Here is a 56,977-nt window from a genome sequence, read left to right on the forward strand (position 1 = left end):
AAAAGCTTTCGCTGATTCATAGACGGTGTGGTAGGTCTCAGCATTCTTCAACGGCAGGCTGGTAGAAAAAAACAGCCTTCCGTGATGCTCTTTTTGCATCTCTTTAACGACGTGCTTCGCTAAGTGAACGACCGAAGTTACGTTGACCAGGATAGCGTTTAACTCCTCTTCCATGGGAATTTCAGCAAACGGACCGCTTGTCATTACGTGCGCGTTGAAGACCACGGTATCAATAGGGCGGTGCAGGCTTTCGATTTTCTGAATTAGCCCATCGACCCCTTTAAATGCCCCTAAGTTGGTTTGAATATGTTCAACCAATCCGCCAAAGGCGCGAAATGCTTCGGCTGCTTCAACGATGGCCGGATTATAATCGGTAACGACTAAGTCGAAATTGTTTTTTGCAAAGACTTGCGCAATTTCAAAACCAAATCCGCTGGATGCTCCGGTGATTACGGCCAGCGGACGGGATTCAGAAAGCGGGTTCATTGAGTGTTTGTGTGCCATATTTGTTCTCCTTAGTGCATTTGAATCACTACTTTAATGTATTCATTTTTTTGATCGTTAAATAGCTGGTAAGCCTGCGGTACATTTTCTAAACCGATACGGTGACTGATTACAAATGTCGGATCCAGTTCGTTATTCAGAATTTTTTGCAGTAGCGGCTGCATATATTTCTGAGTGTGTGTCTGGCCCATTTTAAAAGTCAGTCCTTTATTAAAAGCTGCACCGAACGGAATTTTGTCGAGCGAGCCACCATACGCACCGGCAATAGAAATTGTGCCGCCTTTTTTACACGCCTGAATAGCCTGGCGTAAAGCATCGGGCCGGTCAGTGGCCAGGCCGACCGCCGTTTTGGCGCGATCCAGAGTGGCTGTGATGGTGTGACCATGAGCTTCCATACCGACCGCATCTATGCAGGCATCAGGGCCGCGGCCGCCAGTTAAATAATTTAACTCTTCGAGAACACTGTCGCAGTCTTCGAAATTAATAGGGTAAGCGTTGGCTTTTTCGGCCATCGCTAATCGCTTTTCATAATGATCGATGGCAATAACGCGTTCGGCGCCGAGCAGGTAAGCACTGCGGATTGCCATCTGTGCAATCGGTCCTGCACCCCAGATCGCCACGGTTTGTCCGGGTTTAATATTGCAGTTTTCAGCAGCCATATAACCGGTCGGTAAGATATCACTTAAAAATAAAACTTTTTCATCAGCAACACCCTGCGGAACTACAAGTGAATTGGTATCGATAAACGGAACACGCAGATATTCGGCTTGGCCACCGGCGTATCCACCGTACAGGTGTGAATAACCAAACAGTGCAGCACCTGAGTGGCCGTAGAGCTTGTCGGCCATGGCGGTATTTGGATTGGTATTATCGCAAGAGGCATACTCTTCGGATTTGCAAAAGTGGCAGTTACCGCAGGAAATATTAAAAGGCACAACAACTCGGTCGCCGATTTTAATTTTGGAGACCAGCGCGCCGACGGCCATCACTTCGCCCATAGTTTCATGTCCTAGAATATCGCCTTTTTGCATGCTGGGAATTGCCCCGTTATAAATATGCAGATCAGAACCGCCGATGGCAGAGCTGGTCACGCGGATTATGGCATCATGAGGATTGATTAGGGTCGGTTCTTTGACGTTTCTTAGGGCCACATCGTGTTTTCCGAACCAGCATAGTGCTTTCATAAAATTTTCTCCGTATCAGTGTTTGAACTCCGGTGCCAGATCCTCGCTTCGGCCGCTGGGTTGCCCTTTGGTGGTCGGCACTTCTCCGGTCTCTAAATACGCTTTAAGGCGGCACAGGTTGGTCAGCATGATCGAATCGGGATCTTCACCGATCAACTGGGTAGCTATTTTTCCGACTCGTCCCGCAGGTATAGTGTAAGTCATATGCAGCCGCACGATACTGCCCATGTTTTTGGGCGCATTTGAAAACCAGATTGTTCCGGCCTGTTGCACTTCGGTTTTCCCCACGGTTTTCCACGCGATCATTTCTGCATATTTTTCTTCGGTGATTTCGGCATCCCATTCAACGACGGGACCGTGTTCCAGTTGCACGACCCAGTGTGAAATCGTTTCTGAGCGCACGGTCAGCGAAACTAAATCCTTCATAAAGTAAGGAAGATTCGCAAAATTGCGGAAGAAAGTATAAATTTCTGCCGGTGACCGGTTGATAATAATCGAGCGGTGTATCTTTTCCTGATCGCGCAGTTTTTGCGCCATCGCAGCCTGCGCGGTTGTTGTAGAAGTCTTTGTCGTCGTTGCCATGTATTTTCCTTAGATGATCGGAACATCGGTTATGCGGGGATATTGTTTTTCAAACGGAATATAATCCGGCTCGACAAAATCACCGCTATCGAGTTTTTTCAAATCCTGTATGGCAGGTCCTTCTAAAACTTTACCGTAACAATCAAATCTTGAACCATGGCACGGACAATCCCAGGATTTTTCAGCACTGTTCCAAGATACGACGCCACCTAAGTGCGGACAGGCTGCCGACATATAATGGGCGACGCCGGTTTCGTTTTTATAAACGGCCACCATTGATACGCCATCACGGAAGACCCGCCCTTCGTTTAATTTTAAATCTTCAAGATCCGGACGGGGGCTTAACGATAACCATTTGCCGTACTGACCGGCCACATTCAAATTTTCACGGAAGTAGTTGGCAGTCGAAAGCAAACTGATGCGTGACGGGTTATAGAGTTCTTCCCATGGGTTTTCGCGATTCATAATTTGGTCTGTAACGATCATCGCGCCAATCGTGCTGTGGGTTATCCCGTTACCGGCATCTCCGGTAATTACAAACACATTGTCACGGTCTAACGGGTTGTGCCCCAGAAATGCGATGCCATCGACAGGCTCCATAACCTGACCAGACCAACGGTAAACTAAATCAACAATGGTCGGAAAACGCGAGCGCGACCAGTCTTCAAGTCTTTGATAACAATGTTCCGGATGTTCTTCCTGGCCTGTCTTATGATCTTCACCGCCGACAATTAATAAATCATATTTATCGTTTAAATTTTCCAGGCGGATATAGTGGTAAGGATCAGAGGTATCCCAGTAAAGTCCTTTGGCCACACTGTTTTTGAGCACATGAAAACCCAGTGAGTAGGTACGATATGGGGCCTGTTTTGTGTGGATCGCAAAAATATCATTTACCGGTGTATTGGTGGCAACCACCAGCGATGAACAGGTAACAATAGACCCGTTCTGTGTTTTTACGGCCGCAAAATCGCGGTTATGAAATTCGACGGCTTGCGAATGGGTAAATATTTTGCCGCCACCTTCGGTTATGCATTTAGCAAGGCCAGCGAGGTATTTAACCGGGTGTAGCTGTAACTGGCGGGGAATCGTCAGACACGGACCCGTTCTAAACTGGGTAAGTGGAGCATTATCAATCATGCGCACATAGATTAAACCTGCACGATGGGTCGCAGCGTGTTCACGCATCAGCACATCGGGTTCAGAATTTTCGCCGTAGAATAAATAGCCGGAAACGCGTTCAAGATTACAGTCGATCCTTTCTTTATTCACGATCTGCTCAATGCGGTCCATTGCAGCGGTGTGGCTTTGGGCAAGCAGACGCGTGCCTTCTTCGCTGTGATAGGTTTCCAGATCAAAATAACGGGTACCTAAAATAGCGGAACCATGGGCTGTGCTTCGGCCGGTTTGTCCGCTGCCCAGCTCGAAGCCTTCCAGAACACAGACGGATTTTCCTTCTTTCTGCAACATGTAGGCGGTCGTCAGCCCGGCAAGACCACCGCCAACCACACAGACATCGACGTTGATATTTTCCTTCAACGGGTCAAAAGTGGGCATATCATGTGTATCTAACCAAGCAGAAAGGCTTTCGCCTGGGTGTAACTGGTTCATAAAATTCCTTTTTTACTCTCTACGTTATTTTCAATACGGCACGTCTAGCGAAGTGCAAATGTTGTTCCCTGAAAGTGTGGGGAAAATTGTCTGGGAATATTTTTTGCAAAAATTATGAGGGGAAAGTTTTAACGAAAGGGTTATTTATGAAAAATGAAATGAAAAAATCAACCACTGAAGATCTGCGGGTAATCGGTGAGATTATCGAAAACGCAGCGATCTGCATGTTGACGACACACAATCATGCCGGTGGGCTATGTAGCCGGCCGATGTACACGCAAGAAGCAGATGCCAATGGCAATCTCTGGTTTTTTACGTCTTCAAATTCACATTTAGTTTCTGAAATCCGCCATAACCATCATGTGCAACTGACTTTTTCTGCAGGCAAAGAAAAATTTGTGTCGGCTTCCGGGCTGGCTTACGAAGTGTTTGATCGCGCCCATATGAGTGAGATCTGGACACCGATGATGAAAGCCTGGTTTCCGCAGGGACTAGAGACCGCTGATTTGGTGCTGTTACGTATCGAGCTACAGGATGTTGAGTACTGGGATACTCCAAGTTCACCGGTCACAAAAGTTGCGGGCTTTTTTAAGTCGATGGTCGGTGATAAGCCTATGACTGCAGGCCATCACGAAAAAATTAATCTGCACCACTAAAATTTATACGTGCTGTACTTTTTCCTGGATTGGACGATCAATCATGAAATGCCCATGCGCTTTGGCGCAGTGGGCACAGCAGTAAAAATCACCTTCAGCTTCTACCCCGTGGCCGATGATCAGGGTGTTACAGTGAGCGCAGTGCGGGGCGAGTTTTGAAATCGCGCACTCGAAGCAGTCAAAGACATGCTGTTCGCCGTTCATCAAGACAGTAAAGGCCTTATCATATTGGTTGCCGCATTTTTCACAGGTTTGCATTTCCATAGGATCTCCTTTTAACTGACAGTTTATCTAACTGTGGATTTAATTTTGCCGCAGGCTAAGCCGGTACCTGACGGAGTGTCAGTTGCCGTGTGGACTGTGATGGTCCGGTCCAGTAGCCGGGTTGTACTGGGAGTGTCTTTACTGACCGATAAATTTTTGGCGATCATAGTGCCTTCAGCAGAGCCGCGCTTGTTACTTGTCACAACAGGCAATGTGCTTGTCACAATCGTAGCGGTGCACTCCGGACCCTCATGAATACGTAAAACGTAATCTTTGTTACGGCGTAAGTTTTTAATTTTATATTTGATCTCAATACCGTCACCAGCCTGAAAAAAATCGACTTGTCCCGAGACCTGGGATCCGTTCTTAGATTGCAGTTCGGCGGTCACTTTTTCTGCAAGGCTTGCGGCGCCACATGGTAGTGCTAAACTTGATAATAGAATAATCGCGAACGCTGTTGTTTTCATATGAGTGCCGGTAAAAATAAAAAAGGCCAGATACTAGACATCTCGTATTTGGCCCTTTCACGGTTACTATGAGTATCAGTCAAAGTAGTCGCGATTGTCTCTGCGAGGCATTGACACCATTATTTCGCCAAGCGAGCTAATGAATCTCTGCCTTCCATGTCACATTGACATAAATTACCAATGCAGAGCCGGTGCCACCATCAGATCGTACTTATTATTTTTAAAATAAAAACGCCCCGGGTGTGTGGGGCGTAAATTAAAAGTTCAGTTGTAATTTGGGTCACGCGAAATCAGAGATAGCTAAGTTATCCTTAGCTATCTCTGAAACTGCAGTGAATTATATTTAAACGGGTGCCGTCGTAAGTCTGCGGCGCATATTTCTTTCTTTAAGTTTATTAAAAAAGTTAATATCGCCGGATAAAAGTTTGCGTGCATTTTCAACCAACGGGTTACGAATCTGTGCATTTGGCTTTTTATTTTTTGCTTTGCTTGCTGAGCCTGCTTTTGAACGGCGTTTTAAAAAATTTTGTGCAACTTTTCTCATAAACTTACTCCTTGTAAGACGGATACAATCTTGAGTTTTTACGAGGAGCAAACTCGAGGCCATTGCGTTTTCGCAAAACTTTGCAAAGCCCTCTGGCAGAAACCCGCAGCTATCAAAAAATCTTAACTGAATTTCGCTTAAATAATAGGATGTTTAGGAAAATCGGGGAATTAATCTACTTTTTTCTTGGGGAAAAAATCTACGTATGTTAGATCACCCCTAAATAAGAGGGGATTTAGTAAAGATGAGAAAAGCAAAGATCTTAATGATTGATGATGATAAGGACATTCAGGAACTTATCACGAGTTTCTTTAAAGTTCGTAACTACGATGTTGTCTGCTATGACGACGCCCAATCGGCCTTGGAGGAAATCAGCAGCGCCAAAGTGAGGTGTGATGTGATCATCACTGATTTGGTGTTGCCGGGACTTTCAGGTATTGAATTCACCCAGCGCTTAAAGGTGCTTGGCTGCGAAATTCCGATTATTTTAATCACCGCCAATAAAAAAGTTGAAACCGCTGTCGAAGCCATTGCCGCCGGCGCTTATGACTTTGTCGTAAAGCCGCTGCACTTTCCGCAACTGTTGGTTTCAGTTGAGCGGGCATTATACTTAACCCGTGTCGAGGAAGAAAATTCGACTCTTAAAACTGTGGTTCAGCTGCAGGAAGGTCATAACAGCATCGAAGGAATCATCGGTAAAAGTGCCGGCATTAAAAACGCACTTGAACTAGCCCGCCGTGTTTCGCAGTCAAATGCGAATATTCTAATTACCGGTGAAAGCGGTACCGGCAAGGAAGTGATCGCCAAGGCTATCCACAGTATGGGGTCCCGTAAAAAAGCACCGTTTGTCGCGATAAACTGTTCGGCTATTCCTGAAAATCTATTAGAATCTGAATTGTTCGGTCACTCGAAGGGAGCTTTCACCGGCGCTGCTGATAAAAAAGCCGGGCTTTTTGAAGAGGCCGATGGCGGCACGTTGTTTTTGGATGAAATCGGTGATTTAACCTTACCGTTACAGGCTAAAATCCTACGAGTGTTGCAGGAAAAAAAGATTAAACGTATCGGTGAAAACCAGTACCGCAACGTCAATGTCCGTATTTTATCAGCTACCCACAAAAATTTACGCCAGGAAATCATTAATAAAAATTTCCGTGAAGATTTATTCTTCCGTTTAAATGTGATCCCGATTTGGATTCCACCATTACGCGAGCGTAAAGAGGATATATTGCCACTTTCTGAGTTTTTCTTACGAAAGTACTCGGCGTTAAATAACACTAAAGTGAAGCAGTTTAGTAAAGATGCTCACGACTATCTGATGAGCCACCCCTGGCCGGGCAATGTGCGCGAGTTAGAAAATACCATCGAGCGGGCTATCGTGCTTTCAAACTCGACACTGATCCGATTTGAAGACGTGTGCAGCACAGAAAACCGTACGGGCGGCGAACAAAAAGAAGAAGCTGGTGTGCGCTTTCCTGTGTTCGGTAGTAACAGCAAGGTCTTAACGGTTGAACAACTGGTCAATAAATACGTGCAGCATGTCTTAGAGTTAAATAATGGCGCCAAAGAAAAGACGGCCCGTGATTTACAGATCGACCGTAAAACGCTTTACCGCCGCCTGCGTGAGATCGAAAGACACCAGCTGGAGCACTAGGGTGCCCCGCGCTGATCGGTAAATAAAAAGCCCTTAAGCGATAACGTTTAAGGGCTTTTTTTATGGCTGATATTTAAGATTATAAACGGGCGCTGAGAATGGCTGCTTCAAAGCGGGTAACCAGCTCTTGGAGTTGGGCGGTATCTTTAGTTTTTGCGGCTTGTTCGATGGCCACGGCAATATGAGTCAGCTCATCAAAACCAAAGGTAATGGCATTACCCTTAATCTGGTGGCCTAAGCGCTCCAAAAATGCGTAATCAAGTTTGCTCAAGGCCTCTTTGCTGGCAATGACATCTTGCTTACGGCGTTCAAGATATTTTTGGCGGGCTTCAACGGGAACTTGCATAGTTTCTATCATAATTTTCCTTACGTTTTAATGCAACTTTTTGCGGAGAAACGTCTTTGGTTGAGTCATTCACGAGAGTTAAAATTTGCTGTACTAATGTATCCTGACTGACCGGTTTAGTGATTAATCCAACACACCCGGCTTCGATACAACTGGCTTTTTCTTCCGGTGATGAGTGCGCTGTAAGTGCGATAATCGGATTTTTAAAACCTTCGATGCGCAGGCGACGGGTGGCTTCCAGGCCATCCATCTGAGGTAATTGAATGTCCATTAAGATCAGATCGTAATCATGTTCACGCACATTGCGTACGGCCGAAACACCGTTATCAACAACATCTGTAATCGCGCCGACTGATTGCAGAAAAAACCTGAAGATATCCTGGTTATCCTCAGAATCTTCCACAATTAATATTCTTTTACCGGTAAGCTGGCTGAAGTTGTGGTATTGCATCGGGGATTTTGTCTTAATAACGTCTGAGAGAACATTCTCACTCCAAGTTATTGCAGGATTAGCGCCGCACGGAATTTTGACAATAAAGGTTGAACCACGGCCTAAGCGGCTCTCAACCAGAATGACATCGCCACCAAATTGCAGGGCCATGCGCTTGGAAACAACCAAACCTAAACCAATGCCGCCAAATCGGCGTGTGCTGGAAACATCGGCCTGGGCGAACGACTGAAATAAATCGGCCTGGTCATGCTTAGAAATACCAATGCCGGTATCAGCCACTGAAATAATGAGAAATTTATCTCCGTTAGCCGAACCCTCGGCCTTAAATGTAATGCTGACGCTGCCGATATCAGTGAATTTAATCGCATTACCCAATAAGTTGGTCATGATTTGTTTAACCCGGGCCTCAGAGGTCTCGATAAATTCAGGCAGCGGGCCTTCGGCAGTCACGTTAAATTCGATGCCTTTGTCCTGCGCGCGGTTACACATCGTGACCAGCGTTTCAGAGAAAAGTTCGCGCACTGAAATGTGCTGGGTACTAATTGCAGTTTTCCCAAATTCAATATTTGAAATAGCTAAAATGTTATCGATAATTCCTGTTAAGTGGGTACTGTTCTTCTGGATATTTTCAATCAGGGTGCGGCGCTCATGTGGGCTGTCAGTACGGCTCAGGATTTCAGAATAGCCGGTTATGGCGTTTAATGGGGTGCGGATTTCGTGGCTCATGTTGGCTAAAAAGGCTGATTTCATGCGACCGGATTCTTCAAGCAGCTGTTTTTCTTTCGCTTCGTGGTTGATTGCGTTTTCAAATTGTTTAAAAAAGCTCAGCAATAAACCAATAACCAAAGCCGTGGCCAAAGCAACAATATTTCCCAAGTACCGGTCGCTCATCGATAGAAAATCCGGCATGGCCATGACCGCAATCTTCCAGCGTTTACCGTATAGGTCGATCTCATGAGTGCGTTGCAGGCTTAAATCGTTGTCATGGTCCGCAAAACGGGTATAGGCGACAATCTCTTTTTTAGTGTCTGGATCGATATAGGTGAGCGAGAAATTAACGTTTTCTTTGGCGCTATTGGGCTGGCCAAGCATATGGGTAAATAAATGTCTGAAAGAAACCGGAATATAAATCAGGCCCCTGGCCCGGGCGGCACGTTCCTGTTCAGTTACAGGGGTGTTCTGTTGGCCATAGTAAGGAATAGCTAAAATCATCGAAAACTCATCGGTCGGTGCAAATGGACGAGCGGATTTACTATCAAGTGGGTAGGTCAGAATGGTCGAAGTTGCTGTCAATGCCTGTAAAATATCGTTTCTGCGTGAGTTAGGCAGTTTGTTGACGAGCGTCTTTAACTCGGCTTTGGTGGCAAAGTTAAGGCTCAGTAAATTATAGGCGGTCGACTGCGCCTGTAGACGTTCGACGAAGGTGCGAAAGTTTTCTCGCTCGATTTTTTGATTCTGGTGGGTATCAAAAAAAGCACGCGAGTATGATAACGAAAGCCCATACGTATTAAGGCTGTTAGTTAAAGCCGCGGTTACGCTTTCGGCCTGGTACTCGAGACGGTGATTGACATCTTTTTGGATAGATCGCTGAACGTGCGCCCAAGAGATAAAGCCGATAATCGTAAGGCCGGCAATAATTGCAGTAAAAATTTCTTTATCGAAGAAAACTGAGAATGTATTTTTTAAGAAAGACTTAGCCATAAAATCGAACTAGTTTTCACATACGGCCAATTTCGGATCAAAAAAAAGATGTTAATTCTTTTTAAACGGGGCAAAAATCACCAAGGTGCCTAAGAACGTATCTGTTTCAGGCACCTTTAACACGTATATTGCTTTTAAAACTGCAAAAAAATTACAGTGATTGTTCGAGTCTCTGCAACCGGTGCTCGAGAGTTCGGGTCATAGGGATTACATAATTGTGGAGGAACCTTTTTGACATTACTCTAAGGCGTGAAAGGCCCATAATCGAAGTCTGTTGTTCGTGCGCCGCTTTTCTTTCACCGCGCTCCTGTGAGCGTGGATGTTTTTTTGGATTCTTAGTCATATTTCCCTCCCTTTAGTAAAAATGGATATTTCTGCAAGTTGAAAGCCAGCAACTTGATTGGAAAGCTTCTTGCTTAGATTAGTTTTTATATGGCGAATAAACTTGGCCACGGCCGCAATTTTGACCGGGATAAAAATCTGACCTACCGTCCGCAGGATGAATCGGGCGATGCGCCTTATCATCCGTTACTTATAGACATTCCCCGCCAGGACTCGATTGTGGCGATCATCGTTGATCAGCACCGGCAACTACGTGAGTTGACAGCGGTACTCAAATACCCGCATTGGCATAAAGAAGAAAAACAGGCCGCATTGCTTGAATTTGTTTATCTGTGGACAGCCCATGCCCAGGCTGAAGAGAATGCTTTGTATGATGAAGTGATGTTTTCAGCGCAAATGCAAAAACAAATTGCTGCCGCATTAGCCGAACACGCCCTCGCGCAAACTTTAATTGACGAGCTTGAGGTTTTAAACTTCAGATTAACCTGGAGTTTAGATATCGAACAAAAGGCGAAGGCCTTAGCCGAAGTTGTCGAAGGTCATATGAGCTCGGAAGAAGAAAGTTATTTAAGACTTGTTCAGGACCTGCTTCCGCTCGAAGAGCAGCTTCTTTTGGGGCGCGAGTTCACACGCCAATTCGAAGCAATAGCTGCACATAACAAGGCTTCGCTGAAGCCTTCGCGTTTATAGCTAGTAGTGGTGCTGCGAAGCTTTAGTTTGTAAGTGTTTCGGAGCAACATTTGCGCTGAATTTTTCCAGCATCTTTTTAACAAACAGTTTTATTTTTTTGCTCAACGGTTCGTTTTCATACCAGCCATACTCTGCATTGTATTCCGGAACCACACCGCCTTCGTCTTCCCATTTTTCAAGTTGTAATTCGGTTGGTTGATGACTTTGACGCTGTAAAAAGCGCGAGAAAAGCGAGTCGGGATTGTCCGGCTTTGAATAGCGTGCATCTTTATCTTTGTCCATACACCCTCCTTTGCTTTTGATAAGTATAACAGCTGTTAAGTTTTAGCGCTGCAACATTAAGACCTGCGTCGAACCGGGGAACTATGTCTCGCTTTTAGTGGTTAATAATTTGCAGACTGAATCATATTGGTAAAAACAAAAATGCATAACAGGGAGATGGCGATGCTTAAATATTTAATCCTAAGTCTGTTTTTAACTCCTGTGTTACCTGCCAGCGCAGCGATTGACGGCAGTAAAGTCGTTGTGCCGTATCAGGGTTTAGAAGATTTAAAAACCACGGTGCGTGTGCACGACCGGTTAAAAACCAGCGTGCGTAATTATAACAGCGAAAACTTTATTATTTATTCGCAAACTGGCCGCGTAACCATCGAAGGCCGGGTGAAAACCCAGGCTGAGGTGAATGACATTGTTAAAACTGCAAACAAAGTTCCCGGTGTGAAGCAGGTGGTAAACAACCTCATTGTCGATCCGGGTTTATAGGGAGAATTATGGAAACAAAAAAAACAGCTTCCGAGTCTTTATTTAATATTGAAGAAATTCGTCGTCACGCCATGACCGCCATTAATAACGGGGCCATCACCGGGGATTATCCGTTGGATATCGAAAAAGCGTGCCAGATTTTAAATGAAGCTCTGGCTACAGAAATTCTCTGTGTCCTGCGCTATCGTCATCATGCGGTTATTGCCAAAGGGATTAATTTTCCGCAAGTCGCCGCTGAATTTAGAGAGCATGCAGCCAACGAGGATGAACACGTCTGGGCACTGGCAGAGCGTATTGATCAGCTGGGCGGCAATCCGGAAATGAGCCCTGCAAGAGTCGCAGCACTGTCTGCAACCGAGTATGGCACCGCCACCGATTTAACTGAAATGATTCGTGAAGACCTGGTTGCAGAGCGTGTAGTGATTGAAGTGTACCGTCAGATGATTGAATGGTTCGGCCACAATGATCCGACAACGCGCAGACTGCTGGAAAAAATCTTAGCTGATGAAGAAGAGCATGCCAATGAGCTTGCTGATTTACTGGTTACAGCTAGCCGAAAAACTTTAAACTAGTTTTTTTCTTTCGTCAGTTTTGGAAATTTTTCTTGGACCAGATATTTCAGCCCAAGCATAATGCCGTAATGGCTTCCTTCTTCGTCCTGCTTATCGGTAACTGATAAGCCATAACGAAGATCACCGATCACAGAGTAGCGGCCGCTGTTCCATAGTTCAGCGGCCAGCGAAAAATCAAAACCATAATCAACTGTATCTGCTGCCGAAGTATCGATGACTTCGGTGCCCTGGAATTCATTGTGTATAATACGGCGCTCACCCATCGGGTATGATGAAGAAAATGCAAGCGATGCCGAATACAGAGGGCTGATCCAGTAGCGATAACCCATAGTAATATGCATAAGCTCAGTTTTTTCAGCGACGATCGAGGCTCCACTGCGGCGAACATAGGTTTTTTGCATATGAAACATGGCTATCTCTAAAGCGCCATACTCATTGATGTCACCCTGTACGATCAGACCAACATCACCGTACCATGGCGGTTTAAACCCGCTGTCGGATCCGGGGTAATCGGTGCGGCTGACAAACGATCCGATCGTGGCGGTTACATTTCCTTCCTGTGGTTCATAGGCCATTGCTTCAAGGCCAAGCACGAAAAACAGCAGAAATAAAACTTTTACGTTTGTCATATGGCAAGATTACGGTTGATGATAGTAAAAGTACACTCAAAAACTTACGGGGAAAATATTTGCTTATCAGGTTATTAAGTCTATTTATTTGCATCAATATCGCTTGGCCGGCTAATGCCCAAAAAAAGCCGGTTGATGCGAAAGACCCCGCGCCGGAAAAAGAAACCAACTGGGAAGAAAAATTTATCCAGAGTAACCGGGATATCTCGACCTGGTTTGACGGTGTTACCGAAGGGATCGATCTATTTCTGGTCGGCAAAAGAGTTACCCGTGCCAAAAACAAATCCAGTTTTCGTATCGACAACACGACAACAGTTACTGAATCAGAGAACTTCAATAACACGACGAGCATTTCTGTTCGTCCGCGCCTGCCAAACCTCGAAGAATTTATGCAGCTTAAATTTACCTCATACGATGAAAAAGAAGACGGCCGTGGTGTTGAGAGCGGTTACCTGCGTAAAACCCAACGTCGTAAAAACTACGGGGCTACGCTGGGTTTTTTTCGTAAACTGGGAAACGTACGAACAACTTTTCAGCCACGCATTGAATTACAAGACCCGTTAAAAGTATCGCATTCTTTGGGTTTTGAAAGTGTTGCCGAACTCAGAAATTTTCAGATGAATCCCAAACTGGAATTTTTCGCCGATGCCGATAAAGGTACGGGAACATTTCAGGCGGTGAACTTCAATTACGAATTTACCCCGGTGTGGGCCATCACGTTCATCAACGAAGGTGAATATCAGGAAAAGATTCACAAACTTTTTGTGACCAACGGTCTGGCGCTGAGTCAGGATTATTCCGAAAAAACCGCGTTTACCTATAGCTGGATTTTTAATTCACATAACCGTGAAAGGTACCACCTGCACGAGCATATTGTATCTGTAACCTGGCACCAGAATATATACCGTAATATCCTGGATTTTCAGTTACAGCCGTTTCTTGGCTTTGCCAAAGATAACCGCTTTAAAGGTAAAAGCGGTGTTATATTTAATATCAGTCTAAATTTCTAGTAGCGAACTATCGCAGAGGCCCAGGTAAAACCCGCACCGAAAGCGACCATTGAAATCGTCATGCCGCTTTTAAGCTTACCGGCCTGCATGGCATCGTACATCCCTAATGGAATTGTGGCCGCTGTCGTGTTTCCGAATTTATGAATTGTGGTGTGTGCACGTTCAAAAGGAATTCCCAAGTCTTCGCAGATTTTTTGGTTAATGCGTGTATTGGCCTGATGAAAAAAATGCATATCTATCTCATTTAGAGCGACACCGGTTTCTTGCATGGCCTCGCCTAAAACTTCTGGCATTTTCGTCACGGCGTGGGTGAACACCAGTCGTCCGTTCATCTGTGGATAAATTTTTCCGCTCTCGATCATTTCTTTGGTCACGCGCTCGGCGCCAAAGGCGCTACCGGGAGCCGGCATCCATAATTCAGTCGCCGCCGAACCGTCGGCATGAAGTTTTGTGGTTAAAATATGCGGATCTTTTTTTTCATCTTTTACATCAGTTTGCTGGAGAATAACCGCACCTGCACCATCGGCAAACAGAATCGATACACCTTTACCGTTTGGCGTTTTGTCTAAACCTTTTGATTGCACTTCGGCGCCGATGACCAGCGCACACTTATAGATGCCGCTCGATAAATACTGATTGGCCAGCGAAATACCATAAATAAAGCCAGAGCAGGCCTGGCGAATATCGAAATAGGGCACACCGGGTAGGCCCAGTTTTGCCTGAACAAATGCGGCACACCCTGGAATATCTGTGTCCGGGCTTGAGGTCGCCACCACGATCAGATCAATTTGTTTAACATCGATTTTTGCATTTTCAATGGCGATTTTAGCAGCTTCGACCGCAAGATCAGAGGTCGCTTGGTCTTCGGTGACCCAGCGGCGCTCAACGATTCCGGTGCGTTGCTGGATCCAATCGTCCGAGGTATCCAGCATTTTTTCTAGATCAGTGTTTTTGATAACTCGTGATGGAACATAGCCACCGATACCGGTGATTTTAGCTGCTTTTTTCATACTTTTAAGTTTAGCTTAAATTATTTTACTGAGGCTAGTTGAAACTTTTCAAATCGATCCAGCTCGTTTTCAATCCGTTGTTTGGTCGCTGCACTTTTGAATTTCCCGACCCAAGTCCATTGTTGGATGCGCAGCTTTTGTTTTTCACGGTCTGTTTTTAAATCGATCACCGCTTTAATATCGTTATCGACCAGCACCGGTAAGGCAAAGTAGCCAAAAATTCGTTTGTTTTTAGGCACATAGGCTTCAAAGCGGTGAGCGTAGTTAAAGAAAAACTCCAGGCGTCTGCGCTGAATGACCAAAGGATCAAACGGCGACAGAAGATGCACCAGTTCTGAAGGTGTAACTTGCTGTTCGAATAATTCAGGTAAAGCATAATAAAGGGATTTTTCGTGGCCCTTTACTGCGACCTGCACTAACTTTTTTTTCGCCACTCGTTCGAGCAAGAGTTTTTTTACGGCATTTTTTTTATCGGCTTTTTCGAGATGACAGATGCTTTCAATATTTACCAGTGCCTGCGAGCGTAAGGCGCGGTCTATCATGTAGTTATTGACCTCATCGCTGCTTGCAGCCTGCGGTGTTGCCGGCCAGTCGAAATGGCGCTCAGCCAGTTCATATTTTTTTAGCATTCCGATGCGCTCGCTAATAGTTAATTTACCGGTGTGAAATCCCAATTGCAGTGCGCGCTTTGACGGTTTTTTGCTGGCCCAGGCATGGTCTTTTTCAACTAAGACATCGTCATTAATGTCTCGGATCGAAATTGCGCCGTCGCGTTTAATCATGGTGAAAACTTTTTTTAAATCTTTGCTATCGACGTTGCCGAACCAGCTCCCTGGATTTTTCTCCCGGTGTTTCATGTCGTTGATAAAATATTTGTAATCAGTGGTCGGGACATAGGCCAGGGCGTGTGTCCAATACTCAAAAACTGATTTATCGATAGTCTGGGCGCGGTGCAGATCGGCGACTTTATAGTTAGGGATGCGCGTGTACAGGATATGGTGGTGACAGCGCTCAATGACATTAATAGTGTCTATCTGCACATAGCCTAAATGCGCTACGGCTTTTACAACGGCCTTTGTGCCTGACCCAAATGGTTGAGTTGAGTTAAGACGTTGGGCATTGAGCAACAGATCTTTGGCTTGTGACGGAGAAATTATTTGAATCATCCTGTGTTTCTTTTTAAGATTAAACATCTAATTTAGCAATGGAGATCTTATGAATTGTTACTGCCAATCAAATATCAGCTTTAATCAGTGCTGCGAGCCATTTTTAACCGGCCAAAAGAATGCACCGACGGCAGAAAAACTCATGCGCTCACGTTATTCGGCGTACGCAACTGCAAATATTGACTACTTAAAAACTACTCTGGCTCCTGAGTCACGCCATGATTTTGATGTGGCGACGACAAAAAAATGGGCTCAAAGTGCAAAATGGAAAGGACTAAAAATTATTTCTACCCAGAAAGGTTTGGAAACAGACACTAAAGGTACAGTTGAATTTATCGCCACTTACGAACAGGACGGCGAAGGTTTAGATCACCATGAAGTTTCGCAGTTTCGCAAATCAGAATCCGGTGAATGGTTTTTTATCGATGGCGATGCCCATACGCATCGTGAAGGTGAAGATCCACACCATCACCACAAACCGCAGACAGTGGTACGCGAAGGGGCAAAAATCGGGCGAAATGACCCATGCACCTGCGGCAGCGGAAAGAAATTTAAAAAATGCTGCGGTAGCTTAGAAGCAGAATAGAGTATCTGTGCAGCAAATCACCGTTCTTAAAACACAGAGTGAGTTAGAGCAGGCATATCCGCTGATGAAGGAGCTACGCCCACATATCACTCTGCAAAATTTTTTAGATATTTACTATCAGTCAAACAAGACAACAGGCTATGAAATTGCAGCTTTAACCAAGGACAACCAGATCCTGGCGATCATGGGTTACCGCATATTATTTGATTACGTGCATGGTAAGCATTGCTATATCGATGATTTAGTTTCAACCGAGCAGCAGCGATCAAAAGGTTATGGCGCAGAACTTTTAAAGTACGCCGAACAGTTTGCAAAAGACAATCAATGCACTGGGTTGCGTCTTTGCACCGGCATTGAAAACGAACGCGGTAAAAAGTTCTACGAAACAAATGGCTGGAACTTACGCGCTATTGTTTACAAAAAGAAAGTAGGACAATAGCCATATAAGGATAGTGTTCCTGATGGTTTATTTTACGATCTACGATTACTGGTGGTTTTATTTAGGTTTTGTTGCCTTTGTTGCTTTTGTTTTATCGTTAGATCTAGGTGTTTTTCATAAAAAAGCCCACGTTGTTACAGTTAAAGAAGCAGCGGCATGGACGGGGATCTGGGTCGGCTGCGCTGTAATTTTTAATCTTCTTTTTCATAAATATGCTCTTTATATTTTATCCGAGCGCGCTTCATTGATGCAGCTTCCGGGCTTTGACCCCGAACTCACTGCGAAAAATCTGGCGTTGGAGTTTACGACGGGCTTTTTAATCGAAAAGGCCCTGGCGATAGACAATATCTTCATTTTTGCCGTGGTGTTTTCTTACTTTGGCATTCCCCGGGTCTATCAGCATCGCGTTTTGTTCTGGGGAATCTTCGGGGCCCTGATCTTTCGCGCCTTGTTTATCGCAGCCGGTGCAGAACTTATGAAGTACCAGGCCGTGGTTATCTTTTTCGGTGTGCTTTTGGTGGTGACCGGTTTTCGCATCATTATCGAGAAAGTTGAACAGCCTGATTTAAGTAAAAATTTTTTACTGCGCCAGCTAAACCGCATGTTTAATATAGACCATAAGATTTCGGGCGATCATTTTTTTATAAAAAAAGATAAAAAATTTTTTCTGACCCCATTATTCGTGGCTTTAATATTTATAGAACTTTCTGATATTCTATTTGCCATTGATTCAGTTCCGGCAATATTTGCCATTACCAACGAACCGCTGATTGTCTTTACCAGCAATGTTTTTGCAATCTTAGGTTTGCGCTCGATGTACTTTCTGTTGTCCGGGGCCGTGGATAAATTCCGTTATATCAAATACGGATTGGCGGGCATTTTAATTTTTGTCGGCCTTAAAATGACATTTTTAAATAACTACTTTGACGGTCATTTTCCAATCTGGCTTTCGCTGCTCATAATTGTTTTGATCTTAACAACCTCGATCCTGGCCTCGATTCTCCTCGACAAAAAACCTATTTCATCGACCAAAGTCTTACGCTAAATATCCAGTTCATTTTAGGATAAGAATATCATTTTGATAGTCAGAATGATTCACTATAAATTTAAAGCTGCTTTATTATTTAGCGGGGAATCTGATATGAAATCATTACTGACGTTGGCGTTGCTTTCTTTTTCGCAAGCTGTATTTGCCGGAAATTCACTGAGCACAAAAATTCACAATCAATACGTTTCACTAAGAGCTCTGGGCATGGGTAATGCCTACACAGCAGTGGCTGACGACTACACTTTGATTTTTTACAATCCAGCCGGTTTTGCTAAGAAGAAAAATAATGAGATTCAGTTTTCTATCCTGGGAGCCGGTGGAGTTAAAAAGACCGTCGACTTTGCCAAAGAAGTTCAAGACGCTTCAGACACAGAAGGTTCTGATACCGATAAAGCCAACGCAATTTCGGGCGTGATCGACAAATATGCGGGAGACACAATGGGTCTTCGCCTGCAGGCCGCAGAAATGTTTTGGATCAGAAAACACTGGGGTTTTGCTTTAGTGCCGGTGGATTTATCTTTAGATGTAACAGTTGATAAACAGTTAGGTCCGACCGTAGATCTTAATGTGATCAAAGATTCTACCTTGGCTATCGGCGGCGGTGGCGAAGTTAATAAAGAATTATCTTGGGGTGTAACCTTAAAAGGTATTCACCGTCTGCAGGTTTCAGAAAAACTGGTGGCATTACAATTAGCGACTGAGCCAGATTTAGTCAGTGCAGACCGTGCGTCTGAAGGTTTTGCCTTTGACGGTGATATCGGGCTTCTATATTCACCATCTTGGTTCAGTAAAACCGTAACTCGCCGTGTACCGGCCCAGGCTTCTGAAACTGTCAAAGTCAAAAAAGCTAAAGCACGCGCAACTGAGACTGCCACAGCCAAAGCTGAAGAGCCAAAAAAAGAAGCTGATGCTTTAAGTTTAACGGTTAATTCCGGCGCTTCTGAGACTGCATTAACCATCGATGGCGAGCCTGGGGCATCCGGCACAGCCGAAGTAAAAGCTGAAGAAGTTAAAAAAGAAGAAAAGCAAGAGTCTAAAATGGTAGATGTTCAGGAAGAGACGTACCCGCTAACTTTGTCTTTTGTTGCTCGTAACGTTTTGGGTTCAAGTTTCGCCAAGCAAAAGTTAGTTAATAAAGAAGCAACCATGGCACCGGATAAATTAGAGCAGGTATTTGATGTTGGTTCTCAGTACGAATTTGCGACTTTCGGAAGTCTTACATTACGTGCGATGCTGGATTTTAAAAATTTGAATCATAAATTAGCGACTACAACGGCAAAAACCACGCACGCCGGTATTGAATTTGATTATTCACCAAGTGGCTGGTTTAAAGCTCAGTTCCGAGCGGGTATGAACCAGGGTTATTACACAGCTGGTACGACCTTACTATTAGGTATCTTTAATATTGAAGCCGCAACGTACGGCGAAGAAGTTGGAACTTCTTCGACCAAAGTTGAAAGCCGTATTTACGCTGCTAAGTTCGGAATGAATTTTTAGTTAGTTGGCAGGGCAGCCATTACCTGGGTTAACCATTGTGGCGCCTAACTTATATTTCAGACAATCACCAATTTGCGTTGAATTAGATGTCACCAGAGCTGCGCCTAGTTCATCGCAAAATTCATTTAGAGCCTCGCCTGATTCTGAATTCGACGTACAACTGCTCGCGTAAGTCTCTGTAACTAGCTCTCCCAGCGCAGCTGATGGAATATTGCTGACAGCTGTTGCAAATTCGGCTGGCGTCGAAGCTGCCGGATTAATACCTTTTGCTAACGTCGAAATTTGCACTAATGAACTTAATTGCGAATAGACTGCAATACCTGAAGTGTTGCAAACTTCAAAAGCGGCTGCCGATTGAGTTGTATCTGAAAAGCTAAGTTCAGAAATCATATTGATTGAGCTTGAACCACCACCACTTTCAGCGGCTTCAATCGCTTCAATTAACTTAGTAGGCGTGCCGTAACCTTCATCAATAAAGTAAGCCGCACATTTTAACTGATTGGCTTGCGGTGTGGCTATCGCCGACAGTTTGCTTACGCAAGTTTGCGCGCTGCCATTGCCCGCAGTAGCTTTATTCAAACACATCTGTGCATCTTTAATGGTATCTAATTCACTTTCTTTACTGCAACCGGCTAGGCCTAAGGCTGATAAAGTTAATGTCGCTAGTAAGACTTGTGCGGTTTTAAGGGTTGTTTTCATCATTTGTTCCTTCTTAGGCTGACTTCGCCATGTCGTCAGGGCGGTCATTAAGTTCATCTTGGTTTTCTTTACTTTTAAAAACTTTTTGTAATTCAAAAAACGAGGCAAAATTGATTGGCTCTGCTGCCTGCATTTTTGCACGGCGGTCAAAGTGGTTATAGCGGCTGACTTGTTTAGAAAGCGCTTTACTGACCGAAACCATATCGTTGATTAAGCGCACAATATTGATTTCATTTTTGAAGTCAGCACCCATAAAATCACATTTATCGATGTCTAATGATTTGGCCTGGGCTGCATCCGAATTTTTATCGATATTGGCCAGGTCGATAAAGTTATTAATTTTTTTACTGATGTCGATGTAGTCCTGAAAATCCGAGTTTTTTTCAAAGCTGATTTCAGATAACTGGGTTAAATAGATATCAATAGGTTCGCCGGTCGTAATGGTTGCCGGGTAGGAAGCTCTGAAACGTTTGGCTTTTTTCTTTACACGGTTTTTTAAATTGATCCGGTAAGCGGCCATTTTGGCTTCGATTTTGGCAATGTCGTCGCGTAGGGTGCGCTTTTTCATACTGCGCAGAACATGCAGCACGATAAAAGTGGCAAAACCCATGATCGTGATTTTAACGATTAATCCTAATAAAACTAAAATACCATCCACGCCTAATTTATCGGTGTTCTCAGAGTGAATATTTAATAAGAATATTCGTGTCGTATATCACGTCATTTTGAAACAATTTTTGGTCACTGACTATAACTTTGACAGGATTTTGGTCGTCTAGCCCTCTTAAAATGAGACGTATTTTTGGCTTAAGACGTGCTTTGTTTTCTTTCGTTGAGGTTTATAAAAAACGAATTGAGGGACTTTATATGAAAAAATTAAACGTTAAAGCTGCGCTTGTTTTATCCTTATTGGCTTTTTCTGCCTGTGATAAAGGTGGCGGCGGCGGTAATAACAACCCACAGGTGGTAAGTGTACCGGGCGTAACGCTTAGACAATATAGTATGTATCCAGGTCAAAGCTGTAATATCAACGGCGACAACACCTATACGTGTACTGAACAGGGCCGCACGATGGGCGCGATCGGGTACTCTAGCCTGCAAACTTTCTGCGATATCTTATTAAATGATCAGGCCAATGGTTTTGTGGCGCGCATGACTCGCCAGCAAATGTACCAAGAACAATGTGCCGGCGCACAAAACAACGGTTTTTGTGGAATCGGTCAAGTGTTACAAAACGGTGTGTGTGTGAACAACACAGGCATCATTACTCCGGGCACTGGTACGGGCACAATTATCAATAATCCGGATATGAAAACAGTGGCTTGCCGTTTAGCTGTTAAAAAAGGTAATGCGATCGGCGATACCGGTTTAATGCAGGTGCAAGTTATTCAAAACAGCGCTTCTGGTGTAAATATGTTTGCATTTACAAACGCGACCTACAGCAAAAAGTTCTTAGGCATTTTTAACGTGACAGGTACTAAATTTTCTAACTCAGAAAAATTGGCGAAAATTAAAATGTACTACACGAAAGAAACTGGTAAAGCGGATATGATTAAACTTGAAGCTACTGGTGTTGACGGTGATTTAAATGCGTCAGTAACTGGTTTTGCCGGTTCTGAAACTAAACTATTGATTGCTCCACAAGATGAATACAGCGACGCAACATCAATCGAAGTATCATGTCAGGCGCAAGGCGCAACCACAGGAAATGCGGCAGCTTATACTGGTTATAACTGTAAAGGTGAAGAAAAAGACGGAAAGAATACAACTGCGATCGACTACACCAGTGCTTATTCTGAAGACTTAATGAATCAGTCTTACGATGTGACCAAATCAGTGAAATTACACACTGAAGGTTCATTAGCTACAGACGCAGGCTCAGCAAGTTATGAGCAAATCGCGCGTTACGGGATGATTGACTCTTCGGTTAGCACTAGAGCCAATATCACAACGCCGACAAAAATCAGCGTTTCCCGCTCAGGCTACCGTCTGAATTTAGAGTGTAAACCGGTGGTAAAATAAGAATTTGTTCCCGGTCTTTTGACCTAAAATTTTATCAACTTCAAACGAAGGGTCTGGATAACCAGGCCCTTTTGTCGTCTTAATGCGTTAAATATCTGGATTGACCATCTTTTTTTAAATTCCTAGACTTAAAAGATAGCAACTCGAAATAAGCTACGCCTGGGAATATTTAATGGGATTATTTGATAAATTTGCAGACTATTTTTCTAACGATATCGCGATTGATTTAGGAACCGCTAATACGCTGGTTTATGTGAAAGGCCGCGGAATTATTTTAGATGAGCCTTCAGTCGTTGCAGTTCAAAAAAACTATCGTGGCATGCAAAACCGCGTGTTAGCCGTAGGTAAAGAAGCCAAAGAAATGTTAGGTCGTACACCAGGTTCGATCGTAGCTATCCGCCCGATCAAAGACGGTGTTATCGCTGACTTCGAAGTAACTTCTGCAATGCTTGGTTACTTTATCAAAAAATCTATCGGCGAGAAAAAATCTTTGGTTCGTCCAAGAATTATTATCTGTGTTCCTTACGGCATTACCCAGGTTGAAAAACGTGCGGTAAAAGAGGCAGCCCAGTCTGCTGGTGCGCGTGAAGTGCACTTAATTGAAGAGCCGATGGCAGCCGCTATCGGCGCGGGTCTTCCGATCACTGAGCCTTCAGGAAACATGGTTGTCGACATGGGTGGTGGTACCACCGGTGTTGCGGTTATTTCTTTAGGCGGTATTGTTTACTGTAAATCAATTAAAGTTGCCGGTGATAAATTCGATGAAGCGATCGTCAACTACGTTCGTCGTCAGTTTAACTTACTGATCGGTGAAAGAACGGCCGAAGCGATTAAACTAAAAATCGGTAACGCCTTTCCGTTTGAACAAGAAAAAACAATGGAAGTTAAAGGCCGCGACCTCGTTGCCGGCGCCCCGAAAACTATCGAAATCACAAGTACACAGATCAACGATGCACTTATGGATCCATTGGCTGAAGTTGTTGATGCTGTTCGTACGGCTTTAGAAAAAACGCCACCGGAGCTGGCATCGGATATCGTGGATAACGGTATCGTGTTAACGGGCGGCGGAGCGCTATTAGCCAACCTGGATATCTTAATCAGAGAAAGAACTGGACTACCGGTTTCTATTGCTGAGGACCCATTAACTTGCGTTGTGATGGGTTCGGGTAAGGTCCTAGACCAAATTGACCTACTCAGTCAGCTAACTATTGATTAAAATTGAAGAATGCCGATTGAATCCTTCAAAAAAATATGGGTAAGTTGTCACTTACTTTATCCGAACCCATCGCAAGCGCGCGATATTTTCGGCTTGATTGTTGAAACCGGCATTGATCATTCTTCATCTGCTTACGGGCAGGTTTTTCAGGGCATCCAGAAACTCTATCGCATCTATAAGCGCCGTGATCCGGTTAAATCCGGCTCAAGTAATTTTGAATTTACCGCAACACCGTTAAACTACTGGAAACGTGTTCTGCAAAAATGCAATAAAGACGAAACTTTTATCGTGATGGTGGCCCTTATGGAGCTGGCATCGTTTAAAGACATTTCCCGCATTACTAAAATACCGCTCAGCAAAGTTAACTACCTGTTCAACCAAAGCGTAAAAAAAATCATAGCATCTCCGGCGCTTCGCTTCGAACAGAAAAAAGATATTAAGTTAAAAGAGTATAACAGTGAGGACGTGTCGACTTTATTCATTAGCGAATATTTTATCGAATATGTGCTTGGCCTGACTGAGCCTGCGATCTCAGAAAAGATGGAAGGCAGGCTAAAAGACAACAATCGCTACAACGATTACCGCAGCGAAATTCTTAAGTTCAAAGCCGAGCTTAATGATCTAAATGCAAGTCATCATTTTGATGATGTGATGAAGGTCTTCGGTAATTCAGCACAATTACAGAATTTAAAAAAGTTAGAAATCAAACAACAGAAAAAAATAGCGATCGGCCTGTTGGCGCTGGTCATTATTATTTCTGGACTGTTCCTGCGTCCGACATTTCTCAAAGCGCCGATCGGTGATACGACAGCTAAAAAAGTGATCCTGGAAGAAGTTGCGATTTCTAAAAAAGAAGCTCCCGAGGGACAGGTGTTTAACGGGTCAGAGGCAAAAGCTGCAGTTACCGTCAGTTCTGTGGCGACGGTGTCAGTACCGATTGTTGTTAGCGACAAAGTTGTTGCCGTAGTTTCAGCACCGGTTGTTGCCAAAGTTAAACCACCGCTGCCGCCTGAGCCGGTTAAACAAGTGCCGGCGACCGGGGTTTACCGCGGCCAGATTACAGTGACTGATTTTGACCAAGTAGCCTCAATTATCCGTGACCGGATCATCGCCATCGGCGGAAAAAAAGCGGGTGAAGTTGAATTAGGCTGGATTAAAAACCGAAACATCAGTTATTTTCACTTTATTTTTCCGACAGAAAAACGTGAAGAGTTGGTGGCGTTTATCCAGCAGTACGGCCAATTAAACTATAAATTCGAGGCGCACCCGCGCGTGCTGCCGATAGGCCAAAGCCGTTTTATTATCGAGGTCTATAAAGGTGAGTAAGAAAAAACCATTATCTTTAGGTAAAAACTATCGCTCACTGAGATCAATCTTGATTGTCTGGTTTACTTTGTTTTCTATTATCCCGTTGCTTTTTGTCGGCTGGTATTCTGTTTTTAAATTCGAAAAAGCCTTTGATCAGGAAGTGTCACAGCGTCTTCAGGGTAATGGCCGAGAAATTGAAACCATCATTGCCGATTATTACCGTGCTGTTCAGACCCAGAAAGAACAATATGCCAATGATGCCCGCGTGGTAGCGGCATTAACCATGGCTGACCGCGGTGCTTTAAACGGTCTTTCAATCGAATGGATCGGCCGCAGCCCGATAACGTCATTATCTTTTTATGACCGCGAAGGCCGTCTGATCACGACATCCTACCGCGATGATAAAAATCAGATCCGTCATTTTGAGCTAACAGCAGAAAAAATCCTGCTTAATGAAAAATATCTTTCAAATCTGAAAGATAAGTCAGATCTGGGTTTTGTCGATGAAGCCAAAACCAAAGTTTCTCTGATTCTGTTTTCTAAAGTTTTAAACGCCAATGGTAAGCACGTCGGCTATTTTGAACAGATTATTGAACTTAAAGAATTATTCTTAAGCCGAATCCGTTCGCGCTTAAAAATCGAATCCTTTCTGGTTTCTGACCAGAAAAACATGATCGCGGCTTCGCGTAATGAATTTCGTAATATCAAACTTGCAGGCAGTAAAGTGATTGATGACAAGCTGGTCGATTACAACCTGTACGGGCAAAATTACGGCTTTATTCTGTACCCGCTAAGCTGGGACCGCTCAAAGTTTTATATCGGTCTCGGAACACTGAAAAAAGATTCGCAGGCCATTCTGAAAAACGTGAACATTGCGTTCGTTACCGTTGTCTCAGTGGTTTCATTATTTCTGATTCTAACGATTTTAATCACCACCAATTGGTTCTTAAAACCAGTAGAACGTTTAATTAACGGTTTTAAAATGTTTGATCGCAGTGAACAGCTGCACCAGTTGCCGGTTAATAATAAGACTGAAATCGGCCTGTTAACCGAAGCATTTAATGAGATGAGCTATAAAGTTTTTCAGGCACGTATGGATCTGCGCAAAAAAATCAAAGAGCTCGAAAAAACCAATTCAGAGTTAGTTGAAGCCCAGACGAAACTGGTGCACTCGGCAAAAATGACAAGTTTAGGCCAGCTGGTAGCGGGTGTTGCGCATGAATTAAATAATCCGATCGGTTTTATTTACAGCAACATGACGCATTTAAAAGAGTATACCGATAATCTTTTTAGTGTGATTGATTCAGTCAAAGATAAAGACGAGGATATCCGCAAAAAGATTGCAGAGATCGATTACGATTTTGTAAAATCTGATTTACCACGTCTGATTAAATCGTGTCAGGACGGTGCTCAGCGTACCCGTGATATCGTTCTGGGTTTGAGAAATTTCTCGCGCCTGGAAGAAGCGCAGTTAAAAGAAATCGATATTCAGGAATCGCTGGATACAACGCTTGAAATTTTACGCAGCGATATTAAAAACCGTATCGTGGTTCATAAACAATATGAGCCGATCCCGAAGGTTCTGTGTTATGCCTCGCAGATTAACCAGGTGTTTATGAATATCCTTTCAAACGCTCTGCAGGCTATCCAGGGTAACGGTGAAATCTGGATCACGACTATTCCGTTAAAAGCCGGCGCAGATCAAATCGGCCGGGTACAGATTTCGGTGCAAGATTCCGGTTCGGGTATGGATGCACAGACACTGGAAAAAATCTTTGAACCGTTCTTTACCACCAAAGGTGTCGGACAGGGCACTGGTTTAGGGCTGAGTATTTCGTATGGTATCATTCAAAATCACGGCGGCGAAATTCAAGTGCGCTCACAAAAAGGTGTGGGCACTGAATTTGTGGTCATCATTCCGATCAGTCCGCCAAAAAGTCTCAAGCCATAAATGCCGTCTCAGCGCGAGACAGCTTGTCGTTTCAATTAAACGATTTTAAGTTCAGTCTGGTTTGTGCCGATAAGTATTTCGTGGCAGGTATTAATAAATTTCTTAACATTGTTATCGTTTTTGGCTGTGTGGTTATGGCCTACTTTTTCTATCAGGCAAAAGTAGAAAATGATAAGTCAGTAAGAGCTATTAGCCATGTTGCCGAACAAAGTTCTGAGAAAGAGCCGGTAGATCCGCAGGATTTGGCCAATAAATATCTACAGCAGGCACAGCAAAACTTGGCCGCAGATAAACTTAAAGCCGAAATTAATATTAAAAAAGCCATTGCGGATTCCACTAATCCAACGCCACCTAAAGTTGTCGAAACAGATCCATCACAGGTTCCGATCGAGCAGCAAATCTGGAAAGATCCACAACAGGAAAAGCCATTGGATCAGCGTTTTTCTGAGCAGTTGAATCAGAAAAATACCGGCGAAATCGACAAACAAGAATACATCCGCCAATTTAAAGAAAACGCGCGCAAGAACGGTTACGAAATCACCGTCAATGACGATCTAGAAGTGACAAGCGTTACGCCGATCAGAAAACCGCAAAATTCAAAGAACGATTACGACGCTAATCAAAACTCCGATCAGGAATATTAATAAATACAATTCTACGATTCTAACACTAAGGACGACCGCGAGGTTGGCCCTTTAGAATAGGGTCTGCCAGAGGCAGATCAAAACAGCTTATTTTCGTTGAAGCTGTAGTAGGTTTCACCGGTGAAAATGACGTGATCGAGAATTGGAATTTCCAGGATCTTGGCAGCTTTTAAAAGTTTTTTGGTGATGCGGATATCCTCTAACGACGGGGCAACACTTTGGCTGGTGTGATTGTGGGCGATAATGATGGCAAAGCAGTTGGCGCGGACCGCTTCGCGGAATAAATCGCGCGGGTGAATCTTGCAGGAGTTCAGAGTTCCCTTGTGGACCATGACCGTTTTGAGCAGCTCCATCTGATGCGTTAAGTACACACCCCAAAACTCTTCGGCATATGGGTTGTAGTTTGCTGCCAAAAGTTGAAAGACCGTTTTGGCGTTATCGATAATCTGTAGGGGTTTAGCGGAGGCATCCGGACTTTTAGGGGGATTGGTCATAATGGTTTTTTAGCAACAGCGTGACCTAAAGTAGGGGTAACTTATTGTTTGTCGCACTTGATTATCGTCCGGAAGATCGCTTCTCGTTTCAGGCCGGATCGTCTATTATTTACGTAAGACATCATTGTCGAAAGGTACATCATGAAAACGTTAGTTTTACTCATTCTTGTTTCGTTATCAGTTTTATCGTGCGGCCCGAAGGCCTTTGTTAAAGGTACTTATGAAGACCCGCAAAAAGAAAATCTATTAAACGACCAATGGTCTGAAACCGACATGCAAGTGATGGTGAAAGAACTAGTGGCGTCAATGCTGGCACACCCGGTTATCGCGAACGCAAAAACTCCGCCAGTGGTTATGTTCACTAAACTTAAAAACGACACCAGCGATCATATCGATACGCAAAGTATTATCGACATGATGGCGGTTGAATTAGGCAATACGGGTAAAATCGTATTCGTAAATAAAGAAGCGCGTGAAGACGTAGCCGAAGAGTACAATTATCAAAACTCGGGAATGGTATCGAGCGAAACTAAAAAAGGCCCGGGCGGTCAAACAGGTGCAGATTACTTCATCGATGGCCGTATCGCTTCAATCACACAACAGGTGGATAAAGATAAAACGGTGTATTACAAGTTAACGTTGAACCTAACGAACTTGCAGAAAAACACTAAAGTTTGGTCTAACCACAAAGAAATTCGTAAGAAGTTTAAGAAGAAAACTATTGGTTTGTAGTTAGTATTTCGGTAACTCAGCCGCAGCGCGGGTTATCCATCCTGGACGGACGCCTTTTGGCGTCCTGCCAAAAGGATGAGATTAGAACGCAAAATCACAATTCTGGTCACACAGACCAAATTTATTCACAGTTTCTTAATATTTTTTGAAATTTTAGCGCGAGAAAAGCTTACGAAGTGCAAAACTTCGAATAAACATAGCTTGGGAAAAATTCTAATCGGAAAAAATAAAAAGCCGGGTTTTGGCCCGGCTTAGTTATTACTGATTAAAATTTTGGTTGCTGCTTGGAAGAGGAAGATTTGGTGTTTCTTCTTCTTGGTTAGCGCCCGGAAGAACAGTCGCTTTTTCAGCTACAACTTTAGAAGTTGCGTCAGCCGTATTTAAACGAGCTGCTGAAGCCACGCGGTTTTCAAGGTTTGCTTTGATGTCATCAGTTGATGCTCTTTCAACATTAACAGTTACAGCAGCTTGTTTAGTCATGTAGTCGATTGGGAAAGCGCCCAATTTAGCTAAATAACTAGAGATGCTTCCGTTACCGTGTTGAATGATTTCGCGTAATGTAAAAAGCGGAGCGTACTGAGAAGCTTTTTTCTCAGATTCAAAAATGATCTGAGTTAAAGTTGCTGCAGTAATATCATTTTTCGACTTATTGTCGATAACCATCACTTCTTCGTTAGAGCGAATCATCTTCGCGATATCATCAAGTGTCACGTAGCAGCTTTGTTTTGTGTCATAAAGCTTACGGTTTTGGTAACGCTTGATAATTTTAACCTTCGTGCTTGGTTTTGTGTTCAAATTATCCATTTGATTCATCACAACGGCCTCCATTTGCCCTGGCTTATTACTTCCGTTTTAGTCTTTTAGTGTCTAAACAAGATGAAGATTTATTAAGCCTAAAACTGAAGCTTTTCGCCTATTTATTCGCTGGCAAGTTAGCCCTGCCGCCACCCTATGTCAAGTAGGTCGACAGTTTATCTCAGTGATTCGGTTAAATGACAAAATGAGTCCAGTTGCCTTATTTTTAAGTTTAAAAAACACCTATTTGAGATACAGTAAAACATAATGATTTCAAGTACTTATAAACAAATAAAAAGTAGTCTAGTTTTTTCTTAAATTCATCTTAAAAGGCGTTGACTCGTCCAATGAGGTCCAGTTTTGCGAAATCGTCACATAATAAAACGCTCTAGACTCCAGCACCAGAGCCATTTCTGCCGAATAGTTCTGTAATAGGAGTCTACATGAAAGTTCTCAGAATTTCGGGTGGTCGGTTGGTTTTTTTAATCAGTTTACTTTTCATCACAGCGTGTGTGTCGACGCCGTACCCATACTTTGACTCTTCATTAAATGATCATAATCGTGCACCGGCATCGTTAGGTGTTCCGCAAACCGCGTCAGAAGCTGATGAAAATAAAGTCGAAAAACAAGCACAGGCCGATTATTTATTTTTAAAAGCTGACTTGGAATCGGCAGATGGCGAACAGGCGTCATCGATCGAAAATTTAAAATCAGCGATTCAGATCGATCCGAATTCGGTCGTGCTGCTGCAAAAACTTTCAGTTGAATATTACAAAAAAGGCCAAGTGACCGATGCCATTTACTGGATCCAGAAGGCATTAGAAAAAGATCCGAAAAGAAAAGACAACCTGTTGCTATACGGTTCGATGCTAATGGCCAAAAAAGAATTCGACAAAGCTGAAGTGGCGTACAATAAAATCATTAAGCAATACCCAAAGGATTCCGAGGCGTTTTTATATTTAGGCGCGCTGCACTCAGAGAAAAATGAATTTACCAAAGCTCATAACTATTTTTCTAAAGTGATTACGATCGGCACTTATGAGCCGAAACATCTGCCGTTTTACTACCGCGCACGATCAATTTTAGATTCAGGCAATAAGGCTCTTTTTGGCGCAGCTAAAAAAGACTTAGTAAAAGTTTTCGAGTTAAAGCCTGAGTTTCTAGAGGCCATCCAGGTTTATTCTAGCATTGTCGAAAAAACCGAAGGTAAGCAGGCTGTCTTTAAATTTTATATCGACTATCAGAAAAAATACGGTCCGGTAGTCCGTTTGGCCGAAGTATTATCGCAGTACTATATTGAAAAAGACCAATACGATAAAGCCTACGAACAGCTTGAATTTATGGAAGCCAATACTGAAGATCCAATTCAGGTTAAACTTAAAATGGCTTTAATCCTGATCGATAAAAAGAATTATCCCAAAGCGCTGACTAAGTTAGAAGAGCTAAATGTTTCTGTTCCTGAGTCAGACAAAGTGAAATTTTACTTATCGGCTGTTTATGAAGAATTAAAACAGGCTGATAAAGCCATTGAAACTTACTTAATGATCCAGCCATCGAGCAATCATTACGATGATGCGCGTGTCAGAGCTGCGTTCTTGTTAAAACATGCCAAACAACTAGGTAAGGCATTAACAACCATGAAAGAAGCAGTAGCTAATAAAAAAGAAAACTTACAACTGCATTTTATGCTGGCTCAGCTTCAGGAAGACGATGCCAAATACGAGGAGGCGATTGCTACCCTGAAAAAAGCTGATGATCAGTTTCCGAAGAATACACAGGTACATTATTTCTTAGGTACTCTTTACGATCGCCTAGAGAAAAAAGACCAGATGTTAAAGCATATGCGCCAATCAGTAAGCTACGACGAAAAAAATCACCAGGCGATGAACTATGTCGCATATTCAATCACAGAACTGGGCGGTGATTTAGATGAGGCCGAGCAGTTAGCCTTAAAAGCCTACGCTTTACAAAAAGATGATGCCTTTATCATCGATACGCTGGGTTGGGTTTACTACAAAAAAGGTGAATACACCAAAGCTTTGCCTTACTTAGAAAAAGCGCATGAACTTTCACCGGATGTCGGGGTAATCGCCGAACATTTAGGTGATGTTTATCTTAAGCTTAAAAAAGATGATAAAGCACGTAATGCTTACCTGAAAGCCCGCAAAGAAGAAAAGGATCTGGCGCGCCTGAAGGCTTTAGACGGAAAAATCACGTCGCTTGAGCAGGCGGCGGGTTCTCAGCGTAGCCCAGCTGCTGCTGATACTTTTTACCCATAATATGGCATAATACAAAAGCTGCAACGATGGCGTAATCTACGCTGAACAGTTGCAGCAGTGTTGCTGCAATGACAAAAGATACTGTTAATTTTAAAAAATAAAACTTACGGGCCTTGATCTGCTGAACGTTCTGCATATAAACGCTCATTAGATCCGCCCCTTTTTTGTAATCCCAGAAAAAAGACATCCCGAAAACCAGCAGCACGTAGGTCATGACAAAGCTTAAACTGCCTGAGATTGCCAATAGTGGCAGATTAAAGTCTTTTAAGTGGATATGCATGAAAGACACCACGGCGCCGAGAAAGAAAAACAGCGGAAATAGCGTCAGCGTGTGAATGAGACAGTGAATTTGCGAAGTTTTACTAAATTCAGTTTGCCATAAATAGATCGCCATCTGTTGCCAGACCAGAATCAACAACAGCGATCCGCCAGGGATATCAGCGTACCAGAACAAAAGAAAGCTCGCGGCAAATAAAGAATAATGTTTTATTTTTAATTCTCTCATTTACACTAAAGTGTATATGCAAAAATATTCATTCACAAACCATGTTTTGTTGTTCGTAGGTCTTGCAGCGCTTTTTACCGTCGGTTGTGCGGGTACGCAGGAAAAACCGCAGGCCGGTGATATTCAATATGTTGCAAGTAAGGCGTTAATTGAGGACAAAACCAAAAAAACTTCAAATTCTGCTTCGATAGATTTGTTCTTCTTAAGTAATGATGCCATTCGCATGGAGGTGACCGCCGTCTTAGGTTACCGTCTTGGTAGTTTAGTGATGAACCAGCAAAAAGTAGCGTATGCCTTACACCCGCAGAAAGCTTTTGTTGAAGGCCCGTTTACCGGCCGAACCATGAAGCCGTTGTTTCGTCAGGAGCTGGATCCGAGGTTAATCTGGGCGGTGGTGTTTGACCGCGATTTACGGGGGTTTGGTTTTGCCTGTAATGACCTGGTTTCTAGAACCAGCACATGTTTAGGAAGCGGAGCTACCCAAGGGGTTACGGTGACCGTTCAGCAATTGGGTGAAAAGCCTGACAGCGGATTAAAGAAAATCACCATCGAAAATGCCAGTTTAAAATTTGTTTGGCTGTATAAAGCGATTAGGAAACATAATAAGTCCTATAACGAGACCTTTGTCCTGAATAAGCCAGAAGAATATCGTCTAATCACTATAAAATAATTTTACTTCGCTAACCGAAATAACAAGAGGCATAATCTAAGTAAGAAGCCTACCACTTTTGTCTTAAAGTGGGGCACTTATGGAGGAGAATCACTATGTCGTCTTCTATCAATCTTCGCTCATTGGTTGAAAAGCACCAACAGGCCAGCAACAAGAAAACGGCCTCACATTGGACTGGTACTTTTCATGAGTATTTAGACCTGGTGAAAAAAAATCCAAAGTTGGCCAGAAACGCCTACCAGCGCATGTATGACATGATCATGGAGGCCGGTACCGAAGAGTACGTGGATTTTAAAAAGCATGTGATCCGCTATAAGTTTTTTGATGATAAACCCAATAACGGTAAAGACGCTATTTTCGGTTTAGATGTTCAGTTGATGAAATTCGTCAATATCCTAAAAGCAGCGTCTTTAGGATACGGTACCGAAAAACGTGTTATTTTACTTCACGGCCCGGTGGGTTCGGCAAAATCTTCGATCTGCCGTATTTTAAAAAAAGGTTTAGAAGATTATTCGCACACGGACCAGGGGGCGCTGTTTACGTTTGAATGGGTGATTGAAGATTCAAAAATCCAACATCTGCTGGGTAAAGATGTGAAAGTATATCACACGCCGATGAATGAAGATCCGCTGTGGTTAATTCCGGAGGATATGCGCCAAACAGTGGCTGATGAAATCAACCGCTCACAAGACGGTGATTATCGTGTAAAAATCACCGGCGAACTTTGCCCGCCATCGCGTTTTATTTTTAAAGGTCTTATGGATTACTACCAGGGAGATCTGATTAAGGTTTTAAACCACGTGCGGGTAAAACGTATGTTTATCTCAGAAGCTGACCGTGTCGGAATCGGTACTTTTCAGCCGAAAGATGAAAAAAATCAGGATTCAACAGAATTAACCGGTGATATCAATTACCGTAAGATCGCAGAATACGGATCTGACTCAGACCCGCGGGCGTTTAATTTCGATGGTGAATTTAATGTCGCCAACCGCGGAATGATCGAATTTGTCGAGGTCTTAAAACTTGATGTGGCTTTCTTATACGATTTATTAGGGGCTTCACAGGAGCACAGAATCAAACCTAAAAAATTCGCGCAGACGTATATTGATGAAGTGATTATCGGCCACACTAATGAGCCAGAGTACAGAAGATTGCAGGATAATGAATTCATGGAAGCCTTACGTGACCGTACAGTAAAAGTGGATATTCCGTACATCACAAGGTTAAAACAAGAAGTTAATATCTATAAAAAAGATTTCAATTCACAAAAATTACGCGGTATCTCTATTGCCCCGCACACGATTGAAATGGCGGCGATGTGGGCGATTCTGACCCGTTTAGAAAAGCCTAAAAAAGCAAATCTGACTCGTTTACAAAAACTAAAACTATATAACGGTAAAACATTAGCGAATTACACAGAAGATAACGTTAAAGAATTACGTAAAGAAACTTTACGTGAAGGTTTAGACGGAATTTCTCCTCGTTATATTCAGGATAAATTATCAAATGCGCTTGTGATGGCCCAGCAGATGAACAAAGGTTCTGTGAATCCATTTATGGTGATGAATGAATTAGAGAGCGGTTTAAAAAACCACTCGTTAATTTCTGATGAAGAGCGCAAACAAGAATACCGTGAATTATTAAGCGTCGTAAAACAAGAGTACGAAGAAATCATTAAAGGTGAAGTTCAGCGTGCGATCAGCGCCGATGACGGGGCTTTACAGCGTTTATGCGCCAACTATATCGATAATGTTAAAGCGTACACGCAGAAGGAAAAAGTCCGTAACCAGTTTACCGGCCAGGATGACGATCCAGATGAGCGTTTAATGCGCGCGATCGAGGAGAAGATCGAAATTCCTGAATCACGCAAAGACGACTTCCGCAGAGAGATCATGAATTACATCGGTGCATTGTCGTTAGATGGTAAGAAATTTAACTATAAAATGAACGAACGTCTTCACAAAGCTTTAGAACTAAAGCTTTTTGAGGACCAAAAAGACAGTATTAAGCTTACGTCTTTAGTAAGTTCAGTCACAGACAAAGACACTCAGGAGAAAATCGAAATCGTTAAATCACGTCTTATTAAAGACTTCGGTTATGACGAAATTTCGGCGACTGACGTGTTACATTACGTAGCCAGCATCTTCGCCCGCGGAGATGTGAAGAATAAGTAGCGCGGACGCGCTGGGAGCGGAGCTGAACTATGCCGATTCGCGAGGACCAAAACCGATTTAAGAGTATTATCAAAGGCAAAGTTCGTGATGACTTTAAAAAATACGTCACGAATGGCGAGCTGATCGGTAAGCGCGAAGAGGAATTTGTAAAAATCCCGCTTCCGCGGATTGATATTCCGACGTTTCGTTACGGTCCCAAGCAGGATCAGCAGGGGGTCGGCCAGGGTGATGGCGACGGTGATCCGCAACAGGCGCAGGGTCAGGGGCAACAGGGCTCTGGCAAAGGTGAAGCTGGCGAAAATCCCGGCGAACACATGCTTGAAGTTGAGATCTCTTTGGAAGAATTAGCCGATATTTTGGGTGAAAAACTTCAGTTGCCGCGTATTTTGCCAAAAGGTACGGCAAATTTAGTGACCGAGAAAACGCGGTATTCGGGGATTGCGCCGGTTGGGCCTGAGGGCTTACGTAAATTTAAACAAACTTATAAAAAGGCTTTAGCCCGCTATATTTCTTCGGGCACCTATAATCCGAATGATCCGGTGATTGTGCCGATCCGTTCAGATTACCAGTACCGTACCATCAAAAAAACGCAGAAGCCGCACACCAAAGCGGTCGTTATATACATGATGGACGTGTCGGGTTCAATGGGTGAAGAGCAAAAAGAGATCGTGCGCTTAGAATCTTTTTGGATCAACACCTGGTTAAAAAAACATTACAAAGGCTTGGATACCAGATTTATTATCCACGATGCCGCAGCCAAAGAAGTTGATGAAAACACCTTCTTTAAAACGTCTGAATCGGGCGGAACCTTAATCAGCTCGGCCTACAAAATGTGCCAGCAAATTATTGATGCCGAGTATCCGGCCGATGAGTGGAATATTTATCCGTTTCATTTTTCTGACGGCGATAATTGGTCAGGTGAAGACACAAGACTGTGCATTCAGCTGATCAAAGAATATTTTTTACCGCGGGTGAATGTATTTTCGTACGGTCAGGTCGAAAGTAAATATGGTTCAGGTCAATTTTTAAAAGACCTGCAAAAAGAATTCGGTGAAGACGAGCAGGTGACATTAAGCCAAATCGAATCGCGCGATAAAATTTTAGATTCAATCAAAGACTTCTTAGGTAAGGGCAAATAAGCTTTGTCGGTGGGGGCCAGATGGCAAATTTAACTCTAGAACTTGAAACAGAAAGAAAAAAGATCTGCCAAGTAGCTCAATCTGTCGGCCTTGACTGTTTTGAAACTATTTTTGAACTGATCAGCTACGATCAGATCAGTCAGTTTGCTTCGTACGGCGGTTTTCCCGTGAGATATCCACACTGGAAATTCGGGATGGAGTACGAACAACTTTCTAAATCTTACGAATACGGTTTATCTAAAATTTATGAAATGGTGATCAATACGGATCCTTGTTATGCCTACCTGATGGAAGGCAACTCGATGATGGATCAAAAGCTGGTTATGGCGCACGTTTACGGCCACTGCGATTTTTTTAAGAATAATATCTGGTTTTCTAAAACCAACCGCAAAATGATGGATCAGATGGCCAATCACGCCACCCGTATCCGCCGTTATATCGACCGCTATGGCTACGAAGAGGTCGAACGTTTTATCGACACGTGTTTAAGTTTGGAAAATTTAATCGACCGTTATTCGATTTTAAACGGGCCGACTCAGTTTAGCGAGAAAAAGCCGCAGGTGCGCGAATCCGATTTCGTGTTCCAGGTCGAAAAATCCTATATGAAGAATTATATCAACCCGCCGGATGTGGTTGAGGAGTTCAAGAAAGACCAAATGCAGAAGCTGCAGGGTAAGGCGCAGTTTCCGGCAGATCCGGTGCGTGATATTCTGACCTTTTTGATCCACTATGCGCCGCTGGAAGAATGGCAACAGGATATCTTATCAATCATCAAAGATGAGGCCTATTACTTTGCTCCGCAGGGGATGACCAAAACGATGAACGAAGGCTGGGCGTCATACTGGCATTCGCACATCATGACCAAATATATCTTAAATGATTCAGAAATTATCGACTTTGCCGACCACCACGCCGGCACCATGTTTATGAAAATGGGGGGGTATAACCCCTACAAAGTGGGTATCGAGCTTATGCGTGATATCGAAGAAAGATGGAATAAAGGAAAATTTGGCCGCGAGTGGGACGAGTGTGACGATGTTAAAGAGCGGAAAAATTGGGACCGTAAGCTAAATTTAGGGCGCGAGAAGATCTTTGAGGTCCGTAAGCTTTATAATGACGTGACATTTATTGACGAGTTTTTAACAGAGGATTTCTGCGTCCGAAACAAAATGTTCGTCTACAAAATGAATAAAGAGACCGGCAAATTTGAGGTCGATACCCGTGACTTTAAAGCTATCAAGGCCCAGCTCCTGTTCCAGCTGGCCAATTTCGGCCAGCCGATCATCAAAATCGAAAATGCGAACTTCGAAAATCGCGGCGAACTTTTGTTAAGACATGTGCATGAAGGTTTGGATCTCCAGCCTAATTATATGGACGCAACGATGAAAAACTTAAATAAACTGTGGCAACGGCCGGTAAATATAATTACAGTTATGGATAACGAGCCGCAGCTTTTCAGATTTGACGGCAAGGAATATACAAAACACAGCTTAGCAAAAGATGTGGGTTCTCAATCTGAGCCGTCTCGAAAAGATTCAGAAGGTTAAGAAAACTTAACATTTCGTTTCAACAAGATCCGGATTAACGAATTTTCATTTTTTCGCATAGCTATTTTACAAAATAGTGTAAGATAAATAGTCAAGGGGAAGGTATTCCCGTTGTGAAGAAGGAACGTTGGCTGGAAAATAAAAACCGCATCTTAGTCTACAGTGATGATCCCAAGGATCAGGCGAAAATGTCAGGTGAGCTCGAGAAAAAAGCTTTCGAGGACCAACAAAAAGCCAAAATCGCTGATAAAAAGTTTGTGATCGTTTTTCGAATCGAGAAAAATGGTCGCGGCGGCAAGACGGTGACTATCTTAGATCAATTACCGGCTTACGATCCCTTCCTCAAAGAACTTACAAAAGAATTGAAAGCGAAATGCGGGGTCGGTGGAAGTTATTTCATCGAAGAAGATAGGGGCTGCATTGAGATTCAAGGTGACAAGCGGGAAGCGATTAAAAAGATACTGGATGTCAAAACCATGAAGTACAAAGGGGTCTGATAAAATGAATAAAGTAGTGATCATCGACGATTTGGTTGATAGCTGCACGGTTATTTCTGAAATCTTAAGTCCTTATTTTGAATGTAAAGCTACGTCTGAACCGCATTTAGCGATGGATTTAATTTTAGATTTCAAACCGAACATCATTTTAATGGATTACCAAATGCCACGTGTAAACGGGGCTGAGCTATGTAAGACTCTAAAAGATCACCCGGCCACCAAAGATATCCCGGTTATTTTTATGTCGGGCGTGGCAACTGAAGATGAGCGCGTCGAAACGCTTGAGCTGGGTGGCGATGATTTTATTGCCAAGCCTTTTCACCCTAAAGAATTAATTTTGCGTCTGAAAAAACGAGTTCAGGGTTACACGGTAAAACCGCCAGTTGATAGTGGAGCGGTGATTGCCAACATGAATACGTCGACCTTAGCTGTCGGCAATTTAAAAATGAACCTGAATTCACGCCTGGTGTATGTAAATGACCGCGAAATCACCTTAACGCCGAAGCAGTTCGAAATTTTAAAATTATTAATCGAAAATCAGAACCATCTGGTTTCGCGCAGCACTTTTATGGAAGAAGTGTGGGGTCATTTCGAAGTGACACCGCGAAATGTCGACTCGCAAATTAACTATCTAAAAAAGAAAATAGACGGGTTTCAGGGCATTATTACGGCAGTCCCAAGCTTTGGTTACCGTTTAGATTGCAAACCATAGTATCGACGACGGGGCTAAATGCTACAGGCCGATCAGGGATTGATCTCCGTATAAATTTTTAGTTAGTATTGTAGCCATGAAAACTACAAAGCTACTATTAGTCGTATTCTCTTTTTTGATCGCAAGCTGTAAAACCTCTCCTGAATCTGCCGGTATCAGCGAAGCAGAAATCAATGCTGAAGCGGCCAAGGCTTACGCCGAAGTTAAAGCCAAATCGAAAATCTCAAACAATCAAGAATGGACCGCAATGGTAAATCGCGTGGCCAAGCGTATCGCTTTAGCATCGGGTAAACCGTACAACTGGGAAGTTATTTTAATCGACGGACCTGAGGTGAACGCCTGGTGTATGCCGGGCGGTAAAATGGCTGTTTATACCGGGATTTTACCGGTGGTAAAAACCGAAGCGGCATTGGCTGCGGTTATGGGGCACGAAGTAGCGCACGCAACGCTTAAGCACGGGATGGCGAACTATGCGCGCGCGAAACAGAGCAATTTATGGGGCGTAGGTATTGCCATCGCTACAACAGTTGGTGGCCAGCTGTTATGCGAAACCGAATCCTGCAGAAAATGGACTCAGCTGGGAGGGATCGCTGGTGGTTTTGCCGTCACATTTTTTAATATGAAATATTCGCGTGAAGATGAATCTGCAGCGGATAAAGAAGGTCAGATCTATATGGCCGATGCCGGTTATGATCCGAGCGAATCAATCAAACTTTGGGAGCGTATGGGGGCAGCCGGCGGTGGGAAGCCACCAGAGCTTTTATCGACACATCCTTCGGATGAGCGCCGTCGTGGTAATTTAATGTCTTGGTTGCCGGAGGCTCAGGCTAGATATCAGGCGGCGCCACAGAAGTTTGGTCTTGGAGCTACGATCAAGTAGGTCGGATTATTTTTTTTCTGCGCGTTTTTGTTTAAAGAAGTTTTTTAGCAAATCGCTGCACTCAAGTTGCATTAGACCGTGATCACATTGAAATCGGTGATTCAGTTTTGCATGTTTTGATAAATCTTCGAGTGAACCCATGGCTCCGGCTTTGGGATCGTGAGTGGCAAAGACCACACGCTTGATTCTGGCTTGCACGAGAGCGCCGGCACACATGTAGCACGGTTCAAGCGTTACGTAGAGAGTACAGTCGATTAAGCGCCATGAGTTTTTGGCTTTGCAGGCGCGATGAAGTGCGACCAGTTCAGCGTGGCCTAAAACAGTATTTAGTTGTTCGCGTTTGTTGCCGGATTTACCGATAACCCGACCATTGCCATCGACGACCACGGCGCCAATAGGAACTTCGCCTTTATTTTGGGCGCTTTTAGCCAATTTAAAGGCTAAGTGCATGAATTTACGGTCTTGGGCGCTAAAGTGATCCATCTCTGAGGTCATTCTTAGTATAAATCCCTGGATTTTTTAACTAAATGGTCTTGCCGCAGGCAGTCAATAAGTGTAAATACAGGCGCTGGTTGTTAATACTTTCTATTCATTTTGGAAAAGTCCAAAAAATCTATACCGGAAGGCGGGTGAATATCTCATGGCATTAGTTAAAATTAGAGACGGTGAATCTTTCGAATCAGCGTTCAGAAAATTTAAAAAATCTTGCGAAAAAGCAGGTATCCTTTCTGAAGTAAAAAAACGCGAGCATTTCGAAAAACCGAGCGTTTCTGCTAAGAAAAAATCTATCGCTGCCCGCAAACGCGCTAACAAAAAAACGCGTGGTGGATTCCGCGACAGAGACTAGTTCGAGCTAATTTGATCTGTCTTCGACAGACCATTTTTCTAAAGAGCTGCCTCTGGCAGCTTTTTTATTTGGGGAGTACCTATGGAACTAAAAGATCAGATCATGGCTGATATCAAAGCGGCAATGATCGCCAAAGATTCAGTAAAATTAAACACTCTTCGTTTTTTACACGCGGCTATTAAGCAAAAAGAAATCGACTCTCGCCCGAATCCGTTAACTGCGGATGATGTGATGGCTGTTGTGAAAAAATTAGTTAAACAACGTAAAGAATCTATCGACCAATTTGCAACGGCAGGCCGTACTGACCTGGTTGATGCAGAAACTGCTGAGTTAAAAGTTATGGAAGTTTATCTTCCGGCGCAAATGACTCGTGAGCAAATTGAACAAGTTGTGGCTGACGTTATTAAAGAAACAGGCGCATCATCAATCAAAGATATGGGCACTGTCATGAAGGCTGTTCAGGCTAAAACTGCCGGAACCGCTGACGGTAAAACAATCAGCGAAGTGATTAAGTCAAAACTGAACTAATTTGGGATTTAAGCAAGACTTCATCGACAAGGTTACGCAGGCATCAAACCTTGTCGAGATTATTTCACAATACACTACGCTAAAGCCAAGTGGCCGCGGCCATATGGGGCGTTGTCCTTTTCCTGATCACCAGGAGAAGACGGCCTCTTTTTCGGTGAGTGAATTTAAAGGTGTCTACCACTGTTTCGGCTGTAAAAAATCCGGCAACGTGGTTTCGTTCTTACGCGATTTTAACGGCATGAATTTCCGTGAAGCGATTGAGTACTTGGCCGAACGCAACGGGATTGTGATCACTGATGACTGTTATGAAAACAACCGCCCGGATCAGCCGCTTGAAAACAAAGACCACAAAAAAACGCTACTGCATGCGAATAAAATCGCCGCCGATTTTTTTCGCGAATCGCTAAAGCGTCAGGCCACGGATTCGCCGGTGCGCCAGTACGTTTTAAAAAGAAAATTAAATCCCGAAACTTTAGAAGAGTTTCAGATCGGATATGCCCCGAATGAATGGGAAGCCTTAAGCCATCAGCTCACGCGCAGTTCAATTCCGAACACTGTTGCTGAAGAAGCGCAGTTACTGAAAAAACGCAAAGAGGGATCAGGTTATTTTGATCTGTTCCGTGATCGCTTAATGTTTCCGATTCATTCGCCGACCGGCGAAGTGCTGGCCTTTGGCGGCCGTATCATCGAGCAGGGTGAGCCCAAATATCTAAACTCTCCTGAGACGCCGGTGTTTCACAAAGGCAGCGTGCTTTACGGTCTTGCCCAGACGGCAAAACATATCCGCTCTGAAGATCTGGTGATCGTGGTTGAAGGATATATGGATTTAGTTTCGCTTTATCAGGCGGGCTTAAAAAATATCGTAGCCACCATGGGAACCGCATTAACCCCGGAGCACGCCAAACTCATCAAACGGTTAACGAACAACGTGGTTGTTCTTTTTGACGGTGACGAGGCAGGTAAGATGGCCGCAGAACGCAGTCTTCCGATTTTACTTTCGCAGGGTCTGTTCCCACGCGGGATTATATTGACCGAAGCCAAAGACCCCGACGAATTTGTTATTAAGTTCGGCTTAGAAGCATTAAAAAAAGAAGTCGAAAAAGCGCCTGACCTGTTTAAAGTCATTCTGAAATCATGGATGAACGAATACCGGGGCGAGGCCTCTGACAAAGTAAAACTGGTTGATAAAATTAAACCGGTGTTTGATGCTATGGCCGATCAGCGCCTTAAAAGCCTGTATGCGGATGATCTTTGCCAGATTATGGGAGTCAATAAAGACTGGCTTAGGAATTCTTTTCAGGGTAATGCCGCGGGGCGCAGCCAGGGTTACAGTGCGGGTTATAACCAAAATAATCAAAGAAATGTCGTGACAGAAGCGGTGGCGCCTGCGCTTTCGGCAGGCGTAGAAACAGCAAAAACCGAAGAAAATACGCAAATTAAAATTTCAGATGCCTCTAAAGTTGAGCTGATGTTGTTGCAAAATACCCTCAAGAGTCGTGCCAATTTCGCTCTGATGAGCGACCTGCAAGAGCCGCTTTCATTCACGCAATTATTAAGCCAAATCAAACACTTAGGTGTAAAACAAATCCTTGAAAATGCCGAGCAAGTTTATAGACAAGACGAGACAAAATTTGATAGGTTAGTCAGTCAGCTGATTGATAAAATTGATAAACCTGAGTTGCTTTTTCAAAACTCTAAACTCGATATCGCCCAAATTGGTGAATTCGACGAGGAAAAAGAAAAAAAACTTATCGTAGATTTGATTTCTAGAATTCAGCAAGAGTTTATAAAAGATCAGGCAAAAAAACTGGCGTTGGATCTCAAAGCAAACACAACGGACGCCGAAAAACTCAGACAGTATTCTGAGTTGCAGAAAAGCCGTCTTGAGATTCGCAATGGCGAGCGTCGCTCGACGAAAAGCGAATCTAAAAAGTAAACTCACGCGGTCTGCGGAACGCAGATCAAAAAAGTTTTTGTTTTTTATTTTTAAAAATGTGGCTTAGCAATAAGCGACAAGTAGCTGAGGACAGATGACGAATAACCAAGACAAAAATGAACTTAGAATTTTAACTGCTGCCGAACAAGAAGTTTTGGCAAAAGAAGAAATTCAAAAATTGTTAAAGCTGGCTAAAGATAAAGGCCGCTTAACAATCGAAGAGATCAATGAATCTCTTCCGCAAGAAATTATCGCGGCTAGCGTTCTTGATGGTTTAATGCAAACCCTTGAAGCTAACGGCGTGGTTATCACAGAGCACACTGAAGCGGCTCGCGAAGATGATAAAGATGAATTCCTGTCACAAGTTGATGAGGAAGAAGAAGACGAAGAAGAATTAAAAGAAGCTGAAGACGTAAAGGGTTCTGACCCGGTTCGTTTATACCTACGCAAAATGGGTTCAGTTTCGTTACTGACCCGTGAAGGTGAAGTTGAGATCGCCCGCCGTATTGAAAAAGGTGAGCGCGAAATCGTTCGTGCGATGTTAATGTCGCCATTGGGCACATGGGAAATCATCAACTTAGGTAAACGCCTTGATCAGGGCCGTATCAAAGTTAAATCGATCTTCCGTGGTTTAGAAGATGAAGACACCCAATACGACGAAAAAGAGTACATCGAAAAGATTCACCAATTGATCGGTATTGTTACGAAATACCAAAAAGACACGGAAAAAGCTTTCACCGCTTTACGCGATGAAAACATCAAGCCTGATCTTAAAGCGAAACTGACTGATGAAACCCGCGTAATCAACGAAGCGTTGATGGCGAATTTTGAATCAATCAACTTCAACCGTAAAACAATCAACCGCGTTGTTATTAAGTTTAAAAACTTAGTTAACCGTATGGGTACGTTACGTAAACGTATCAAAGACGGTGTTGAGAAAACATTCTCTAAAGACGTGGCCGGTTTAGTTGAGCGTTTAAAATTAATTGAAACAAATGAAAAAGAATTAACAAAAATGACTCGCGACACGGGCTTAAGCTACGGCCGTTTCCGTACTTATGCCTTGCAGGCGCAAGAAGCTGAAGTTCGTCTTAAACGTTTACACGACGATACAGAAATGAATTTCCGCTGGATTCAAGAAACTTACACAGCTATCTGGAAAGGTGAGCGCGAAGCGGATTTAGCGAAATCTGAATTAGTTGAAGCGAACTTACGTTTAGTTGTTTCGATCGCGAAAAAATACACCAACCGTGGTCTTCAGTTCTTAGATTTAATCCAAGAAGGTAACATCGGTTTGATGAAAGCCGTTGATAAGTTCGAATACCGCCGTGGTTACAAGTTTTCGACTTACGCGACTTGGTGGATCCGTCAGGCGATCACGCGTGCCATCGCGGATCAGGCCCGTACTATCCGTATCCCGGTTCACATGATTGAGACCATCAATAAGCTTGTCAGAACACAGCGTTTATTGATTCAGGAATTAGGCCGCGAGGCAACTCCGGAAGAGATCGCAGACCGTATGGATATGCCGGTTGATAAAGTTCGCAAAGTCTTAAAGATCGCGAAAGAGCCAATCTCGTTAGAAACGCCGGTGGGTGAGGAAGAAGATTCTCACTTAGGTGATTTTATCGAAGATAAAAAAGTGATCAATCCTGCTGAAGCCATTGTGAACTTAAATTTAGCTGAGCAAACTCGTCGTGTGTTATCGACGTTAACTCCGCGTGAAGAAAAAGTTTTACGTATGCGTTTTGGTATCGGTGAAGAGTCAGATCATACTTTAGAAGAAGTAGGTCAGGACTTTAACGTGACCCGTGAGCGTATCCGTCAGATCGAAGCCAAGGCGTTACGTAAATTACGTCACCCATCTCGCAGCAACAAACTTAAAACGTTTGTCGACAGCTAAGCTATCGCCAGCTGTGATAGCCAGATAGATCCTAATCAAAATTGCAAAAGGGAGATCGTTTGATCTCCCTTTTTTTATCTGCTCGGTAAACTAAGAATCGTTGTTCCCAAGCTGCCCTGTTATACTCGGGGTAGCAAATTGCAGGCTTCAATCATCGGAGGTCTGTTATGCCTAAAGATATAATTACTGAAGAAGATTTCACAAGAAAGACGGCCGGACGTATTCCGAAGTCTCCCCAGCGGGACAGTCCCGGTGACACGGCGACTGATCAAGAGCTAGAAGTTGAAATGGGGATTAACTACGAGCCTGACGAGCAACCACGAAAGAGCCGTAAAAAAGATATTCCGGCGTTTGATAAAAGCCATTAGCGAGCACTCAACCATAGTCTTATTTATGCACCCTTAACCGGGCAGCGCTAGGCTGTTGGTTTATGTTTGTTATAATTAACATTATGAACGTAACCGATTATCGCCGCAAAAAAGACGAACACTTAGCCGCAGCACCGAAATACAGAAATCTTTGTATGACCTGTCTGCAGCCTGATTTTGGGTGTTACTGTCAGATTGTGCAGCCGGTTGATTGTGCGATTAACTTTGTGATTCTGATTCACCCTATTGAAGCCAAGCGCCGGATTGCCACGGGACGTATGGCGCACCTTTGTCTTAAGGGATCACATTTGATCAAGGGCATTAACTACACTGATAATGATGAACTTAAGGCTTTAATTGCTGATCCCGATTACCAGACGGTGATCTTATACCCGGGAAAGCAGGCGGTGAATCTTTCAGACCTATCTTACCAACAGCGAGCACAGAATTTTTTGACTGAAAAAAAATTAAGAATTTTGGTCATTGATGGCACCTGGGCCACTGCCCGGAAGATGCTGAATCAGAGCGAAAATTTAAAAAAACTTCCGCGTATCTGTTTTAGCCCGACCAAGCCATCAAACTTCCGCGTCCGCAAACAACCTAAAGATTTTTGTTATTCGACGATCGAAGCGATTCATCATACGCTGGATCTGTTTCATGCGCCGCAGGTAGTGCCGCGCCAGCATGACCATTTGCTGGAGGTATTCGATGCCATGGTTGAAAAGCAGCTAAGCTTTATCAAAGAAGTAAAACTGAACCTGCGTGAAGCGACCTACCGCCGCGAGGGGCAAGGCAAAGTCGGCTGATCCGACCGAGAAATTAAGAAGGCGAGACTGCTGATCTCTCCTTCTTAATTATTGATTGGTTCTATTTTTTTAAATCAAAACGGTCCGCGTTCATGACTTTGGTCCACGCACTGACGAAGTCAGCTACAAACTTGGATTCGCTATCGTCCTGCGCATAAACTTCGGCAATAGCGCGTAGTTCAGAGTTAGATCCAAACAGCAAGTCCACGCGGGTTCCTGTCCATTTTTGTTTGCCAGTCGCGCGCTCAATACCGATGTATTCACCTTCAGCTGCTGAGGTCTGCCACTCGGTTTTCATATCAAGTAAGTTAACAAAAAAGTCATTGGTTAGTGTGCCGGTTCTCGTGGTTAAAACACCGTGTTTTGAACCGCCATAGTTGGCGCCAAGAACACGCAATCCACCAATCAGCACTGTTACCTCGGGAGCGGTTAAACCTAACAGCTGTGCTTTATCAATAAGTAATTCAGCGCCATACTTTGTTAGGCCAGGTTTCGCGTAGTTTCTAAAGCCATCCGCCATGGGTTCAAGAACGGCAAAAGATTCTATATCGGTCTGTGACTGTAAAGCATCAACTCGTCCTCCGGCGAATGGCACTTTAATTTTATGACCGGCTTTACGGGCGGCTTCTTCGATGCCGACACTGCCGCCTAAAACAATCAAGTCTGCCAATGAAACTTTTTTCTTTTTATTTTTTGTATCAAAAGCTTCTTTGATTTTTTCGTATTTTGCTAACACTTTAGTTAGCTCAACCGGTTGATTTACCTGCCAGTTGTTTTGCGGTGCCAAAGCTAAGCGAGCCCCGTTAGCACCGCCGCGCATATCAGAACCACGGTACGTAGAGGCCGAAGCCCAGGCTGTGGATACCAATTGTGCTACAGTCAGGCCGGATTTTAAAATTTGTTTTTTTAAAGCGGTATAATCAGCGTCAGTTAAGACTGATTTATTTACCGGTAAGGGGTCTTGCCAGATGAGTTCTTCTTTTGGCACTTCGGGACCTAAATAACGGGCGCGCGGTCCCATATCTCTGTGAGTTAACTTAAACCAGGCTCTGGCGAAAGCATCAGTAAAGGCTTCGTGATCTTCAAGAAAGCGACGTGCGATTTTTTCATAAATCGGATCAAGCTTTAATGACATATCAGCCGTTGTCATCATCGGCGGATGTTTTTTCGATGGGTCATGCGCATCCGGTATTAGATCTTGTGGCTCACAGTTTTTTGGCTGCCACTGGTGGGCGCCTGCCGGACTTTTTGTAAGTTCCCATTCGTATTTAAATAGCATGGTTAGATAGCCATTATCCCATTTTGTCGGGTTTGGTTTCCATGCGCCTTCGATACCACTTGTCGTCGTATCGCCACCTTTGCCCGAAGAAAATTTATTTTTCCAGCCTAAACCCATTTGTTCGAACTCGGCAGCTTCAGGTTCTGCACCAACTAACTTGGGATCTCCGGCGCCGTGGGCTTTGCCGAAGGTGTGTCCACCGGCGACAAGAGCTACAGTTTCTTCATCATTCATGGCCATACGTGCAAAAGTTTCGCGTACATCACGACCAGAAGCTATTGGGTCGGGATTACCGTTCGGGCCTTCTGGATTTACATAGATAAGACCCATTTGTACTGCGGCAAGGGGGTTGTCTAACTGGCGGTCACCACTATAACGGTTGTCGCCTAACCAAGTTGTTTCTGACCCCCAGTACACATCGAGATCCGGTTCCCAGACATCTGGGCGTCCGCCGGCAAAGCCGAAAGTTTTAAAGCCCATCGATTCTAAAGCTACATTGCCGGTTAAAATCATTAAATCGGCCCATGAAATTTTATTGCCGTATTTCTGTTTGATCGGCCAAAGTAAACGACGTGCCTTATCTAAGTTACCGTTATCGGGCCAGCTGTTAAGAGGAGCAAAGCGTTGCTGTCCGCGGCCACCACCGCCACGTCCATCGAAAGTGCGGTATGTGCCGGCACTATGCCAGGCCATACGAATAAATAATCCGCCGTAGTGTCCCCAGTCTGCGGGCCACCAATCCTGTGAGCTGGTCATTAATTTTTGCAAATCTTTTTTTAAAGCTTTGTAATCTAATTTTTTAAATTCTTTGGCGTAGTCAAAATCTTTTCCCATAGGATTAGATTTAGCTGAATGCTGACGTAAAATAGACAAGTTGAGTTGTTTCGGCCACCAATGTTTGTTCGACTGAACATCCTGGGTGACTATCGCGCCGTGATTAAATGGACACTTTGACATAAATTCTCCCTTTTGCAGTTATTGAAACACTGTTTGGGGTAAGTACGATAGGCTAGGCGTGTAAATGTATATTTAGTTATAGAACATATCTATGACTGCTGATGTCAGCGAGCATTTTTTGTAAAGTCGCGCTAAGCATCATACGAAAAGTGTTGATCTACAAATTACTGCATTAAACGGCGTAAGATAAAATAATAATGTGAACGGGTCGGTGCGCCGATTGATACATTGAGTAAATAATAGTTATTTAAGCCTAGGGCTGTTGCGAAATTGGTCTTTTTCTTTGTCGGCAATAGGGGGGCTTGTTACGCTTATCTTGCTATGAAAATATGGTTGTCTTTGCTGTTAGTTTTTTCGTTGTATCTTAGTGCGGCTGGTGCCGCCGAATCTGCAACGGCAGAACATATGAAGGTGCGTGTGCTGGCGCCGCAGATTTTTTCAGCCAGCGAAGAAACGCTGATCGGTATTTTATTTCATCCCGATGAACACTGGCATGTCTACTGGAAAAACCCGGGGGATTCAGGTGCTGCACCGAAATTTAACTTAACCAGTGTTAATGCTGAACTCGGTGAGGTGCAATGGCCGTACCCGCAGCGTCTGCCGGTTGAGCACTTAACTAATTTTGGTTATGAAGGCGAAGTCGCCTATCTATTATCGGTAAAACCGAAAGCCGGCGTTAAAGATGTGATGATTGATTTTAATCTTGAATGGTTGGTGTGTAAGGTTGAATGCCTGCCGGGGTTTGCCAAATTAAATTTAAAACGCGCGGTAAAAGACGGGTCTTCGCTGTGGAAAGACGCCGATCAGGCCAGCTTACAGAAATTTGCCAGACGTATTCCGGCGCCGTCAGAGTTTGGGCCGGTACATATAAAATCGATGATGTATTCGCAGAATAGGCTGATGGTAAAAATCAGTGCTCCGGATTTTGCAAAAGTTGATCTATTTCCGCTCGATGATTTTGTCAATCCTGAGAAACCGCAGCGGGTGCCTGAAAAAAACGAATTTATTTTTAAAACCAATGCCAGCCAGAAAGCGCCAAAGAACCTTAGCTTTGTGGCCAGCTACGAAGGGGAAGCATGGCAACTGGATAATGTGCGGCTGCGCATGTACGACACATCACCGGATGAATCGGTTTGGTCACTGCTGCTGTTTGCGATCTTGGGCGGATTTATTTTAAATCTTATGCCGTGTGTGTTTCCGGTGATTTCGATCAAAGCCTTTTCACTTCTTAAAACCGAAGGTAAAGCCCGTGCTAAGGACTGTTTACAGTATGCTCTGGGGGTAATGACGACATTTTTATTTTTAGGCGGCGTATTTCTATTTTTACGTTCTCTTGGGGCTGCGGTTGGCTGGGGCTTTCAGTTGCAATCGCCGGTGGTGATTTTATTTTTAATTTTATTGTTCTGGTTAATGGCACTTAATTTCTTAGGTGCATTTACAATCGGTGAGGGTACGCAGAATTTTGCCGGCCGGTTTTTAAAAAAATCATCTTCATTTGGAACCGGCGTTTTATCAGTGTTTGTCGCAGCTCCCTGTACCGGCCCATTTATGGGAGCGGCCCTGGGAGCCGCAGTCACACTTCCGCCGGTGAGTGCGCTGCTGATTTTTCTAGGGCTTGGTTTGGGTTTAGCATTGCCTTTTATTTTATTTGCGCTGTTTCCGGTGATTTTGACCTGGTTGCCAAAGCCCGGTGTTTGGATGGAGCGGTTAAAAGAATTTTTCGCATTTCCGCTGTTTGCAACGGTGCTGTGGTTACTTTGGATTTTAGGTCAGCAGACACACACGCAAGGTTGGTTGCTGGCTAGTGCGGCGCTGCTAGTCGTATCGCTTGCGATCTGGTGGGGCAAATATGTTAAAAAAGCCGGTGCGGTAATCTTGTGGATCCTTACGCTTGTCGTTTTAGCTTACGTTGGCAAAGAACTTAAACAGATTGATCCAGGTGTGGTGTTCTCGGGCAAGGCTTCAGGCATGTGGATACCGTATGACGAAACAAAACTCAACGAAGCGCGGGTGCAAAAGCGTGCGGTGTTTGTCGATTTTACTGCAGCTTGGTGTATCACCTGCCAGGTGAACAAACAGACAGTGTTAGACACACAGCAAGCGCAGGAAATTTTCAAAAATGAGGATATTCTTATTATGCGTGCCGATTGGACCCGTTATGATCCAGTCATCACTAACGCACTTTCAAAACTGGGCCGCAGTTCAGTTCCGGTGTACGCATTTTATCCGAGTGATGGCTCGGCCCCGGTTTTACTTCCACAAATTTTAACAATGACAATGATAGAAGAACTAAAGGAGAAAAAATGAAAAAATTAGTTTCAATTTTAACCGTAGCCATCATGGCATTACCAGTCCCGGTGTTAGCGCAAGCGGTTCCGGGTGAAGATGCGCCTGTGTTTGCAGGTATCGACAGCAACGGTAAGGTGCACAAACTTTCAGATTTTAAGGGTAAATGGGTAGTGCTTGAGTGGTTTAATAAAGACTGCCCTTATGTAAAAAAACATTACGGCAGCGACAACATGCAGAAGCTGCAAAAAACTTACACCGGTAAAGGAGTGCAGTGGTTAACGGTTGTTTCTTCGGCGCAAGGTAAACAGGGACATATGACTGCCGACGAAGCAAATAAAGTCTTTAAAGAAAACAAAGGTAATCCGACAGCTGTTATTCTGGATGTTGAAGGAAAAATCGGAAAAGCTTTTGACGCGAAAACAACGCCACATATGTTTGTCATTAACCCGCAGGGTAAAGTGGTTTATGCCGGAGCCATTGATGACAAGGATTCGGCCAGTCCTGAGGTGATAGCCAAGTCGAAAAACTATGTGGTTATGGCGTTAGATGAGGCGATGGCTGGCAAAACCGTCACAACTTCGGCGTCAAAAGCCTATGGCTGCTCAGTAAAGTACTAAAATAACTTACTTTTTAGGCTTATATGCAAAAGGGAGATCGGTTGATCTCCCTTTTTTATTTTGTTAGTCTTTAAGACATTGTTTATCGCATATCCGGTGGGGGGCTAGCTTAGTTGGTTAAAGCACGGTGCTCATAACACTGGGATCGGGGGTTCAAGTCCCTCGCCCCCTACCACTTTTCAAGCATTACAACGGCAGCTTTTGGCTAAACAGTAAGTTACACTATTTGGCTAGTTAGATTTCTTCTAATTTAAGAGTGGTGATTTCTCGCAAAGCTTCACTTCCAGCCTCACTTAAACTGCGCTGGTAGCGTGCTTCCCACTTGTTATCGCCGGTTTTTTTCATTTGTTTAATGTCAAAAGCCGGGTAAGAGGAAGCTCCAGGGCTTGTCAGAGTGATAAATTCATCTTCATGCAATTTACCAAACGATGACATGAACATATAAAGTGGATTTGGTGAGTAGGGGTAAATCTCTAAGGGTGATTCAACAAACTCCAAACGAAAGCGCTCTAGAGTCCCGCCGTTGATCACCGAACTTACCGATAGTAAGCCTGCACGCGAGACCGGAGCAATCGGCGCACCAATTAAGCGATGAGTATAGCTAGGGGCAGATACTTCTGATTCAAACAGTCCAGGTGTAACTTCAGATTCACTCAATTCAATTGTGTGCTTGTAAGTCGAGATCATTGCCACTTGACCGCCGTCAACACCAGTAATGACTGACTCAATGTACGCGCGGTACTGAGCTGCCGGATCTTCAATATAAAGGTTCACTTGTTGAGGATAAGCACTGGCATTCGTGACGGTATTCATGAAGAATGTCACGCGCTCACTTTTCTCTTTGAGATCATCACTAAAAACGAGAAATGTGTTTGGTAAAAAATCAAAGCTCGTATCGCCCGGAAGTAGCTCAAATCCAATTGAGTGCGCTGATGCAAAATCATCACCTTGAGCGGCACTGAGTCCGCGGATTTCAATCTCGCCACGAATTATACGATCAGCTGGCATAGAAAGTTCAACTCGTAGGGGAATATCTTTTTTGCCCAGTCGTGGTTCTTTAACTGTAGAAGGAACGATCATGGTAATTTTGGGATCATCATTTGTGATTACAAAACTTGCTTGCGCTAAATTCACATGGCCATGACTTGGATTGATAATGCGTACACTGAAAGTGCGATCTTCATTCCAGTCATCGTCACCTATGATACCAATTGAGAGCCCGGCGCTGATTTGCCCGGCTGGGATGATGAGCGTGTTGATTTCAGCAATTTGTAAATGCTCTCCTACAACAGCGCTTTCACTTAAAACGAGTAAAGTCATTTTGACTGTTTCACCCGGACAGTAGCGATCCATTTCTACCGCGACATCTACCAATTGAATCTTGCGGTCATGGCCCTCTTTCACCGTGGTTATAGCGGCGTTGGTGATATCAATGACGGGTTGACAGTTTTGAGCCTGAGCCTGAGCTAGAGAAAGAGTAAGAGTAAGTATAAAACCGGCTAACCATAACAAACGCATAAACACCCCTTAAAGGGAAAACTCTTAACATACCTCTAAAAAAGGTGTCATGTTCTTTTAGGAATTTAAATGAGCCACAGTCTGCCGGGGCATGAAAAAAATACGCTCGTCTTAACCCTGAATAAGAGTTTTAAAGCCGCCATAAGCCATTTTTGAAGCGTCAAACGGCATTGTGAAATTCTCAGCTCCCGGCATTTCACCGAATTCTTTGTGAACTTTGGCGTTGACCTGTTTGCGGTGCGCTTTTGATTTAAAGACAATAAAAGCAAAAATCACAGTTTCATTTTTTTTAGCGTTAGCCAGCTTGGGAAAACTAATGCCGTACGGTGCTTTAATGTCATCGGCTACACATTCAAAGTAAGCCAGAGCTCCGTGCTTCATCCAGGTTTTGCATCCGAGCTTAGCCATTTTTTTGTAGGCTGTAACTTTATTCTTTGGAACGGGAATTACAAATCCGTCTACGTATGTGCTCATATAAATTTCCTTTGGATTGAATTGAATGAGTAAAAATGCTTTTGCGGTCGTTAAATCATATACAGAGCTTAAATCGGGGTACAACACTTTATACGGCATGAAATCGAATTGGTTGCTTATGATAAAACGCTGTGGGCTAGAAACGACACTTTTCGCTGTGAAAACACAGGGTTATTCACCTTTTTTCAAAGGGTGTTTTGTTTGATCCGAAAACCGGATATATCTACGGCCGTTAGAACTATCGGAGATGCAATGAAACAGACAGTATTAATTATTTTTGCCAGCTTATTTACAGTAGCCGGGGCAATGGCCCAAGATACCACGTGGAAGATCAAAAAGACCACATGGTCAGAAACCGATGAGCGTGCGTACTCAGAATTTATCGCGATCATGGGTAAAGCTGTTGAAAAACGGGAGTGTAAGTCATTTAAAGAATGTATCCAGCATCCAAGCAATCCCTACAAGGGCACCGATGCTGGCCAGTTAGATATCCATGTCGACTGCGCCCGTTTATCATACGCGATGCGTGCTTACTTTGCCTGGAAGAACGGTTTACCTTTTTCGCACGTGAGCGCAGTCGTTGCGCGTGCTGAAGCCGACAAAAAAGATAATCCCCGTTACACTAAAAACGGCAACGTCGTTTATGCGCGTTCAAATATGCTTCCGGCAAAATCGAAATTGGTCGATGGTCCGGCCTACATCACCGGTAAATTAATGAAATCGGTTTACACGGCAGTATTTCGTCTTGAAGATGAATCTGAAAACCGCCCTGGTTTAGAATCAGATTATTATCCTTCGGATATTTCACGTGAAGCGATCGGTGCCGGTACAAACATCTACGATCCGGCAGGGCACGTAGCTATCGTTTATAAAATCACTGATGACGGAAAAATTTATTTTATCGACGCCCATCCGGATAATTCATTAACGACCGGTATGTACGGTACTAAATTTGTGCGCAGCCGTCCTGTGCAAGGTGCCGGGTTTAAAAACTTCAGAAAGCAGGAATTAGTCGGTGCAACGTTTGATTCTAAATTAGGGTCATATGTGGGCGGAAAAATTGTGGTAAGTCCGGCGAACGCGCACAAAGACTACAGTCTGGTGCAAAAGTACGGCACTGATAATAAAGTGATTCCGAAATGGCAGGATGGCCCGTTTATTTTAGCGGGTGTTAAGTTAGATTATTACGATTACTTACGTGCGAAAATGTCTAAAGGTAATCTAAAAATCAATCCGGTCGAAGAAGTTCGTGCATTAACGGCGGATCTTTGCTCGGGTGCGGTTGACCGTGTCGATTCAGTGCAAGGCGGAATTGTCGCCGGCGTTCACAAGAAAGCTCATCCTGAAAGATTGCCATTTAATATCTACGGTACAAGCGGAGAGTGGGAAGAGTACTCAACACCTTCGCGTGATGCACGTTTTAAAACATCGTTTAAAGAGTTGCGCGACCGCGTAGAAAAGATCTTTAAAATGTATCAAAAAGGTGATCCGCAAATCGACTACAGCGGCGCTAACATTAAAGCAGACATGTTAAATTCATATTTAAAAACCGCACAGGCCTGCAAAGTTACATATAAAAGATCAGATGCAACTGCGGTAACGTTAAACTTAGAAACTGTCCGCCAAAGATTGTTTGCGCTGAGTTTTGATCCGTATCACTGCCCGGAATTACGCTGGGGAGCAACGACTGCCCAGGAACTGCAGACTTGTAAAGATGATGCGAACAAACGCGAATGGTATAAACGCGAAGTTTGGTTGCGTAACCAGATTGACCGCGTGTACGACGTGCGTATGGATTACAGTTTGTCTGAACTGACCGGGCCTAAACCTGGAGTAGGTGTTGCCAATCCGCCGGATGTTGATATCGTTAAATATCTTTCGAATTAAGATATGAATGATAATTACAAAAAGGGGCGCGTGAATAGCGTTTTAAGTTATTCACGCGCCTCTAACAACGGATTTATTTAAGATTTAAGTTAATAAAAGTTCTAAGTAGTCGGTGTCGGATCAGATCCATCCTGGTTCTGATCCTGGTCAGTGTCTTGGTCTTTATCCTGGTCTTTGTCCTGAGTGACATCTTGGTCTTTATCTTGTGTCACATCCTGATCTTTATCCTGGGTTTGATCCTGATCTTGATCGGTACGCGGTTCGCCATTTAACATCGGACGGGTATGTACATGGATGACAGCATCAATGACATCACAATCAGCTGTTGAGGCGTACTGGCAATCGAGCAAATTAAAACGGATCGATTCGGTCATTTTAGTGCGCGCGTTTAGATTAACGGTAACGGCGCTAAACATCGGATCCGAATTATTAATAACCTGTAAATTTACGCGGTCATCAGAAGCCAGCGTGAAGAGTAACTTAAAGTTAGCGTAAAACTCCCATGTGCCCGCATCAGTTTCTAAAACTTGATCAACAGATGCCAGCATTAAGGCGTTGTCGCTGAGTTGTGGGTATTGTTTGGCGATATCAGTTAATGATAGCGTTCCACCGTGACTCATGTTCTGCGTCGCGATGATTTTAAAATCAATCACTTTAGACGAGTTGATCACGTTTTTCTGTGCTGAAGCCTGAACGATTGCTGGCTGTGAATCTTTTTTTTGAAAGAGACTTTGATTGCAAGCGGTCAGCATTGAGGCGCACAGTGTGGTCAGCGTCAACAGTCTGAGTACACGTCCTTGCTGTAGATACATAATTCCTCCTTTGAATTAATATGAATGCTTGTACGAGCAATGTATATGCCACGGGGCTAAGGTCCCCGCGTCAGGAGGTGATTTAGGCTATTGCACAGAGATAATTTCGTATTCAAGTGTGCGTGTTTGGCTTTCGACGAATGCAACGTCGCCGACATACAGTCCTAATAAGCTTTCACCGAGCGGTGAGCCACTGGCCACCACCTGGATATTAAGCCCCTCAAATTGTACAGTCATGCCTCCGCCTTTGGGGACTAAGAATATATATAAGGTCTTGCCGTTGTGGCTGACTTCGATCAACGCTGATAGTTGAATTGGATCCTCTGCAGTTAACTGTCTTAATTTTAAAAACTTATACATCGCAAAGATTTCTTCAACCTCGGCCAGGCGTTTACCCTGGGCACCGGCAAGATATGAAGCTTCTAAACCACGGGTGTCATACTCGTTTTCTGGTTTTGATTCTTCATGGGTGGCATCTTCATAAGTAGCTAACGCAGCAGACTTTAATTTTTCAAAAGTTTCCTGTAATTCGGTCTGAATTTTTTGAACTAAAGCTGATTTGTCGATCTTTTTCATGCTTTTATTTAACCACAGATGCGTTATAACATCCATAGCGTTTTAGGTCGTGACAAAGGCCTAGTTGTGTCGTTATCTGTGGCTCATATGAAAAATAAATATTTATTGTTTATCGTTTCACTCTTTGCTGTGGCTTCTTTTGCAGCCGAAAATACACCCCTTCAGCAAATGGAGCAAATTGCTTTTGCCCCTAAAACCGCAACA

58 protein-coding genes and 1 tRNA gene (2 of these 59 only partly in view) are annotated in these 56,977 nt (G+C 43.7%); 35 read left to right on the forward strand and 24 right to left on the reverse strand.

Annotation, left to right across the window (positions count from 1 at the left end; translation table 11 throughout):
* The 4 genes in view from AC04MM_RS10755 to AC04MM_RS10770 are tightly spaced (at most 15 nt apart) and all read right to left on the reverse strand, a layout consistent with a single transcriptional unit that may run on beyond the window.
* On the reverse strand, positions 1–504 hold the 5' portion of the coding sequence (locus AC04MM_RS10755) for an SDR family NAD(P)-dependent oxidoreductase (RefSeq protein WP_475380362.1). It extends 192 nt beyond the left edge of the window; 504 of the gene's 696 nt are visible here — the first part of the coding sequence; its start codon is at positions 502–504; its stop codon lies off the left edge, out of view.
* An 11-nt stretch (positions 505–515) separates the two neighbouring features.
* Positions 516–1,688: a zinc-dependent alcohol dehydrogenase gene (locus AC04MM_RS10760; RefSeq protein ID WP_475380363.1), complete on the reverse strand. Its 1,173-nt coding sequence runs from the start codon at positions 1,686–1,688 to the stop codon at positions 516–518.
* Between the two features lie 15 nt (positions 1,689–1,703).
* On the reverse strand, positions 1,704–2,270 hold the full coding sequence (locus tag AC04MM_RS10765; RefSeq protein ID WP_475380364.1) for an SRPBCC family protein: 567 nt from the start codon (positions 2,268–2,270) through the stop codon (positions 1,704–1,706).
* Positions 2,271–2,279: 9 nt separating this feature from the next.
* A complete protein-coding gene (locus AC04MM_RS10770; protein WP_475380365.1) occupies positions 2,280–3,881 on the reverse strand; it encodes an FAD-dependent oxidoreductase in 1,602 nt (533 codons plus the stop codon).
* A 146-nt stretch (positions 3,882–4,027) separates the two neighbouring features.
* Here AC04MM_RS10770 and AC04MM_RS10775 point away from each other — a divergent pair, with 146 nt between their 5' ends.
* Positions 4,028–4,537, forward strand: coding sequence for a pyridoxamine 5'-phosphate oxidase family protein (locus AC04MM_RS10775; RefSeq protein WP_475380366.1), 510 nt, complete (start codon positions 4,028–4,030; stop codon positions 4,535–4,537).
* 3 nt (positions 4,538–4,540) lie between these two features.
* Here AC04MM_RS10775 and AC04MM_RS10780 read toward each other — a convergent pair whose 3' ends face one another.
* The 3 genes from AC04MM_RS10780 to AC04MM_RS10790 form a co-directional block, all read right to left on the reverse strand.
* The gene (locus AC04MM_RS10780) at positions 4,541–4,795 is read right to left on the reverse strand and encodes a hypothetical protein (RefSeq protein WP_475380428.1); all 255 of its coding nucleotides are present in this window, start codon (positions 4,793–4,795) and stop codon (positions 4,541–4,543) included.
* A 29-nt stretch (positions 4,796–4,824) separates the two neighbouring features.
* A complete protein-coding gene (locus tag AC04MM_RS10785) occupies positions 4,825–5,268 on the reverse strand; it encodes a hypothetical protein (RefSeq protein WP_475380367.1) in 444 nt (147 codons plus the stop codon).
* A 343-nt stretch (positions 5,269–5,611) separates the two neighbouring features.
* Positions 5,612–5,812: a hypothetical protein gene (locus AC04MM_RS10790; protein ID WP_475380368.1), complete on the reverse strand. Its 201-nt coding sequence runs from the start codon at positions 5,810–5,812 to the stop codon at positions 5,612–5,614.
* 244 nt (positions 5,813–6,056) lie between these two features.
* Here AC04MM_RS10790 and AC04MM_RS10795 point away from each other — a divergent pair, with 244 nt between their 5' ends.
* A complete protein-coding gene (locus AC04MM_RS10795; protein WP_475380369.1) occupies positions 6,057–7,463 on the forward strand; it encodes a sigma-54-dependent transcriptional regulator in 1,407 nt (468 codons plus the stop codon).
* A 79-nt stretch (positions 7,464–7,542) separates the two neighbouring features.
* Here the strand turns inward: AC04MM_RS10795 and AC04MM_RS10800 are convergent, their stop codons facing one another.
* Positions 7,543–7,809 carry an Hpt domain-containing protein gene (locus AC04MM_RS10800; RefSeq protein ID WP_475380370.1) on the reverse strand — a complete coding sequence of 89 codons (267 nt, stop codon included), beginning with the start codon at positions 7,807–7,809 and terminating at the stop codon, positions 7,543–7,545.
* Complete coding sequence (locus AC04MM_RS10805; protein WP_475380371.1) at positions 7,793–9,961, reverse strand: response regulator; 2,169 nt, start codon at positions 9,959–9,961, stop codon at positions 7,793–7,795. The genes AC04MM_RS10800 and AC04MM_RS10805 overlap by 17 nt, the downstream gene beginning before the upstream one ends.
* Positions 9,962–10,393: 432 nt before the next feature.
* Here AC04MM_RS10805 and AC04MM_RS10810 point away from each other — a divergent pair, with 432 nt between their 5' ends.
* Positions 10,394–10,993 (forward strand): hemerythrin domain-containing protein, encoded by a 600-nt coding sequence (locus AC04MM_RS10810; protein ID WP_475380372.1) that lies wholly within the window; start codon positions 10,394–10,396, stop codon positions 10,991–10,993.
* Here the strand turns inward: AC04MM_RS10810 and AC04MM_RS10815 are convergent, their stop codons facing one another.
* On the reverse strand, positions 10,994–11,275 hold the full coding sequence (locus AC04MM_RS10815; RefSeq protein WP_475380373.1) for a hypothetical protein: 282 nt from the start codon (positions 11,273–11,275) through the stop codon (positions 10,994–10,996).
* A 162-nt stretch (positions 11,276–11,437) separates the two neighbouring features.
* Here AC04MM_RS10815 and AC04MM_RS10820 point away from each other — a divergent pair, with 162 nt between their 5' ends.
* Both AC04MM_RS10820 and AC04MM_RS10825 read left to right on the forward strand, forming a co-directional pair.
* Positions 11,438–11,755, forward strand: coding sequence for a BON domain-containing protein (locus tag AC04MM_RS10820; RefSeq protein ID WP_475380374.1), 318 nt, complete (start codon positions 11,438–11,440; stop codon positions 11,753–11,755).
* A gap of 8 nt (positions 11,756–11,763) precedes the next feature.
* Positions 11,764–12,327, forward strand: coding sequence for a ferritin-like domain-containing protein (locus AC04MM_RS10825; protein ID WP_475380375.1), 564 nt, complete (start codon positions 11,764–11,766; stop codon positions 12,325–12,327).
* On the opposite strand, the gene AC04MM_RS10830 is transcribed toward AC04MM_RS10825, so the two are convergent.
* Positions 12,324–12,956 (reverse strand): hypothetical protein, encoded by a 633-nt coding sequence (locus AC04MM_RS10830; protein WP_475380376.1) that lies wholly within the window; start codon positions 12,954–12,956, stop codon positions 12,324–12,326. The two genes, AC04MM_RS10825 and AC04MM_RS10830, sit on opposite strands and share 4 nt — an antisense overlap.
* A 59-nt stretch (positions 12,957–13,015) precedes the next feature.
* Here AC04MM_RS10830 and AC04MM_RS10835 point away from each other — a divergent pair, with 59 nt between their 5' ends.
* Positions 13,016–13,966, forward strand: coding sequence for a hypothetical protein (locus AC04MM_RS10835; protein ID WP_475380377.1), 951 nt, complete (start codon positions 13,016–13,018; stop codon positions 13,964–13,966).
* Here AC04MM_RS10835 and AC04MM_RS10840 read toward each other — a convergent pair.
* Entirely contained in the window at positions 13,963–14,976 is a 1,014-nt protein-coding gene (locus AC04MM_RS10840; protein WP_475380378.1) for a 3-oxoacyl-ACP synthase III family protein, read from the reverse strand. The two genes, AC04MM_RS10835 and AC04MM_RS10840, sit on opposite strands and share 4 nt — an antisense overlap.
* Before the next feature lie 20 nt (positions 14,977–14,996).
* Positions 14,997–16,142, reverse strand: coding sequence for a winged helix-turn-helix domain-containing protein (locus AC04MM_RS10845; RefSeq protein ID WP_475380379.1), 1,146 nt, complete (start codon positions 16,140–16,142; stop codon positions 14,997–14,999).
* A 49-nt stretch (positions 16,143–16,191) separates the two neighbouring features.
* On the opposite strand from AC04MM_RS10845, the gene AC04MM_RS10850 reads away from it, so the two are divergent.
* The 4 genes from AC04MM_RS10850 (at position 16,192) to traF (ending at position 19,712) form a co-directional block, all read left to right on the forward strand.
* Positions 16,192–16,728, forward strand: coding sequence for a YchJ family protein (locus tag AC04MM_RS10850; protein WP_475380380.1), 537 nt, complete (start codon positions 16,192–16,194; stop codon positions 16,726–16,728).
* A 7-nt stretch (positions 16,729–16,735) separates the two neighbouring features.
* The gene (locus AC04MM_RS10855) at positions 16,736–17,167 is read left to right on the forward strand and encodes a GNAT family N-acetyltransferase (protein ID WP_475380381.1); all 432 of its coding nucleotides are present in this window, start codon (positions 16,736–16,738) and stop codon (positions 17,165–17,167) included.
* Between the two features lie 22 nt (positions 17,168–17,189).
* Positions 17,190–18,212, forward strand: a complete 1,023-nt coding sequence (locus AC04MM_RS10860; protein WP_475380429.1) for a TerC/Alx family metal homeostasis membrane protein — start codon at positions 17,190–17,192, stop codon at positions 18,210–18,212.
* 96 nt (positions 18,213–18,308) lie between these two features.
* A complete protein-coding gene (traF, locus tag AC04MM_RS10865; protein ID WP_475380382.1) occupies positions 18,309–19,712 on the forward strand; it encodes a conjugal transfer protein TraF in 1,404 nt (467 codons plus the stop codon).
* Here the strand turns inward: traF and AC04MM_RS10870 are convergent, their stop codons facing one another.
* Complete coding sequence (locus tag AC04MM_RS10870) at positions 19,713–20,414, reverse strand: hypothetical protein (RefSeq protein ID WP_475380383.1); 702 nt, start codon at positions 20,412–20,414, stop codon at positions 19,713–19,715.
* Between the two features lie 10 nt (positions 20,415–20,424).
* Positions 20,425–21,069 carry a hypothetical protein gene (locus tag AC04MM_RS10875; protein WP_475380384.1) on the reverse strand — a complete coding sequence of 215 codons (645 nt, stop codon included), beginning with the start codon at positions 21,067–21,069 and terminating at the stop codon, positions 20,425–20,427.
* Positions 21,070–21,278: 209 nt separating this feature from the next.
* On the opposite strand from AC04MM_RS10875, the gene AC04MM_RS10880 reads away from it, so the two are divergent.
* The 5 genes from AC04MM_RS10880 (at position 21,279) to AC04MM_RS10900 (ending at position 27,552) form a co-directional block, all read left to right on the forward strand.
* Positions 21,279–22,433: a hypothetical protein gene (locus tag AC04MM_RS10880; RefSeq protein ID WP_475380385.1), complete on the forward strand. Its 1,155-nt coding sequence runs from the start codon at positions 21,279–21,281 to the stop codon at positions 22,431–22,433.
* 172 nt (positions 22,434–22,605) lie between these two features.
* The gene (locus tag AC04MM_RS10885; protein WP_409478953.1) at positions 22,606–23,649 is read left to right on the forward strand and encodes a rod shape-determining protein; all 1,044 of its coding nucleotides are present in this window, start codon (positions 22,606–22,608) and stop codon (positions 23,647–23,649) included.
* Between the two features lie 9 nt (positions 23,650–23,658).
* Positions 23,659–24,975, forward strand: coding sequence for a hypothetical protein (locus AC04MM_RS10890; RefSeq protein WP_475380386.1), 1,317 nt, complete (start codon positions 23,659–23,661; stop codon positions 24,973–24,975).
* On the forward strand, positions 24,968–26,908 hold the full coding sequence (locus AC04MM_RS10895; protein ID WP_475380387.1) for an ATP-binding protein: 1,941 nt from the start codon (positions 24,968–24,970) through the stop codon (positions 26,906–26,908). The genes AC04MM_RS10890 and AC04MM_RS10895 overlap by 8 nt, the downstream gene beginning before the upstream one ends.
* 23 nt (positions 26,909–26,931) lie before the next feature.
* A complete protein-coding gene (locus AC04MM_RS10900) occupies positions 26,932–27,552 on the forward strand; it encodes a hypothetical protein (RefSeq protein ID WP_475380388.1) in 621 nt (206 codons plus the stop codon).
* Between the two features lie 77 nt (positions 27,553–27,629).
* On the opposite strand, the gene AC04MM_RS10905 is transcribed toward AC04MM_RS10900, so the two are convergent.
* Positions 27,630–28,046, reverse strand: a complete 417-nt coding sequence (locus AC04MM_RS10905; RefSeq protein ID WP_475380389.1) for a JAB domain-containing protein — start codon at positions 28,044–28,046, stop codon at positions 27,630–27,632.
* A 141-nt stretch (positions 28,047–28,187) separates the two neighbouring features.
* Here AC04MM_RS10905 and lpoB point away from each other — a divergent pair, with 141 nt between their 5' ends.
* Positions 28,188–28,778 carry a penicillin-binding protein activator LpoB gene (gene lpoB / locus AC04MM_RS10910; protein ID WP_475380390.1) on the forward strand — a complete coding sequence of 197 codons (591 nt, stop codon included), beginning with the start codon at positions 28,188–28,190 and terminating at the stop codon, positions 28,776–28,778.
* 258 nt (positions 28,779–29,036) lie between these two features.
* Here the strand turns inward: lpoB and AC04MM_RS10915 are convergent, their stop codons facing one another.
* Positions 29,037–29,591 carry a polyhydroxyalkanoate synthesis regulator DNA-binding domain-containing protein gene (locus AC04MM_RS10915; RefSeq protein WP_475380430.1) on the reverse strand — a complete coding sequence of 185 codons (555 nt, stop codon included), beginning with the start codon at positions 29,589–29,591 and terminating at the stop codon, positions 29,037–29,039.
* Positions 29,592–30,016: 425 nt separating this feature from the next.
* Here AC04MM_RS10915 and AC04MM_RS10920 point away from each other — a divergent pair, with 425 nt between their 5' ends.
* Positions 30,017–31,852, forward strand: coding sequence for a tetratricopeptide repeat protein (locus AC04MM_RS10920; RefSeq protein ID WP_475380391.1), 1,836 nt, complete (start codon positions 30,017–30,019; stop codon positions 31,850–31,852).
* Here AC04MM_RS10920 and AC04MM_RS10925 read toward each other — a convergent pair.
* The gene (locus AC04MM_RS10925) at positions 31,785–32,357 is read right to left on the reverse strand and encodes a hypothetical protein (RefSeq protein WP_475380392.1); all 573 of its coding nucleotides are present in this window, start codon (positions 32,355–32,357) and stop codon (positions 31,785–31,787) included. The genes AC04MM_RS10920 and AC04MM_RS10925 overlap by 68 nt on opposite strands.
* A gap of 16 nt (positions 32,358–32,373) precedes the next feature.
* Between AC04MM_RS10925 and AC04MM_RS10930 the strand changes: the two genes are divergently transcribed.
* The 7 genes from AC04MM_RS10930 (at position 32,374) to AC04MM_RS10960 (ending at position 39,976) form a co-directional block, all read left to right on the forward strand.
* Positions 32,374–33,027: a hypothetical protein gene (locus AC04MM_RS10930; RefSeq protein ID WP_475380393.1), complete on the forward strand. Its 654-nt coding sequence runs from the start codon at positions 32,374–32,376 to the stop codon at positions 33,025–33,027.
* Between the two features lie 95 nt (positions 33,028–33,122).
* Positions 33,123–35,201, forward strand: coding sequence for a PrkA family serine protein kinase (locus AC04MM_RS10935; RefSeq protein WP_475380394.1), 2,079 nt, complete (start codon positions 33,123–33,125; stop codon positions 35,199–35,201).
* Between the two features lie 29 nt (positions 35,202–35,230).
* Positions 35,231–36,340, forward strand: a complete 1,110-nt coding sequence (locus AC04MM_RS10940) for a DUF444 family protein (protein WP_475380395.1) — start codon at positions 35,231–35,233, stop codon at positions 36,338–36,340.
* Positions 36,341–36,360: 20 nt separating this feature from the next.
* Positions 36,361–37,887: a SpoVR family protein gene (locus AC04MM_RS10945; RefSeq protein WP_475380396.1), complete on the forward strand. Its 1,527-nt coding sequence runs from the start codon at positions 36,361–36,363 to the stop codon at positions 37,885–37,887.
* Between the two features lie 113 nt (positions 37,888–38,000).
* On the forward strand, positions 38,001–38,384 hold the full coding sequence (locus AC04MM_RS10950; RefSeq protein ID WP_475380397.1) for a translation initiation factor: 384 nt from the start codon (positions 38,001–38,003) through the stop codon (positions 38,382–38,384).
* 4 nt (positions 38,385–38,388) lie between these two features.
* Positions 38,389–39,096 (forward strand): response regulator transcription factor, encoded by a 708-nt coding sequence (locus tag AC04MM_RS10955; protein ID WP_475380398.1) that lies wholly within the window; start codon positions 38,389–38,391, stop codon positions 39,094–39,096.
* A 76-nt stretch (positions 39,097–39,172) separates the two neighbouring features.
* The gene (locus tag AC04MM_RS10960; protein WP_475380399.1) at positions 39,173–39,976 is read left to right on the forward strand and encodes a M48 family metallopeptidase; all 804 of its coding nucleotides are present in this window, start codon (positions 39,173–39,175) and stop codon (positions 39,974–39,976) included.
* A 6-nt stretch (positions 39,977–39,982) separates the two neighbouring features.
* Here AC04MM_RS10960 and tadA read toward each other — a convergent pair whose 3' ends face one another.
* Positions 39,983–40,471, reverse strand: coding sequence for a tRNA adenosine(34) deaminase TadA (gene tadA, locus AC04MM_RS10965; protein ID WP_475380400.1), 489 nt, complete (start codon positions 40,469–40,471; stop codon positions 39,983–39,985).
* Between the two features lie 145 nt (positions 40,472–40,616).
* Here tadA and rpsU point away from each other — a divergent pair, with 145 nt between their 5' ends.
* The 6 genes from rpsU to AC04MM_RS10995 all read left to right on the forward strand — a co-directional run bounded on the left by rpsU (position 40,617) and on the right by AC04MM_RS10995 (position 46,364).
* The gene (gene rpsU, locus AC04MM_RS10970; RefSeq protein WP_475380401.1) at positions 40,617–40,823 is read left to right on the forward strand and encodes a 30S ribosomal protein S21; all 207 of its coding nucleotides are present in this window, start codon (positions 40,617–40,619) and stop codon (positions 40,821–40,823) included.
* An 81-nt stretch (positions 40,824–40,904) separates the two neighbouring features.
* A complete protein-coding gene (locus AC04MM_RS10975; protein WP_475380402.1) occupies positions 40,905–41,351 on the forward strand; it encodes a GatB/YqeY domain-containing protein in 447 nt (148 codons plus the stop codon).
* Between the two features lies 1 nt (position 41,352).
* On the forward strand, positions 41,353–43,287 hold the full coding sequence (dnaG, locus tag AC04MM_RS10980) for a DNA primase (protein WP_475380403.1): 1,935 nt from the start codon (positions 41,353–41,355) through the stop codon (positions 43,285–43,287).
* A 94-nt stretch (positions 43,288–43,381) separates the two neighbouring features.
* Complete coding sequence (gene rpoD / locus AC04MM_RS10985) at positions 43,382–45,190, forward strand: RNA polymerase sigma factor RpoD (RefSeq protein ID WP_475380404.1); 1,809 nt, start codon at positions 43,382–43,384, stop codon at positions 45,188–45,190.
* A gap of 167 nt (positions 45,191–45,357) precedes the next feature.
* The gene (locus AC04MM_RS10990) at positions 45,358–45,558 is read left to right on the forward strand and encodes a hypothetical protein (protein WP_475380405.1); all 201 of its coding nucleotides are present in this window, start codon (positions 45,358–45,360) and stop codon (positions 45,556–45,558) included.
* Between the two features lie 83 nt (positions 45,559–45,641).
* Positions 45,642–46,364: a tRNA-uridine aminocarboxypropyltransferase gene (locus AC04MM_RS10995; protein WP_475380406.1), complete on the forward strand. Its 723-nt coding sequence runs from the start codon at positions 45,642–45,644 to the stop codon at positions 46,362–46,364.
* Between the two features lie 61 nt (positions 46,365–46,425).
* Here the strand turns inward: AC04MM_RS10995 and katG are convergent, their stop codons facing one another.
* Positions 46,426–48,600, reverse strand: a complete 2,175-nt coding sequence (katG, locus tag AC04MM_RS11000) for a catalase/peroxidase HPI (RefSeq protein ID WP_475380407.1) — start codon at positions 48,598–48,600, stop codon at positions 46,426–46,428.
* 321 nt (positions 48,601–48,921) lie between these two features.
* Between katG and AC04MM_RS11005 the strand changes: the two genes are divergently transcribed.
* The 3 genes from AC04MM_RS11005 to AC04MM_RS11015 all read left to right on the forward strand — a co-directional run bounded on the left by AC04MM_RS11005 (position 48,922) and on the right by AC04MM_RS11015 (position 51,681).
* A complete protein-coding gene (locus AC04MM_RS11005) occupies positions 48,922–50,907 on the forward strand; it encodes a protein-disulfide reductase DsbD family protein (protein WP_475380408.1) in 1,986 nt (661 codons plus the stop codon).
* Entirely contained in the window at positions 50,904–51,506 is a 603-nt protein-coding gene (locus AC04MM_RS11010; RefSeq protein ID WP_475380409.1) for a redoxin domain-containing protein, read from the forward strand. Before AC04MM_RS11005 ends, AC04MM_RS11010 begins: the two co-directional genes overlap by 4 nt.
* Positions 51,507–51,604: 98 nt before the next feature.
* Positions 51,605–51,681, forward strand: a tRNA-Met gene (locus AC04MM_RS11015).
* Between the two features lie 59 nt (positions 51,682–51,740).
* Here the strand turns inward: AC04MM_RS11015 and AC04MM_RS11020 are convergent.
* Both AC04MM_RS11020 and AC04MM_RS11025 read right to left on the reverse strand, forming a co-directional pair.
* A complete protein-coding gene (locus AC04MM_RS11020; RefSeq protein WP_475380410.1) occupies positions 51,741–53,024 on the reverse strand; it encodes a hypothetical protein in 1,284 nt (427 codons plus the stop codon).
* Between the two features lie 111 nt (positions 53,025–53,135).
* Entirely contained in the window at positions 53,136–53,498 is a 363-nt protein-coding gene (locus tag AC04MM_RS11025; protein WP_475380411.1) for a DUF1428 domain-containing protein, read from the reverse strand.
* A 252-nt stretch (positions 53,499–53,750) separates the two neighbouring features.
* On the opposite strand from AC04MM_RS11025, the gene AC04MM_RS11030 reads away from it, so the two are divergent.
* Complete coding sequence (locus AC04MM_RS11030) at positions 53,751–55,385, forward strand: hypothetical protein (RefSeq protein ID WP_475380412.1); 1,635 nt, start codon at positions 53,751–53,753, stop codon at positions 55,383–55,385.
* Positions 55,386–55,486: 101 nt separating this feature from the next.
* Here the strand turns inward: AC04MM_RS11030 and AC04MM_RS11035 are convergent, their stop codons facing one another.
* Both AC04MM_RS11035 and AC04MM_RS11040 read right to left on the reverse strand, forming a co-directional pair.
* Positions 55,487–56,197, reverse strand: a complete 711-nt coding sequence (locus tag AC04MM_RS11035) for a hypothetical protein (protein WP_475380413.1) — start codon at positions 56,195–56,197, stop codon at positions 55,487–55,489.
* An 87-nt stretch (positions 56,198–56,284) separates the two neighbouring features.
* Complete coding sequence (locus tag AC04MM_RS11040) at positions 56,285–56,773, reverse strand: hypothetical protein (protein ID WP_475380414.1); 489 nt, start codon at positions 56,771–56,773, stop codon at positions 56,285–56,287.
* Between the two features lie 87 nt (positions 56,774–56,860).
* Between AC04MM_RS11040 and AC04MM_RS11045 the strand changes: the two genes are divergently transcribed.
* Positions 56,861–56,977: the start of a serine hydrolase domain-containing protein gene (locus AC04MM_RS11045; protein WP_475380415.1), read on the forward strand. Its footprint extends 939 nt past the window's final position; 117 of the gene's 1,056 nt are visible here — the first part of the coding sequence; its start codon is at positions 56,861–56,863; the stop codon falls past the right edge of the window.

Source organism: Bdellovibrio sp. SBM16 (genome assembly GCF_056175625.1).

Bases quoted from the DNA above. Each gene is read 5' to 3' on its own strand.
- AC04MM_RS10845 (WP_475380379.1), bottom strand. From the start codon at position 16,142: ATGATTCAAATAATTTCTCCGTCACAAGCCAAAGATCTGTTGCTCAAT.
- AC04MM_RS10905 (WP_475380389.1), bottom strand. From the start codon at position 28,046: ATGACCAATCCCCCTAAAAGTCCGGATGCCTCCGCTAAACCCCTACAG.
- AC04MM_RS10930 (WP_475380393.1), top strand. From the start codon at position 32,374: ATGCAAAAATATTCATTCACAAACCATGTTTTGTTGTTCGTAGGTCTT.
- AC04MM_RS10960 (WP_475380399.1), top strand. From the start codon at position 39,173: ATGAAAACTACAAAGCTACTATTAGTCGTATTCTCTTTTTTGATCGCA.
- AC04MM_RS10800 (WP_475380370.1), bottom strand. From the start codon at position 7,809: ATGCAAGTTCCCGTTGAAGCCCGCCAAAAATATCTTGAACGCCGTAAG.
- AC04MM_RS10870 (WP_475380383.1), bottom strand. From the start codon at position 20,414: ATGATGAAAACAACCCTTAAAACCGCACAAGTCTTACTAGCGACATTA.
- AC04MM_RS11010 (WP_475380409.1), top strand. From the start codon at position 50,904: ATGAAAAAATTAGTTTCAATTTTAACCGTAGCCATCATGGCATTACCA.
- AC04MM_RS10820 (WP_475380374.1), top strand. From the start codon at position 11,438: ATGCTTAAATATTTAATCCTAAGTCTGTTTTTAACTCCTGTGTTACCT.
- AC04MM_RS11020 (WP_475380410.1), bottom strand. From the start codon at position 53,024: ATGCGTTTGTTATGGTTAGCCGGTTTTATACTTACTCTTACTCTTTCT.
- AC04MM_RS10770 (WP_475380365.1), bottom strand. From the start codon at position 3,881: ATGAACCAGTTACACCCAGGCGAAAGCCTTTCTGCTTGGTTAGATACA.
- AC04MM_RS10810 (WP_475380372.1), top strand. From the start codon at position 10,394: ATGGCGAATAAACTTGGCCACGGCCGCAATTTTGACCGGGATAAAAAT.
- AC04MM_RS10840 (WP_475380378.1), bottom strand. From the start codon at position 14,976: ATGAAAAAAGCAGCTAAAATCACCGGTATCGGTGGCTATGTTCCATCA.
- AC04MM_RS10880 (WP_475380385.1), top strand. From the start codon at position 21,279: ATGAAAAAATTAAACGTTAAAGCTGCGCTTGTTTTATCCTTATTGGCT.
- AC04MM_RS10775 (WP_475380366.1), top strand. From the start codon at position 4,028: ATGAAAAATGAAATGAAAAAATCAACCACTGAAGATCTGCGGGTAATC.
- katG (WP_475380407.1), bottom strand. From the start codon at position 48,600: ATGTCAAAGTGTCCATTTAATCACGGCGCGATAGTCACCCAGGATGTT.
- AC04MM_RS10975 (WP_475380402.1), top strand. From the start codon at position 40,905: ATGGAACTAAAAGATCAGATCATGGCTGATATCAAAGCGGCAATGATC.
- AC04MM_RS10955 (WP_475380398.1), top strand. From the start codon at position 38,389: ATGAATAAAGTAGTGATCATCGACGATTTGGTTGATAGCTGCACGGTT.
- AC04MM_RS10830 (WP_475380376.1), bottom strand. From the start codon at position 12,956: ATGACAAACGTAAAAGTTTTATTTCTGCTGTTTTTCGTGCTTGGCCTT.
- AC04MM_RS10990 (WP_475380405.1), top strand. From the start codon at position 45,358: ATGCCTAAAGATATAATTACTGAAGAAGATTTCACAAGAAAGACGGCC.
- AC04MM_RS10860 (WP_475380429.1), top strand. From the start codon at position 17,190: ATGGTTTATTTTACGATCTACGATTACTGGTGGTTTTATTTAGGTTTT.
- AC04MM_RS10935 (WP_475380394.1), top strand. From the start codon at position 33,123: ATGTCGTCTTCTATCAATCTTCGCTCATTGGTTGAAAAGCACCAACAG.
- tadA (WP_475380400.1), bottom strand. From the start codon at position 40,471: ATGACCTCAGAGATGGATCACTTTAGCGCCCAAGACCGTAAATTCATG.
- AC04MM_RS10850 (WP_475380380.1), top strand. From the start codon at position 16,192: ATGAATTGTTACTGCCAATCAAATATCAGCTTTAATCAGTGCTGCGAG.
- AC04MM_RS11005 (WP_475380408.1), top strand. From the start codon at position 48,922: ATGAAAATATGGTTGTCTTTGCTGTTAGTTTTTTCGTTGTATCTTAGT.
- AC04MM_RS10915 (WP_475380430.1), bottom strand. From the start codon at position 29,591: ATGAATCAAATGGATAATTTGAACACAAAACCAAGCACGAAGGTTAAA.
- AC04MM_RS10765 (WP_475380364.1), bottom strand. From the start codon at position 2,270: ATGGCAACGACGACAAAGACTTCTACAACAACCGCGCAGGCTGCGATG.
- AC04MM_RS10790 (WP_475380368.1), bottom strand. From the start codon at position 5,812: ATGAGAAAAGTTGCACAAAATTTTTTAAAACGCCGTTCAAAAGCAGGC.
- AC04MM_RS10890 (WP_475380386.1), top strand. From the start codon at position 23,659: ATGCCGATTGAATCCTTCAAAAAAATATGGGTAAGTTGTCACTTACTT.
- AC04MM_RS10795 (WP_475380369.1), top strand. From the start codon at position 6,057: ATGAGAAAAGCAAAGATCTTAATGATTGATGATGATAAGGACATTCAG.
- traF (WP_475380382.1), top strand. From the start codon at position 18,309: ATGAAATCATTACTGACGTTGGCGTTGCTTTCTTTTTCGCAAGCTGTA.
- AC04MM_RS11040 (WP_475380414.1), bottom strand. From the start codon at position 56,773: ATGAAAAAGATCGACAAATCAGCTTTAGTTCAAAAAATTCAGACCGAA.
- AC04MM_RS10885 (WP_409478953.1), top strand. From the start codon at position 22,606: ATGGGATTATTTGATAAATTTGCAGACTATTTTTCTAACGATATCGCG.
- AC04MM_RS10995 (WP_475380406.1), top strand. From the start codon at position 45,642: ATGAACGTAACCGATTATCGCCGCAAAAAAGACGAACACTTAGCCGCA.
- AC04MM_RS10925 (WP_475380392.1), bottom strand. From the start codon at position 32,357: ATGAGAGAATTAAAAATAAAACATTATTCTTTATTTGCCGCGAGCTTT.
- rpsU (WP_475380401.1), top strand. From the start codon at position 40,617: ATGGCATTAGTTAAAATTAGAGACGGTGAATCTTTCGAATCAGCGTTC.
- lpoB (WP_475380390.1), top strand. From the start codon at position 28,188: ATGAAAACGTTAGTTTTACTCATTCTTGTTTCGTTATCAGTTTTATCG.
- AC04MM_RS10815 (WP_475380373.1), bottom strand. From the start codon at position 11,275: ATGGACAAAGATAAAGATGCACGCTATTCAAAGCCGGACAATCCCGAC.
- AC04MM_RS10780 (WP_475380428.1), bottom strand. From the start codon at position 4,795: ATGCAAACCTGTGAAAAATGCGGCAACCAATATGATAAGGCCTTTACT.
- AC04MM_RS10785 (WP_475380367.1), bottom strand. From the start codon at position 5,268: ATGAAAACAACAGCGTTCGCGATTATTCTATTATCAAGTTTAGCACTA.
- AC04MM_RS10825 (WP_475380375.1), top strand. From the start codon at position 11,764: ATGGAAACAAAAAAAACAGCTTCCGAGTCTTTATTTAATATTGAAGAA.
- AC04MM_RS10940 (WP_475380395.1), top strand. From the start codon at position 35,231: ATGCCGATTCGCGAGGACCAAAACCGATTTAAGAGTATTATCAAAGGC.
- rpoD (WP_475380404.1), top strand. From the start codon at position 43,382: ATGACGAATAACCAAGACAAAAATGAACTTAGAATTTTAACTGCTGCC.
- AC04MM_RS11030 (WP_475380412.1), top strand. From the start codon at position 53,751: ATGAAACAGACAGTATTAATTATTTTTGCCAGCTTATTTACAGTAGCC.
- AC04MM_RS10805 (WP_475380371.1), bottom strand. From the start codon at position 9,961: ATGGCTAAGTCTTTCTTAAAAAATACATTCTCAGTTTTCTTCGATAAA.
- AC04MM_RS10945 (WP_475380396.1), top strand. From the start codon at position 36,361: ATGGCAAATTTAACTCTAGAACTTGAAACAGAAAGAAAAAAGATCTGC.
- AC04MM_RS11025 (WP_475380411.1), bottom strand. From the start codon at position 53,498: ATGAGCACATACGTAGACGGATTTGTAATTCCCGTTCCAAAGAATAAA.
- AC04MM_RS10920 (WP_475380391.1), top strand. From the start codon at position 30,017: ATGAAAGTTCTCAGAATTTCGGGTGGTCGGTTGGTTTTTTTAATCAGT.
- AC04MM_RS10760 (WP_475380363.1), bottom strand. From the start codon at position 1,688: ATGAAAGCACTATGCTGGTTCGGAAAACACGATGTGGCCCTAAGAAAC.
- AC04MM_RS11035 (WP_475380413.1), bottom strand. From the start codon at position 56,197: ATGTATCTACAGCAAGGACGTGTACTCAGACTGTTGACGCTGACCACA.